Here is a 57,671-nt window from a genome sequence, read left to right as displayed (position 1 = left end):
CTTTGCCTTCATGTCCCAGCGCACCGCCACGCGGGCGCGACGACGGTAGCCGAATTCCGGACCGGTCAATGGCTCGGCCCACTCCTGGGGCGCGACACCGGCGACCCTGGACAATTGCTCGGCGAGCATGCGCTGTTTCAGGGCGAGTTGTTCGTTGTGGGGCAGATGCTGCACGCTGCAGCCGCCGCAACGGCCGGCATGGGCGCACGGCGCCGGGCGGCGCAATTGGCTGGCGTTGAACACCCGCTCGGTCCGCGCCTCGACCACTTTGCCGTGGGCACCGAGTACACGAGCCTCGATTTCTTCACCGGCCAACGCACCGATGACGAACCAGGTACGGCCTTCGAAAAACGCGATGCCGCGACCGTCATTGGCCAGGCGCTCGATGGTCAGGCGCTGCTTTTTGCCGGCCGGGATTTGCGGGGCCTTGCTACCGCCGGTGGGCTGGAAGCGCAGGCCTCTTTCATGTTTGGCCATCAGTTGGGCGCGTCGAAAATGCCGGTCGACAGGTAACGGTCGCCACGGTCGCAGATGATCGCGACGATCACCGCGTTTTCAACTTCTTTGGACAGGCGCAGCATTGCAGCCACGGCGCCGCCCGAGGACACGCCACAGAAAATGCCTTCTTCGCGGGCCAGACGACGGGTCACGTCTTCGGCTTCGCTTTGGGCCATGTCGACGATCCGGTCCACGCGGTCAGCCTGGTAGATTTTCGGCAGGTATTCCTGAGGCCAGCGGCGGATGCCCGGGATCGCCGAACCTTCCATCGGTTGCAGGCCGATGATCTGCACGTTGTCGTTCTGCTCTTTCAAGTAGCGCGACACGCCCATGATGGTCCCGGTGGTGCCCATGGAACTGACGAAATGGGTGATGGTGCCCTGGGTCTGGCGCCAGATTTCCGGGCCAGTGGTGGTGTAGTGCGCCTCGGGATTGTCACCGTTGGCGAACTGATCCAGTACCTTGCCGCGACCCTCGGCTTCCATCTTCTGCGCGAGGTCACGGGCGCCTTCCATGCCCTGTTCCTGGCTGACCAGGATCAGCTCGGCGCCATAGGCCGTCATGGCCGCCTTGCGCTCGGCGCTGGAGTTGTCCGGCATGATCAGGATCATCCTGTAACCCTTGATCGCGGCGGCCATGGCCAGGGCGATTCCGGTGTTGCCCGACGTCGCTTCGATCAGCGTATCGCCAGCATGGATCTGCCCGCGCAGTTCGGCGCGGGTGATCATCGACAGCGCCGGACGGTCCTTGACCGAACCCGCCGGGTTGTTCCCTTCGAGCTTGAGCAAAAGGGTATTGCTGGTGGCGCCGGGCAGGCGCTGCAAACGAACCAGCGGAGTGTTGCCGACGCAATCGGCGATGGTTGGGTACTGCAAGGTCATGGCGTATTCGCAATCCAGACTGCGGGGGCGTCTATCATACCGGCAAACCGATCCAGGCCATATCACGCAAAGTATGGTGCTTATGGTTTATGGGAATAAGCAAATATTTTGCGGTGAACATTAGGGCCTCATCGCGAGCAAGCTCGCTCCTACAGGGGACTGAGGTGATCACATATTTTCCGGTTGAAACACGGTCAATGTAGGAGCGGGCTTGCCCGCGAAGGCGTTGTCACTGGCACCGCCATCATCCGCCAACAACCGCATATTCAGGCGCAACCCGGTCCCGGTGTTCTGCGCCCAAAGCTGTCCGCCCTGACGCTGTACCGCGTTGCGGGCAATGCTCAAGCCCAGTCCGAACCCACCATCCCCCGGCCGCGAACCGTCGAGTCGGGTGAACGGCAGGAAGATCCGCTCCAGGTCAGCTTCTGCCACACCGCCACCCTGATCCTCCAGCCACAGATGCCAGAAATCGCCATCACGCCGTCCGCCCAATCGGACAATGCCGCCGGCGGGCGAATGACGAATGGCATTGCGCAGAATGTTTTCCAACGCCTGGGCCAGGGTGTTGAGATGACCGCGAACCCAACAGGATGAATCCACCGTGCATTGCAACTGCGTATCGGGCCAGCCACTTTCATAGCAGGCGTTCTCCGTGAGCATTTCCCACAGGGCCTGGATCTGGATCACTTCGTCGGGCAATCGGGTGCGCTCGGTATCGAGCCAGGCCAGTTGCAACGTGTCTTCCACCAGGCGCTGCATGCCATCGACCTCACGGCCGATGCGTTCGCGCAATGGCTCCAGCGCCTGCTCGCTTTCACTGGCTACCCGCAGGCGACTCAAAGGCGTACGCAATTCGTGGGACAAGTCGCGCAGCAGTTGCTGCTGCAAGGCCACGGTGCCTTGCAGGCGTTCGGACATATGGTCGAACGCCCGCCCCAGCTCACCCAATTCATCGGAACGATTGGTGGTGCGGCTCGATAGGCGCACGTTCAGTTGGTCGGCACGCCAGGCATTGGCCTGTTCACGCAAGTGATTGAGTGGCACCACCAGCAAACGGTAGAGCCCGACGCACAGCAGCAAAGTGAACAACCCCGGAATCACGCCGTTGGTGATCACCCGCCAGAACACCCGGTATTGCCCGGGCAGAAAGCGTTCGGGCAGTTCGATCACCAGGCTGCCGGCGGACGGGTCGCCGGGAAACGGTATGCGTATCCACGGCCGGCCTTTCTTGTGGATGGGCCAATCGAGGCCGCGCAAAAAAGTCAGGCGTTCGACTTCCTTGTCCGTCAGCGATCGGTTGCTCAAGGACTGCAAATCACCGCCGATGACACCGACCCAGCCTGTTTCCCGCTGACGCATGCCGTGCAACCAGTCATCGACACCGGCGCTCTGGTGCTGCTGCCATGCCCGCTCGGCTTCGGCGGCGTAGCGCGTCAGGGTGCCGCGGGCCTGATCGGAGAGGAACTGGTTGCGCTGCTCCATGTAACGCCCCCAGGACCAACTCAACCAGATCATCAGCAGACAGAAAGCGACCAATAGACAAGCCAGTTTCCAGAACAGCGAATGCCTGCCCGGCAAGTTACATTTCATCGGCGGCGCTCAGGATATAACCCTTGCCCCAGACCGTACGCACTTCGCGCTCGGTGTAGCCAATGGCCTTGAGCTTGCGACGGATCTGGCTGATATGCATGTCCAGGCTGCGGTCATGGGCCGCATAACCGCGTTGCAGCACCTGTTGATAGAGGAAGGCTTTGCTCAATACTTCGTCGCAGTTGCGGTGCAGCGTCTCCAGCAGCCGATACTCGCTGCGGGTCAGGCCGCCAGCCTGTTCGCCATAAAACACCTCGAAGCTTTCATCGTCGAAACGCAGGCTGTCCATCGAAGGGGCTGACGCTGCGGGTGCGGGCCGGCGGTCGAGGGCCACCCGCCGCAGAATGGCTTCGATGCGCACCCGCAACTCCACCATGCTGAAGGGCTTTGGCAGGTAATCATCGGCCCCCAGGCGAAAGCCGCTGATGCGATCGGCCTCGGCACCAAGGGCCGACATCAGCAACACCGGGGTGCAATGGCTCTGACGCAATTGAGTCAGGACCGCCAAGCCGTCCATGCCCGGCAGCAGGATATCCATCAACACCACGTCGAAAGGCTGCCGACGGGCAATGTCCAGGCCTTCCTGGCCGTTCTGGCACCAGGTCACCTGGAAGCCGCTGCGGTCCAGGTGCTCGTGAACGTAGGCGCCGAGCACAAGGTCGTCTTCGATGGAGAGGATTCGAGGGAGGCCAGCAGTGATGGGAGTCATGACTATCTGCAAATAATTCTCAGTTGAGCGATTATTCAAGATTGCCTCGCCAGGGGCAACCCACGGTTTGTCCGTATCGCCAAAGAGTCGCCCGGGCCGACGAATGACTGCACCATTTTTACGAAGATTGCCCGCGAGCAAATCGCTACACTGCGCAAGTGGTGCATGGCGGATGCATGTACGGGCCTATGAATAGCGGGATGCAGGAGAGTTGCGTGCTCAAGAAACTGGGAATCAAAGGCCGCGTGTTGTTGCTGACCCTGTTGCCAACCAGCCTGATGGCGTTGGTGCTGGGTGGTTATTTTACCTGGATGCAACAGGCTGACCTGCAAACCCAGCTCATGCAGCGTGGCGAAATGATCGCCGAGCAGTTGGCTCCACTGACGGCGCCAGCCATGGGCCACCAGGACAACGAACTGCTCGAACGCATCGCCACCCAGGCCCTGGAACAAACCGACGTACGGGCCGTGACCTTCCTGGCTCCCGACCGCACGTTGCTGGCCCACGCCGGGCCGACCATGCTCAATCAGACGCCCTCGGGCAGTGGCATGCAGATGTTGCGCAGCAGCGGCAGCGATGCGACCCGCTATCTGCTGCCGGTATTCGGCAAACACCGCAACCTGGCCGGGGACGTGATTCCCGAAGAAGCCGACCGCCTGCTCGGCTGGGTCGAGCTCGAGCTGTCCCATAACGGCATGCTGTTGCGCGGTTACCGCAGCCTGTTCGCCAGCCTGATGTTGATCGCTACGGGACTGATCGGTGCGGCACTGCTGGCTCTGCGCATGGGGCGCACGATCAATCGGCCATTGAGCCAGATCAAGCAGGCCGTGGCCCAACTCAAGGACGGCCACCTGGAGACCCGCTTGCCGCCCCTCGGCAGCCAGGAACTGGATGAACTGGCGTCCGGCATCAACCGCATGGCCGGCACCCTGCAAAATGCCCAGGAAGAATTGCAGCACAGCATCGACCAGGCCACCGAAGACGTGCGCCAGAACCTGGAAACCATCGAGATCCAGAACATCGAACTGGATCTGGCACGCAAGGAGGCCCTGGAAGCGAGCCGGATCAAATCCGAATTCCTGGCCAACATGAGCCATGAAATCCGCACGCCGCTCAATGGCATTCTCGGCTTCACCCACCTGTTGCAAAAAAGCGAGCTCACCCCGCGCCAGCTCGACTACCTGGGCACCATCGAAAAATCCGCCGACAGCCTGCTGGGCATCATCAACGAGATTCTCGACTTCTCGAAAATCGAAGCTGGCAAGCTGGTGCTCGACCATATTCCGTTCAACCTGCGCGACCTGCTCCAGGACACCTTGACCATCCTCGCCCCGGCTGCCCACGCCAAACAACTGGAACTGGTGAGCCTGGTGTATCGGGACACGCCGCTGTCACTGGTGGGCGACCCGCTGCGGCTCAAGCAGATCCTGACGAACCTGGTGAGCAATGCGATCAAGTTCACCCGCGAAGGCACCGTCGTCGCCCGCGCCATGCTCGAAGAAGAACACGAAGACACCGTGCAGCTGCGCATCAGCATTCAGGACACCGGCATCGGCCTGTCGAGCCAGGACGTACGCGCCCTGTTCCAGGCCTTCAGCCAGGCCGACAACTCGCTGTCGCGGCAACCCGGCGGCACCGGCCTGGGCCTGGTGATTTCCAAACGTCTGATCGAACAGATGGGCGGCGAGATCGGCGTCGACAGCACGCCGGGGGAAGGGTCGGAATTCTGGATCAGCCTGAGCCTGCCCAAAGCCCGCGACGATGCCGAAGACCTGCCCGCCGCGCCGTTGCTCGGGCGCCGGGTGGCGGTGCTGGAAAACCACGAACTGGCCCGGCAGGCGTTGCAGCATCAACTGGAAGACTGCGGCCTGAACACCACGCCGTTCAACACCCTGGAAAGCCTGACCAACGGCGTCACCGCCGCCCACCAGACCGATCAGGCGATCGACCTTGCAGTGCTCGGCATCACCAGCAACGACATGCCGCCGGAACGCCTCAACCAGCACATCTGGGACCTCGAGCATCTTGGCTGCAAAGTGCTGGTGCTGTGCCCGACCACGGAACAGACGCTGTTCCATCTTTCCGTGCCCAACCCCCACAGCCAGCTCCAGGCGAAACCGGCCTGCACCCGCAAGTTGCGACGCTCCCTGTCTGATCTGGTCAACCCGCGCCCGATGCGCAACGAGCCGGGCGAACCGCTGTCCAGCCGTGCACCGAAGGTGCTTTGCGTCGACGACAATCCGGCCAACCTGATGCTGGTGCAGACCCTGCTCGAAGACATGGGCGCCAATGTGCTCGCGGTGGAAAGCGGTTTTGCCGCCATCAAGGCGGTGCAGAACGAAACATTCGATCTGGTGCTGATGGACGTGCAGATGCCTGGCATGGACGGCCGCCAGAGCACCGAGGCGATCCGCCAATGGGAAAGCGAACGCCATTGCACGCCGCTGCCGATCGTGGCCCTCACCGCCCACGCCATGGCCAACGAAAAACGCGCGATGCTGCAAAGCGGCATGGACGACTACCTGACCAAACCGATCAGCGAACGTCAATTGGCGCAGGTGGTGCTGAAATGGAGCGGCCTGGCGCTGCGCAATCACAGCCCGGAGCGCTCCGCCGATGGGCATGCTGGCGCCCACGAGCTGTTGGTACTCGACCACGACGAGGGATTGCGCCTGGCCGCCGGCAAGGCCGATCTGGCGGCGGACATGCTGGCGATGCTGCTGGCCTCCCTGGAGGCTGACCGCGAAGCCATCCGCCTCGCTCAGCAAAGCAACGACCACAACGCCCTGATCGAACGGGTACATCGCCTGCATGGCGCGACGCGTTACTGTGGCGTACCGCAATTGCGCGCGGCCTGCCAACGCAGCGAAACCCTGCTCAAGCAACGGGACCCGAATGCCAGCGTGGCGCTGGAGGAGCTCGACCGGGCGATCAATCGCCTGGCAGCCCAGGCGCGCATGAATGCTTGATGCAGCGCAATCGCTCTGATCAAACATCCGCGTAAGCTCAGCGCAAACCCTGTAGGAGCTGGCTTGCCAGCGAAGGCGGCCTCAAAGACAGCACAGGATTTTAGGTCCTCTTCGCTGGCAAGCCAGCTCCTACAGTAACGGGAGAGGGAGGACATCATGCGTACGATTCTTTTCAGCAGCCAGAACTACGACCGCGACAGTTTTCTCGCGGCCGGGCAACAGGCGGGCATCGAGCTGCACTTTCAGCCTGCGCGCCTGAGCCTGGACACGGTGGCGCTCGCCCATGGGTATGAAGCGGTCTGTGCGTTCATCAATGATGACCTCGGCGCGGCGGTGCTCGAACGCCTGGCCGCCGCAGGCACACGCCTGATCGCCCTGCGCTCGGCCGGTTACAACCATGTCGACCTGCCGGCGGCAAAGCGTCTGGGGCTGGCCATCGTGCGCGTCCCGGCCTATTCGCCCCACGCCGTGGCCGAACATGCGGTGGCACTGATCCTCGCGCTCAACCGCCGCTTGCCCCGCGCCTACAACCGCACGCGCGAAGGGGATTTCAGGTTACAGGGGCTGACCGGTTTCGACCTGGTGGGCAAGACCGTCGGCGTGGTCGGCACCGGTCAGATTGGCGCCACCTTCGCCAAAATCATGAACGGTTTTGGCTGCCAGTTACTGGCCTATGACCCCTACCCCAACCCACAGGTCGAAGCCCTCGGCGCTCGCTACCTGAGCCTGCCGCAACTGCTGGCCGAATCGCAGATCATCAGCCTGCACTGCCCGCTCAACGAGCAGAGCAGGCACTTGATCAACCGCGAATCGCTGGCGCACATGCAACCGGGTGCGATGCTGATCAATACCGGGCGTGGCGGCCTGGTGGACACCCCGGCGCTGATCGATGCCCTGAAAGAAGGTCGCCTGGGTTACCTGGGCCTGGATGTGTATGAAGAAGAGGCGCAGTTGTTCTTCGAGGACCGCTCCGACCTGCCACTGCAAGACGATGTACTGGCCCGGTTGCTGACCTTCCCTAACGTGATCGTCACCGCGCACCAGGCCTTTCTGACCCGCGAAGCCCTGGACGCGATTGCTGCCACCACGTTACGCAACATTGCAGCCTGGATGGCGGGCACACCGGAAAATCAGGTGACGGGAGACTGAAACGGATCGAAGGTCATCTGCCTGCGCGATGCGGCGTGCAGCCCGTGCTAGCATATCGCGCATATTTGGAGGACCCATGGTCGAACACGATTTCCGCTACAGCCTGATGAACCCGCAACACACCCTCACCGAATGCCGCGCCCTGGTGCCGGGGCGTTATCAGGTCACCGGCAACGGTGGCTCGATTCGCAACAACGACGTGCTGGTCGTGACCCTCAAGGGCGCCAAGGACTTGTCCATGCGCCTGACCGTCGAAACGGTTCGCCACCTGATCAACCCGCCCGGTCAATGGGTCGCGGTGGCCAGTGGCCCGGTATTCGGCGAACTGGCCATTCATACCTGGCAAGTGAACTGTGACAGCTGCGCCAAAGAGCTGAGCTTCGAGTTCGCCGTCGATGCCAAGCTGGGCAACAAGGCCGAAAAGCCTGCCGCCACTGCGCGGATTGCCGAGTTGGGCTGGACCACCGTTGGCGAGAAACACCTGTGCCCGAAATGCCAGGAGCCTGCGTGATGAAACGCCTCGCTCTGAGCGCGATGGCCGGTGCCAGCCTGCTGGGCTGCGCCGCCGAGCCGGTGCAGTTGCAACAAAACCGCAGCTACATTCTGGAATGGATCGGCGAGCGGCCGTTGATGGACTACAGCCACCTGACCATCACCTTCGCTGAAGACGGCCGGGCCTATGGCAATGGCGGCTGTAACCACTGGTTCGCGCCGTACACCCTCGATGGCGACAAACTGACTTTCGGCAAAATCGGCAGCACCCGCAAACTGTGTGCACCGGCGCTGATGGAACAGGAAAAACGCTTCCTCCAGGCTCTGGAAAACGTCCAGCGCTGGGACGTCTCCCCGATCGAGCAGATCCGCTTCTGGCCAGCCGAAGGCAAGCCGCTGCGTTGGTGGCTTGAGGAGGGTTGATCACCCCTCCCCTGCATTCTGGTGAATAACTGTGGCGAGGGAGCTTGCTCCCGCTGGGCTGCGAAGCAGCCCTAAACCCAGTCACCACTTTTCGTCAGTTGAACCGTGTAGAACGGTTTTGCGCCTGCTACGCAGTCGAGCGGGAGCAAGCTCCCTCGCCACAAAAGCACACTTGCCACGAAGTGTTCCCGTCACAAATCAGTTTTTAGCCTGCAACGCCTCAAGCTTCGCCATCACCCCCGCCGCCGTCTGTTCCCCCATCAACTGCTCACGCACCTTGCCCTTGTTATCGATGATGTACGTCACCGGCAACGCCTCGCTGCGCGGCAGTTCGAACAGCTCGGTAGGGTCCTGCGCCAGCACGGTGAACCTGATTCCCAGCTTCTCGCTCGCGCCCTTGAGCTCTTGCCCCTGGACGTTGTCGAAGTTGACCCCGAACACGCCGATTTTCTTGTCCTTGAGCTGCTCGGCCAAGGCATTCAACTCCGGAATCTCGGTACGGCAAGGCCCGCACCATTCCGCCCAGTAGTTGAGTACCAGCCATTTGCCGTCCAGTCGGTCGGCGGCGATCTTGTGGCCGTCCTGGTCGATGCCATAGTCATTCCCGCAGCCCCCCAGCATCAACGCGCCAATGATCGCCAATGCCGCTGCCAGTCGCCTTGTCATGTCGTGTTCCTTGTCAAAAATTGAATGCGCCTGCGACCCATCGCCTCTCACGGTTCTGGATTGCGCGCTGCACAGTTAGAATAGCTGCCACCTTACGCAAGATGCGACCCGCCCATGACCGATCTGACGCTTTATCACAACCCGCGCTGCTCGAAATCCCGCGGTGCGCTCGAACTGCTTGAAGCCCGTGGCCTGACGCCGACCCTGGTCCGTTACCTGGAAACCCCGCTGGACGCCGCGCAGATCCAGAGCCTGCTGGGCAAACTCGGAATCAGCGCCCGGCAATTGCTGCGCACCGGCGAGGACGAGTACAAAACTCTCGGCCTGGCCGACAACAGCCTGAGCGAAGCGCAATTGATCGCCGCCATCGCCGCCCACCCGAAACTGATGGAGCGACCGATTCTCGAAGTCGGTGACAAAGCCATCATCGGCCGCCCACCGGAGCAGATCCTGGAACTGTTGCCATGAGTGCACCGTACATTCTGGTTCTGTACTACAGCCGCAGCGGTTCGACCAACGAAATGGCCCGGCAGATTGCCCGTGGCATCGAGCAGGCCGGGCTTGAAGCCCGCCTGCGCACGGTGCCGGCGATTTCCAGCGAGTGTGAAGCCGTTTCGCCGGAGATTCCCGATGAGGGCGCGTTGTACGCCAGCCTCGACGACCTGAAGAACTGCGCAGGCCTGGCACTCGGCAGCCCGACCCGCTTCGGTAACATGGCCGCACCGCTCAAATACTTCCTCGACGGCACCAGCAACCTGTGGCTGACCGGTGCGCTGGTGGGCAAACCGGCGGGTGTATTCACCTCCACGGCGAGCCTGCACGGTGGCCAGGAAACCACTCTGCTGTCGATGATGCTGCCGTTGCTGCACCACGGCATGCTGATTACCGGCCTGCCGTACAGTGAATCGGCACTGCTGGAAACCCAGGGCGGCGGCACGCCGTACGGTGCCAGCCACCACGCCGGTGCCGACGGCAAAAGCGGTCTGGATGCCCATGAAGTGGCACTGTGCCGCGCGCTGGGTATGCGCTTGGCGAAGACCGCACAGAAACTGGAGAACTGAGGTGGCAAAAAAGCCGAAGATTCTGCCCGCCCTCGAATGGCTCGAGCCGCGCGTCAAGGCGATGCGTGCCGTCAGTCTGCTGTGCTTTTTCGGCCTGGTGGGATTGCTGTGCATCTATTACCTGTTGGTCGCCGACCTGCACGGCGCCCGACCATGGGTGATTCTGTTGATCGAGCTGGTGCCGTTGCTGATCCTGGCACCGGGGATGGTCGTCGGCAGCCCACGCGGGCATTCGTGGATGTGCTTTGTGGTGAACCTGTATTTCATCAAGGGCGCATTGGCCGCGTATGACCCGAACCGGCAGATGTTCGGTTTGCTGGAGATGGGCGCAAGCCTGGCGGTGTTTTGCTCGGCGCTGTTGTATGTGCGCTGGCGGTATCAGCTGAACCGCAAGCTGGCGGGTGAAGGCCAGATCAGCGTCGCCTGATCTGGCGCCTTCGCTGTGATGCGGCGACCCGACAAGCCAGCTCCTACAGGGTTTGCGGTGAACTTGTAGGAGCTGGCTTGCCAGCGAAGGGCATAACTGGGTTTCAATGATTGACTGTGTAAGCCAGCATCATCGAAATCTGGCTCATCGGTCGTCCGCCGCTTTCTTCATGCCACTGGTTGAACACGTCCTGCACCAACGCCAGGTCGCGCAGGCTGCTCGGCACCTTGTCGATGATGTCCTGCGCATTCAGCGCCGCCACCACGTCATAGCTCGGTACAAAGGTGTCCTTGCCGATCATCCGCAGGAAGCGCGGGGCAGACAGACCGCCCAACTGGTGTCCGCGTTTTTTCAGAAAGGTCCAGAGCCCGACGATATCGGTCACCGGCCAATCGGCGATCAGCGCGCCGAAGCTGCCCTTTTCATGGGCCACGTCCAGTATGAACTGCGCATTGCGCGGCACACTCTTGAGCTTGCCCAGGTGCCGGATGATCCGCGTGTCCTGCATCAGCCGTTCCAGGTGCTCGGCGCTCATCAGTACGACTTTTTCCGGATCGAACTTGAAGAACACTTCTTCGAAGGCCGGCCATTTGGCATCCACCAGGCTGTGCTTGAGCCCGGCGCGGAATACCCGTAGCGCCATCGTCGAGAGGTAACGATCGTCGCTGATCTTGCGCAATTGTTCCGGAGTTTTGGGAACGGGCAGATGGGCTTCCAGTTCAGCTGCCGAACCGAAGCGGTTCAGACAGTACTCGTTCAGCCACTTGTAGTCGCGCATGCCCTCTCCAGTAATCTGAAATAAAACGAAAATCCTGTGGGAGCGAGCCCCCTCGCCACAGGCTCCCACAATAATTATGGTCAGAGGTTGACGACGTTGACGAACCGCGAGGCCGCTGATTCGTCGATCTTCAGGCTGGTGAAGTCGAACAGGTTGCGGTCCGCCAGTTGCGACGGGATCACGTTCTGCAGGCTGCGGAAAATGCTCTCGGTGCGGCCCGGAGTCTTGCGTTCCCAGTCCTGCAGCATTTCCTTGACCACCTGACGCTGCAGGTTTTCCTGGGAGCCACAGAGGTTGCAAGGGATGATCGGGAATTGCTTGAGGTCCGAGTAGGCCTGGATGTCTTTTTCGGTGCAGTAGGCCAGCGGGCGGATCACCACGTTACGTCCATCGTCGGCGCGCAGCTTCGGTGGCATGGCCTTGAGCGAACCGTTGAAGAACATGTTCAGGAAGAACGTTTCGATTATGTCGTCGCGGTGGTGACCGAGGGCCATCTTGGTCGCGCCGATTTCATCGGCGAAGGTGTAGAGCGTGCCGCGACGCAGGCGCGAACACAGCGAGCAGGTGGTCTTGCCCTCCGGAATCAGCTCCTTGACCACCGAGTAAGTGTCTTTCTCGACGATGTGGTACTCGATACCCAGTTCTTTGAGGTAGGCCGGCAGCACGTGCTCCGGGAAGCCCGGCTGTTTCTGGTCCATGTTCACGGCCACGATCTCGAACTTGATCGGCGCGACTTTCTGCAAGTGCATCAGCACGTCGAGCATGGTGTAGCTGTCCTTGCCACCGGACAGGCAGACCATGACCTTGTCGCCGTCTTCAATCATGTTGAAATCGGCAACCGCCTCACCGGCCTGTCGGCGAAGGCGCTTTTGCAGTTTGTTCTGGTTGACCGTGAGAGTGCCCATGACGCGAAATCCGTGAGGTGTGACGAAAGGCGAGCATTTTACGCAAAAACACCTCAGGGGCGAAGTGCCTCGGATCCCTGTGGCGAGGGAGCTTGCTCCCGCTGGGTCGCGAAGCGGCCCCAAATTCCCGCAACCCGTTGCGCCAGACAATCCGCGACCGTTTTTGTGCGACTGCTGCGCAGTCGAGCGGGAGCAAGCTCCCTCGCCACAAGTGCCAAACAGTACAGACCTCGCGGCGATTAACAACCGGGTTTACAGCGCGATTTGCTCTAAAGCCCCTACTCCCCCTAGGGAAACTCCTCCCTATACTGCGACATAAGGTCATATACAAATTTCAGACCTGTGACTTGCTTGGCCGCATTGGCCTGTAGGCGCTCCACTGGGGGGCGACGGTAAAGACAAGAGGAGTGACTGGCATGATCCATCACGTAGTGGGGCTCTTCACCCACCCTGACCAAGAATGGAAAGAAATCCGTGCCGACCAGGAGGAAAGCATCGGCCATATGTACCTCACCCATACGCTGATCCTGGCGGCGATCCCCGCCGTGTCTGCCTTTATTGGCACCACGCAGGTCGGCTGGGTCATCGGCAATCGACCTCCCGTGATGCTGACCGTAGAAAGCGCGATATGGATGACCATCATGTCGTACCTGGCGATGCTCGGGGGTGTAGCGGTCATGGGCGCATTCATCCACTGGATGGCCCGCACCTATGACGCCAACCCAAGCCTGGCCCGCTGCATTGCGTTCGCAACCTACACCGCCACACCGCTGTTCATCGGCGGTCTGGCTGCCTTGTACCCGCACTTGTGGCTGGGAATGATCGTCGGCACCGCCGCCATCTGCTACACGGTGTACTTGCTGTACGTAGGCTTGCCGACGTTCATGAACATTCCATCTGACGAGGGTTTTCTGTTCTCGAGTTCGGTGCTCGCCGTAGGCCTGGTGGTGCTGGTCGCTATCATGGCGTTCACAGTAATTGTCTGGGGCCTCGGCGTGGGGCCGGTCTACACCAGTTAGCCGCTCATCAGCGATAATCAGAAACGACCGACACAGGCCGCCGCAAGGCGGCCTTTTCATTCTTCAGCAAAGAGCAGGCATGCGACCATTCGGCACCTTGGCGATTCGCAAGACCCAAGGGTTGCGGCATACTCGACGCCTCTGGAGATCCATCGAGCATGCCCGAGCAACTCAATACCCGCGTCGAAGACTGTTTCCAACAAGCCGAATCCTTTTTCAAACGACCTTTCAAACGCCCCGTGGTGAGCCTCAAGCTGCGCGGGCAAAAAGCCGGTGTCGCGCATCTGCACGAGAACCTGCTGCGCTTCAACCCGCAGCTGTACAGGGAAAACGCCGAAGATTTCCTCAAGCAGACCGTGGCCCATGAGGTCGCACACCTGATCGCCCATCAGTTGTTCGGCGACCGCATTCAGCCCCATGGCGAAGAGTGGCAACTGATCATGCGCGGCGTGTACGAACTGCCGCCCAACCGCTGCCACACCTATGACGTCAAACGCCGCCGCGTGACCCGCTACATCTACAAATGCCCGTGTGCCGACAGCGACTTCCAGTTTTCCGCCCAGCGCCACAGCCTGGTTCGGCAAGGTCGGCGGTATTTGTGCCGGCGGTGTCGCCACACCCTGGTGTTCAGTGGAGAAATGCGGGTCGAATAGCTGGATTTTCGGTGTTTGTGCTGCCGCCATCGCGAGCAAGCTCGCTCCCACATTGGGCTTGCGTCACGCCACAGATCCCCTGTGGGGGCGAGCTTGCTCCAGGCGGCGCTCCGACGATGGCGGCCTCTGAGGCACTAGAGAATCACCTTGGCAAACCGCAATTCTGCAATCCGCTCAGCACTAAACCCCAACTCCCCCAACACCTGATCCGTATGCTGCCCCAGCGCCGCACCGATATGCTTCGGCTCTGGCAAACCATCGGAAAACTTCAATGGACACGTCATCTGCGCCTGGGTCGAGCCATCGCCACGGGGCACGTCGGTCACCAATTGCCGCGCCTGCAACTGCGGATGACGCAGCGCTTCTTCCAGGCTCAACACTGGCTCGACACAAGCATCCAGCTCCGCGAAAAGCGCGCACAACTCGGCAAAATCATACTTTTCGAACTCGGCCTTCAGCGTGGCTTTAAGCTGTTGCTGATGCGCCGCAGACAGGCCCAGGCCGGCCAACTCCTCAAGCCCCAGTGCCGCGCACAACTGTTTCATGAATGCCGGTTCCAGGCTGCCCACCGACAGCCAGCGCCCATCCCGGGATCGGTAGTAATCGTAGAAGCTGCCGCCATTGAGCACCTGGTCTTCCGGCCCCGGCTCGACACCACAGGCCAGATACCCGGCACCTGCCAGCGCATTCAGGCTGAACGAGCAGTCGGTCATGCTGACATCCAGGTGCTGACCCTGACCGGTTTGCTGCCGGGCAATGACCGCCGCCAGCAAGCCAATCACCCCGTGCAGCGAACCGCCGGCAACATCCGCCACCTGCATGCCCAACGGCAGCGGCCCACTGTCGGCACGGCCGGTGTAACTCGCCAGCCCGGACAGGGCCAGATAGTTGATGTCATGGCCGGCGCGGTCCTTGTAGGGGCCAGTCTGGCCGTAGCCGGTGATCGACACATAAATCAATTTCGGATTGATCGCCTTCAGGGCTTCGTAGCCCAGGCCCAGACGCTCCATGACACCCGGGCGAAACTGCTCGAGCACGATGTCGTAGTCCTGTAGCAACGACCTGATCACCTCAAGGGCCTCAGGCTGTTTGAGGTCCAGGGCGAGGCTGCGTTTATTGCGGTTGAGGTAGGCATGGCTGGCTGACACGCCTTGATCATGGGGTGGCAACACCCGCAGCAGATCCATGCGAGTCGGTGATTCGATGCGCAGCACCTCGGCGCCCATGTCCGCCAGCAGCAACGAGGCGAACGGCCCCGGCAGCAGTGTCGAGAAATCCAGAACCTTGAGTGATGCCAGTGGACCGAGCATGAGCATTCTCCCTTGACGATGCCCACAGACTAGGCAGCCGATCGCTTTGCAGCAATCACCTGATGCGCCACGCGCAGTGACCGTTACGCTCAATCGCCGGGCATGAAAAAACCCGCCGAAGCGGGTTTTTCATTACAACAAGGCTTACTTGGCGTTAGCCGGAGCTACCTCTTCGACGTGGCCCAGAACATCGTCTTTCGGCTCGTCGGCAATGCCACGACCACCTGACTCCAACTCGGCTTGCAGTACGTCGGTGTCCAATTCCTTGACCCACTTGGCCACAACGACAGTGGCAACGGCGTTGCCGACCAGGTTGGTCAGGGCCCGGGCTTCGGACATGAAGCGGTCGATGCCGAGAATCAGCGCCAGGCCGGCAACCGGCAGGTGGCCCACGGCGGACAGGGTCGCAGCCAGTACGATGAAACCGCTACCGGTCACACCCGCAGCGCCTTTGGAGGACAGCAGCAACACCACCAGCAGGGTGATCTGGTGCGTGATGTCCATGTGGGTGTCGGTTGCCTGGGCAATGAACACCGCGGCCATGGTCAGGTAGATGGCGGTACCGTCAAGGTTGAACGAGTAGCCGGTCGGGATCACCAGGCCTACCACGGATTTCTTCGCACCCAGACGCTCCATCTTGATCAGCATACGTGGCAGCACCGATTCCGAAGAAGAAGTACCGAGCACGATCAGCAGCTCTTCACGGATGTAGCGGATCATCTTCAGCACGCTGAAGCCATGCACGCGAGCGATGGAGCCCAACACGACCAGGATGAACAGCAGGCAAGTGATGTAGAAGCAGGCCATCAGTTGACCCAGTTGCACCAGCGAGCCGACACCGTAGGCACCGATGGTGAAGGACATGGCACCGAAGGCACCGAGCGGCGCGAGCTTCATGATCATGTTGATGATGTTGAACATCACATGGGCGAAGCGATCGATGAAGTCCAGCAGCGGCTTGCCGTAGGCACCCAGGCGATGCAGGGCGAAACCGAAGATCACCGAGAACATCAGCACTTGCAGGATGTCGCCCGTGGCGAATGCGCCAACGATGGTGGCCGGGATCACGTTGAGGAGGAAGCCGACGACACTTTGATCAGCACCAGCGGCTACGTAGGTAGCGACCTTGGAGGCATCCAGGGTGCTTACGTCGATGTGCATGCCAGCGCCTGGCTGCACGACGTTGACCACGACCAGACCTACCAGCAAAGCGATGGTCGAAACGATTTCAAAGTAAAGGAGCGCGTAACCACCCGTCTTGCCGACCGCTTTCATGTCCTGCATGCCGGCGATTCCGCTGACGACGGTGCAGAAGATGATAGGAGCGATGATCATTTTGATCAGTTTGATGAACCCGTCACCCAGCGGTTTTACCGCCACACCGAGCTGCGGATAGAAGTGACCGAGCAAAATACCGATGACAATTGCAACGATCACCTGGAAATACAGGGATTTGTACAGTGGCTGACGAGTCGTCATTGCAAAGTTCCTCAAGGGTGCCCGGTGACAACATCCATCTGTTGCCCGCAACACCGCAATTGCGAACCCTCCTGCACTGGAGGGATTTGTTTTTTCGAGCTGCGCAACGGCAGGCATCTGCACGTTGTATCGCAAGGCCCGTGCCACCTTCCGTAAAATCCCTGCAAGCCTGTTGATATCCGGGGTTGCAGCGAATCCCCCGTCACCGAACGGTTACAAGCATGTGGCGGATTTCCGCCCTTCCATTAAAAGTCGTCGTACTATTTGGCGGATATCCGCCTTGTTCATGCCCACGGTGCGCAGCTAACATCCGTCGATCAACGGTCAGATCTGCTGCCATGCGCGAACGCACCATCGCCAGTCATTTCGCCCGCGCCGCCCTTGGTGGTGCGCGCCGGCACGGCTACGACTATTGCGCCGTGCTACAAAAACTGGGGATCAGCCCCGAGTTGCTGGACGAGCCCCGGGCACGCATCGCGCCTGAGCAATTCACCCAACTGATCCAGGCGTTATGGCTGGCGCTGGACGACGAGTACCTGGGGTTCGGGCAAGCCCCAAGCAGGCCGGGCAGTTTCGCGATGATGTGCCATGCCGTGATTCACTGTCGCAATCTGGATAAGGCACTCAATCGCGGCTTATTGTTTTATAGCCTATTCCCCGGGGCTCCGCGCTTGACCCTGAGCCGAGAGGATGAATGGGTGCGCCTGAGCCTGGACGATTCGCAACTCTGGGACCCGGATCATTTCCTCAGCGAAAGCCTGCTGGTGATCTGGCACCGTTTCGGCAGCTGGCTGATCGGCCAGCGCATTCGTCTGGAACAGGCCTCGTTCAGCTACCCCCGGCCCGAACACGGCGCCGAGTACGACCTGTTGTTTTCCTGTCCGCTTGAATTTTCAAGGCCCCAGAGCAGCCTGTTGTTTCACAGCCGCTACCTGGCCATGCCGCTGTTGCAGGACGAACGCACCCTCAAGCATTTCCTCCAGCGCTCCCCCGCCGACCTGCTCTCGCGCCCGGATGACGGCGACAGTTTGAGCAGCCGCCTGCGGCGCTTGCTCAGTCGCGACAGTTCACACTGGCCCGACCTGGAAGACGTGGCCGCCCACCTGCACATCAGCCCGCAGACCTTGCGCCGGCATTTGCGGGAAGAGGGTTCGAGCTTTCAGGAATTGAAGGACCAGTTGCGCCGGGACATCGCGATTTATCACCTGGGCCGCGCGGACCTGTCGTTGCAACAGATCACCGAGCAGTTGGGGTTTTCCGAACCCTCGGCATTTCACCGGGCGTTCAAGAAGTGGACGGGGCTGACACCGGGGGCTTATCGGGCGCAGGAAAACTGAGGTCAAACCACCGGAAAAAGAATCCGGAACGCCGCACCACCCAGCGTTGAATCGCCCAAGGTCAACTTGGCGCTGTAGCTCTCGATGATGTCCTTGACCACCGCCAGGCCGATACCCTGCCCCGGGTGCTGGCGATCCAGGCGCTCTCCGCGTTCGAGAATCCGTGTGCGCTGATTTTGTGGTACGCCGGGGCCGTCGTCCTCGACACACAACTCGGTGCCGCAGAGGGTTTCGCGCACGCTGATGCGTATTTCGCCGAGGCACAGGCGATAGGCGTTTTCCAGCAGATTGCCCATCATCTCCAATAGAGCGCCCTGCTCGATCGGTACATAACACGGGTCAGGCAAATCGAACGCGACGTGTACGCACTTGTCGCGATAGACCTTGTCGAGTGTGTCGCACAGGCTTTTCAGCACCGGGTGCAGGCGCACCTGATGACGTACCAGACCGCTTTTGCGCAGGCTGGCGCGCTGCAGCTGGTAGCTGATCTGCTGGCTCATGCGTTCGATCTGGGTTTGCAGCACCCAGGCCTGATCGCGATCCTCAGGACGCAGGGCCATGTCTTCACTGACGCCTTGCAACACAGCCAGCGGCGTTTTCAGGCTATGTGCCAGGTCATCGAGGGAATCACGGTAGCGACTGCGCTGCTCACGCTCACTGTGCAGCAACCGATTGAGAGAACCGGTCAGGCGCAGTAATTCCCGGGGATGCTCCTCACTGAGGCTTTCGCGGGTGCCACCTTCGATCTGGTCCAGCTCCTGGCTCAAGCGCCGCAATGCCTGCAAGCCCCAGGTCAGACCGATCCACAGCAACGCCAGCAGCACCAGCAGTGCCGCGCCAAAACCCAGGTAAAGATTTTCCCGCAGGCCTTCGAGGGTCAGTTCGTACTCGCGAACCGGCTGCAGCGCCACGATGCTGAAGGCTGCACTTTTGCCGCCGAGCAACTTGACCTCGACGTCGTAGACAAAGAACTCCTGCCCATTGGCTTCGCGAATCCGCGCAAACTCGTTGCCACGCCCGTCGTAGCGCGGCTTGTAATTGATGCGTTCTTCCCGGGTCGCCTTCGAACGCCAGACCAGATGCCCTTCCCGGTCATAGATGTAGCCGAGCAATCGGCTGTCGGCGAGGTTGAAGCGTTCGTCAGGCAATTGCGCCGGCATCTGCAGGCTGTTGTTCTCCACCCGGGCGGCGGAGATCAACGTGGTCACATCCGATGCCAGTCGCTGCTCGATAGAGTCCTGCAACGCCAGGCTGAAGGCACCCTGCATTGCCGGCAGCAGTGCCAGCATGAACAACACCGCCAACAGCGTGGCGGCGAGCATCAAGCGAATGCGCAGCGAGCGGATCAAGTGCAACGCTCATTGAACAGGTAGCCCAGGCCGCGCACGGTGTCGATCGGTTTGAACCCGCCCGGCCCCTCCAGTTTGCGGCGCAAACGGCCGACCAGCACCTCGATCACATTCGGATCGCGCTCATCGTCATCCGGGTAGAGCTGTTCCATCAAGCGGTCCTTGGGCACCACTTGCTGGTGATGGCGCATCAGGTATTCGAGGATGCGGTACTCGTACGCGGTCAGTGCCAGCGGCTGTTCATCGAGGGACGCCTGCTTGCGGTTCAGATCCAGCAGCAACGGGCCGGCGACGATGGTTGACTGGGTGAAACCGCTGGAGCGGCGCAGCAAGGCATTCAGGCGAGCGTCCAGCTCCTCGAACTGAAACGGCTTGACCACGTAATCGTCGGCGCCGGCGGCCAGGCCTTCGACCTTGTCCTGCCAGTTGCCGCGCGCGGTGAGGATCAGGATCGGGAAGGTCTTGCCACATGAGCGCAACTGGCGGATCAGGTCGAGACCACTCATGCCCGGCAGTCCGAGGTCGATTACCGCCAGGTCAAAGTTGAACTGCGCGGTCTGGTACAGCGCCTCCTCGGCGTTGGCCACGGACTCGACCACGTGGCCGCTCTCCGTCAGGCGGGTTTTCAGGTGATGACGCAGCAGCGCTTCATCTTCGACGACCAGCAGTTTCATAACGCTCTCCCGGGCAAATCAATATCTCCAGAGGCGCAACGTCGCACCTCGATAGCTAACATGGCAACGGTCACTGCAGGAGCGAGCTTGCTCGCGAAGACGGCGGCACAGTCAACATTGATGTTGTCTGACACATCGCTTTCGCGAGCGAGCTCGCTCCTACAGGTTTCGCGTTGGCGCAGCCCCTTGTCAGAACGCGTAGTTGGCGGACAGGTAAGTCTGGGCGCTGCTGGTCAGGTCCAGCGAACCCTGCTTGCTGCCACCGCGCTCACTCATCTCGGTACTGGCGTTAGTACGCAGGTAACGGTAACCCAGTTCCACCGAGGTGTTCTGCGAAACCTGTTGCAGCACACCCACCTGCCCGCCGATGGCGAAGCCGATATCGCTGTCGCGGCTGAAGCCTGGCGACTCCTGAGTCATTTTGGTCAGGCCGGCCGTGGCACCACCGAACAATTTGGTGCCGCTGCCTACCGGGTAGAACAGATCGTAGCTGCCCAGGAGGTTTTCCTGACGCAGTTTAATGCCATTGTGTGAGCCCGACACGTTGTCGTAGGTGGCGTAGTACCGGCCCTTGGTGTTTTGCTGGCCCAGACGAACACCCCAGGTAGTGTCCTTGCCAATCACGCCATCGGCGTTCGGGTGACCAAGGTTATCGTTCAGGGCGTGGGACTTTTTGACCTTGTCGCTGGTCTGTCCAAGAGTAAGGCTGGCGAAGTTGTCGTCGGACGCGAAGGCTGCAGTGCTTGCGCCCAGAACCGTGATTGCCAGAAGCAGTTTTTTGAATCCAGTCATTGGGGAGTTTCCTCATGTGCCGTTTGTTTTTTGGGTACGGGGCAAGGTTACGCACCCCGCCCTGAACTCCCCCTGAACGCACTCTGAACCTGAGCTGAACCGCCCTTTCCCGATATTTCGACATGTTTCAACAGGAGATCCGACCATGCGCATGTTCTTCGCCGTCCTCCTACTGGCCTTGAGCGGGCTCAGCCAGGCCGCCATCCAGACCCGGGAAATCCCCTACCAAAGTGCCGATGGCACGAAAATGATCGGCTATTACGCTTATGACGATGCCATCAAAGGCTCGCGCCCCGGGGTGGTGGTAGTGCATGAGTTCTGGGGCCTGAACGACTACGCCAAGCGTCGCGCCCGGGATCTCGCCGGCCTGGGCTACAGCGCCCTGGCCATTGACATGTACGGCGACGGCAAAAATACCGAGCACCCCAAAGACGCCATGGCGTTCATGCAAGCCGTGGCAAAAGACAGTGCCGTGTCGAGCGCGAGGTTTCAGGCCGGGCTCGACCTGCTGAAAAAACAACCGCAAACCGATCCGCATAAAATCGCCGCCATCGGCTACTGCTTCGGTGGTGGCGTGGTGCTCAATGCCGCAAGACAGGGCGTGCCATTGGCAGGCGTGGTGAGTTTCCATGGCGCGCTGGCGACCAATACACCGGCAACGCCAGGCAGCGTCAAGGCGAAGATCCTTGTGGAGCACGGGGCGCTGGACAGCATCGTCACCCCGGAAAACATCACGGCTTTCAAGAGCGAGATGGACAAGGCCGGCGCCGACTACCAATTCGTCAGCCTCGACGGCGCCAGGCACGGTTTCACCAATCCGGATGCCGACCGGCTAAGCCATGGCGATCATGGCGGGCCGGACATCGGCTACAACAAGGCCGCAGATGAAAAGTCGTGGGCGGACATGCAGGCTTTCTTTAAGAAGATCTTCAGCTGAAACTCAACTATTGAGGAAGAGCACAGCTCCCTGTGGCGAGGGAGCTTGCTCCCGTCCGACTGCGCAGCAGTCGCAAAAAACGGCAAACACGTCATGTCAGATGAAATTCTTTTTCAGGCTTTGGGGCCGCTTCGCAGCCCAGCGGGAGCAAGCTCCCTCGCCACAATGTCACCCGCCACTACCCAGTCCCAAGGCAACCCGGCAAAATGCCCGACATGAATTCAGCTCCCGCCCTGCCCGTTTGCTGCACGCCCCTCGATGACCATTGGCCGCTGCCGTTTGTGCTGCCCGATACGGTCCTGCTGAGTACTCACTTCGATAGCGCCCGACTGACCAGCGATGATTTTCAGCGCAGCGCTGTGGAAGCGCCGGCGAGCATCCAGCGCTCGGTCGCCAAACGGCAGGCGGAGTTTCTCGCCGGGCGGGTGTGTGCCCGGGCCGCGTTACAACAGCTTGAAGGTTTGAGCTTCATTCCGGCCATCGGTGAAGACCGCGCACCGGTCTGGCCTGCTCATATCACTGGCTCGATCACCCACAGCACTGGCCGGGCCGCGGCGATCGTGGCGAACAAAAGCCATTGGCGCGGCCTGGGCATGGATCTGGAAAACCTGCTCAATGCCGAACGGGCCGAACGTCTGGCCGGGGAAATCCTCAATCCGCCGGAGCTACAGCGCATGGCGGCAGGTGGTCACGATCACCGGGCATTGCTGGTCACCCTGACCTTCTCGGTCAAGGAAAGCCTGTTCAAGGCACTCTATCCGATCGTGCAGCAGCGTTTTTATTTCGAACACGCCGAAGTGCTGGAGTGGCGTGAGTCGGGTGAGGTGCGGTTGCGACTGCTCAGTGACTTGTCCAGCGAATGGCGCAACGGCACCGAGCTGGATGCGCAGTTCGGGGTCAAGGATGGGCAGTTGTTGAGCCTGGTCAGCATCAGGGCCTGAGGATTTGCGGTGGCTGGCAGGGCCTCTTCGCGAGCAAGCTCGCTCCTACACTGGATCTACGCAACCTGTAGGAGCGGGCTTGCCCGCGAAAAGGCCATATCAGACAACACAAGGCTCAACGCTTCTCCTGATTGCGCGGCCAGCTCAGACTGAAACACGCCCCGCCAAGGCTCTTGCTCTTGCCGATCAACGCCCGCCCGTCATGCCAATGGATGATTCGCCGCACGATCGACAACCCCAATCCATGCCCACCTGACGCCCGGGTGCGGCTGTCGTCGAGTCGCAGGAACGGTGTGAAGATCTTCTCCCACGCCGACTCCGGCACGCCCGGCCCGTCATCCTCGATATCCACCCGGCATCGCTGCTGCCCCACCTGATAGCTGATGGTCACCCGTGATTGCGCATGGCGCATGGCGTTGCTCACCAGGTTCTGGATCGCCCGGTGCAGGTAACGCGGCTCGGCCTCGACCCAGGCATCGTCGTTATCGGCGGCCGACAGGCACAACCCGCGTTGCACCGTAACGTCGGCACGCAACGGCGCCAGTTCTTCGATCACCTGATTGACCAAGGCATCCAGATCGATCCGCTGAAAGTTCAGCGCCGGCGAACCCTGTTCAAGCCGCGCGTAGGTCAGCATCTCGTCCACCAACCGGTCGAGGTCCTCGATGTCGTGGTCCATGCCCTGGCAGTATTTTTCCAGGGCTTGCGGCGTGGTGGCCGAACCGACCATCTCCAGGCCAAAGCGCAGGCGCGCTACCGGCGTGCGCAACTCGTGGGACACCGCGCGCACCAGTTCGCGCTGGATCGCCAGCAGCTGCTGCAAGTGCTCGGCCATGCCGTTGAACGCCGACGCCAACCGCCCCACAGAGTCCGCGCCGCGCGCCGGCACGCGGGTTTCCAGACTGCCCTTGGCGATGCGCGTGGCGGCGGCCTCCAGGCCACGCAAGCGTCGCTCGAGCTGACGCACCAGCAGATAAACGATCAAGCCGATCAGCGTCAGGCCCAGCGCGGCGATCAGCACCAGCCACTCCGGGGGATAAGGATTCATCTGATACAACGGACCGATTTCCAGGACCCACGGCGTGCCGACCATGCCGGCGAACACCCGGATCGAATCACCGCCCTTGCCCAGCGCCATCACAGTGTCGCCCTCGGACACCCGGCGACGCTGGTCTTCGTCCATGTCTGCCTCGTCAACCGTGACCAGACGCAGGTCGAAACCGAAGCCCTTGTCTTGCTTCAATTGCGCCAGGCGCATGGGCTGATCGGCGACCGGCGTGCGCACCAGTTCATCGGTCAACAGGTAGATGGTCGCCCGGGCCAGTTGCTCGCTGATCTGCTGCACTTCCCCGGTGAGCATCAACTGTTCCTTGTCGCTGACCAGCTTGAATACCTTCGCCGCATGCGGGCCGGTCTGTTCCACCAATGCCTGGCCGCGCAACACACGAGTGCGCTGGGTCAGGTCGAGGTCAGTCTCGGCAAAGGTTTTCAGCGCCAGCGGAATGCCGAGCAGCCGCTCCCAGACCAGCAAGGCCCGGTGGCGCTCGGTCTGGTTCATCGGTTGCAGGTTGTCGGCCATCAGCGAGAACGTGCCGTGGGCCAGGCGTTCGCGGTATTGCTCGCTGCGCACCTCATTGAGCAGGTGCAACGCCAGCACACCGAGCACCGCCACCAGAATCAGCGCAGCACACATGCCGCCATAGATACGCAGGAAGATCGAGTTCACAGGGTCTGGTCTACGCAAGCCTCGGGAACGAACAGATAGCCTTTGCTGCGCACAGTCTTGATCAGACGTGGATGCTCCGGGTCATCGCCGATCTTCGGGCGGATGCGCGAGATGCGCACATCGATGGAGCGGTCCTGACCGTCATAGCCGATGCCCCGCAGTGCGGTGAAAATCTCTTCCCGGGACAGAATGCGCCCGGCATTGGCCACCAACAGCCAGAGCAAATCGAATTCGGCACTCGTCAACTCGATGCCGTTGCCCTGCAACCAGGCTTCGCGCAAGGCGTTGTCGACGATCAGCGGGCCGAACTGGAGTCGCCGCTGTTTTTCCGGGGCGACTTCCGGTGCTTCACTGCGACGCAGCAGGGCCTGGATGCGCGCCAGCAACAGACGCGGGCGTACCGGCTTGCAGACGTAGTCGTCAGCGCCCAGGTCCAGGCCAAGAATCTGGTCAGTGTCATCGGTGCGGGCGGTGAGCATCAGGATCGGGCCGTCATAGCGGGCGCGGACCTTGCGGCAAATGCTCAGGCCATCTTCGCCGGGGAGCATCAGGTCGAGGATCACCAGGTCCGGTTGTTCCTCGATGATGCGGTTCGCAGCGAGCGCACCATCGCCTTCGATCGAAACACGCAGGCCATTGGCTTCCAGGTAATCGCGGGTCAGTTCAGCCAGTCGCTGGTCGTCCTCCACAATCAATACCTGCCAGGCTTCTTGCTCCACGGGTGACCTCTGCTTGCCAAAAACACTAATAAGGAAGGATCCACCCGTTTTTTTGTAATGATTCGGGGGGACAAATATGTATACACGCAGGGCCGATTGTATAAACGCCGCCCGTCGAGAACACAAGCGGGTAAATGCGTTCGGACGACGCGGTTTTTTGTGATAGGGTTCGCGCCCTTAAAAATCCGCCGAAGCATTTTCGAACATTGAAAAATGCTGAAAAAAGGTCCGGTCCAGCAAGGTCGCGGCCTACACGCCGATTCGCTCTTTCACACACAATTTACGCACAGGTTTATCCACAGGCAGTACGTTGCAATCGCCCCCCAAAACGCATTATCTTGTAGCCCGCGCATTGGAAAATCCCTACATGTAGGGTTTTACGCTGAAAACCAAACACAAACCGGACAGCAGTTTCAAGTGCTTTTCATGCGTCTTTCCGGTTGAACCAAACGTATTTTTCGAAGACCAAACCGCGCGTGCGGATGGCTACTGTATTTCGACCAAAAAGTGGAGAAAACGGTACGGGTGTTGCAGTCATTACTGACACCTGGAAAGGAATGCGGTATCGAGCACAGGCTCGCACCAAAACTTCGGCACGGACGGCCTCATTAGCCTTTTTCCTACTGTCCCGAAGTCGTTATGCCCGGCGCTCGCCGGTTGTAGTGCTTCAGGACGGAACGGTGGGCACCGTGATGGTGCCCAAACAAAACTAGAGAATGTGGAGACACTCCCCCATGCAAACCGACACAACTCGCGAGAACCCGCAGGGCACCTTGCCGCAGGCCGCTGATTCGAATTCGGATCTGTCCGCCACCGCGCCTGGCCAACTGCGCGTGATCAAGCGTAACGGCACTGTCGTTCCCTACACCGATGACAAAATCACCGTCGCCATCACCAAAGCGTTCCTCGCAGTTGAAGGCGGCACCGCTGCTGCCTCGTCGCGAATCCACGACACCGTTGCCCGCCTGACCGAACAGGTCACCGCAACCTTCAAGCGTCGTATGCCATCGGGCGGCACCATCCACATCGAAGAAATCCAGGACCAGGTCGAACTGGCCCTGATGCGTGCCGGCGAGCAGAAAGTCGCTCGCGACTACGTGATCTACCGTGACGGTCGTTCGAAAGAACGCGCTGCGCACAAACCGGCCGAAGAAGCGGTCAACGCTCACCCGTCGATTCGCATCACCCGTGCCGATGGCAGCCTGGCGCCGCTGGACATGGGCCGCCTGAACACCATCGTCACCGAAGCGTGCGAAGGCCTGGAAGAAGTCGACGGCGACCTGATCCAGCGCGAAACCCTCAAGAACCTGTACGACGGCGTGGCCCTGAACGACGTCAACACCGCCCTGGTGATGACTGCCCGTACCCTGGTTGAACGCGAGCCGAACTACTCGTTCGTGACCGCGCGCCTGCTGATGGATACCCTGCGCGGCGAAGGCCTGGGCTTCCTCGGCGTCGCCGAAAGCGCCACCCACCACGAAATGGCCGACCTGTATGCCAAGGCGCTGCCGGCCTACATCGCCAAAGGTATCGAGTACGAACTGCTGAACCCTGTGCTGGCTTCCTTCGACCTGGAAAAACTGGGCAAGGCGATCAACCACGAGCGCGACCAGCAATTCACCTACCTGGGCCTGCAGACCCTGTACGACCGTTACTTCATCCACAAGGATGGCGTGCGTTTCGAACTGCCGCAGATCTTCTTCATGCGTGTGGCCATGGGCCTGGCGATCGAAGAGAAGCACAAAGAAGACCGCGCGATCGAGTTCTACAACCTGCTGTCGTCCTTCGACTACATGGCTTCGACCCCGACCCTGTTCAACGCCGGCACCCTGCGTCCACAGCTGTCGAGCTGCTACCTGACCACCGTGCCGGATGACCTGTCGGGCATCTACCACGCGATCCACGACAACGCCATGCTGTCGAAATTCGCTGGCGGCCTGGGCAACGACTGGACGCCGGTGCGTGCACTGGGTTCGTACATCAAGGGCACCAACGGCAAATCCCAGGGCGTCGTGCCATTCCTGAAAGTCGTGAACGACACCGCCGTTGCGGTTAACCAGGGCGGCAAGCGCAAAGGCGCTGTGTGTGCCTACCTGGAAACCTGGCACATGGACATCGAAGAGTTCATCGAGCTGCGCAAGAACACCGGTGATGACCGTCGTCGTACCCACGACATGAACACCGCCAACTGGATCCCTGACCTGTTCATGAAGCGCGTCTTCGATGACGGCAAGTGGACCCTGTTCTCGCCGTCCGAAGTGCCGGACCTGCACGACCTGACCGGCAAGGCCTTCGAAGAGCGCTACGAGTACTACGAAGCCCTGACCGAGTACCCGGGCAAGGTCAAGTTGTTCAAGACCATCCAGGCCAAAGACCTGTGGCGCAAGATGCTGTCCATGCTGTTCGAAACCGGCCACCCATGGCTGACCTTCAAGGACCCGTGCAACCTGCGCAGCCCGCAGCAGCACGTCGGCGTGGTCCACAGCTCGAACCTGTGCACCGAGATCACCTTGAACACCAACAAGGACGAGATCGCCGTTTGCAACCTGGGCTCGATCAACCTGCCGAACCACATCGTGGGCGGCAAGCTGGACACCACCAAGCTGCAACGCACCGTGAACACCGCCGTGCGCATGCTCGATAACGTGATCGACATCAACTACTACTCGGTGCCGCAAGCGAAGAACTCCAACTTCAAGCACCGTCCGGTCGGTTTGGGCATCATGGGCTTCCAGGACGCTTTGTACCTGCAGCACATCCCTTACGGTTCCGACGCTGCCGTCGAGTTCGCCGACAAGTCGATGGAAGCGGTCAGCTACTATGCGATCCAGGCGTCCTGCGACCTGGCCGACGAGCGCGGTTCGTACGAGACGTTCAACGGCTCGCTGTGGTCCAAAGGCATCCTGCCGCTGGATTCGCAACAGATCCTGATCGAGGCCCGCGGCCAGAAGTACATCGATGTCGACCTGAACGAATCCCTGGACTGGGCACCGGTTCGCGCCCGTGTACAGAAAGGCATTCGTAACTCCAACATCATGGCCATCGCACCGACCGCGACCATCGCCAACATCACCGGCGTTTCGCAGTCGATCGAACCGACCTACCAGAACCTCTATGTGAAATCGAACCTGTCGGGCGAATTCACCGTGATCAACCCGTACCTGGTTCGCGACCTGAAGGCTCGCGGCCTGTGGGATTCGGTCATGATCAACGACCTGAAGTACTACGACGGTTCGGTGCAGCAGATCGAGCGCATCCCGCAAGAACTCAAAGAGCTCTATGCGACCGCGTTCGAAGTGGACACCAAGTGGATCGTCGACGCGGCCAGCCGTCGTCAGAAGTGGATAGACCAGGCTCAGTCGCTGAACCTGTACATCGCCGGCGCTTCGGGCAAGAAGCTGGACGTGACCTACCGCATGGCCTGGTACCGTGGCCTGAAAACCACTTACTACCTCCGTGCCCTGGCCGCGACCAGCACCGAGAAGTCGACCATCAACACCGGCAAGCTGAACGCTGTTTCCAGCGGCGGCAACCACGGTGACGACTCGGTCCTGGCAGCGCCTGCCGGCCCTGCTCCGGTACCGAAGGCTTGCGCCATCGACGAGCCGGATTGCGAAGCTTGCCAATAAGCTGAGCCGGTAAGCGTCGCAAGGCGCTTACCCGAAACCCCCGATCAGCCTCTGGCGGGTCGGGGGTTTTCTTTTGCCTTGCGGAAAATGGTGCCCGGTCTGACGCTTTCTCTGTAGGAGCGAGCTTGCTCGCGATGGGCGTTAACGATAACGCGGGCACATTGGATAAACACGGTGCCCTTGCGTTTTTCGCGAGCAAGCTCGCTCCTACAGTCCGGGCATCCGAGACAATCCAGCACCCACAAAAAAGCCCCTCTAATGAGGGGCTCTTTATGCAGCACAACCCAGTATCAAGCCATCTGAATGATGGTCTGCATGATGGTGCTCTGGGTGGAGATGGTCTTGGCGTTCGCCTGGTAGTTGCTCTGCGCCTTGATCAGGTCGACCAGCTCGTTGGTCAGGTTGACGTTGGACTCTTCCAGGGAGTTGGAAACGATCGAACCCAGGGTGCCGGTCTCCGGCGCATCGTAGCCCGGGATGCCCGACGCGTAGGTCTCTTTCCAGCTGGTGCCGCCTACCGGCTGCAGGCCTTGTTCGTTGGTGAAGCTGGCCAGGGAGATCTGGCCGATCGGCTTGGTCTGGTTGTTGCTGAAGTTGGCCAGCAACACACCGCTGCCGTCGATGGTCAGGTTGGTGATCTGGCCAGTGGCGTAACCGTTCTGTGCCGGAATCGAACGCGCGGTGTCGGCGTTGAACTGGGTGGTGCTGGCCATGGCGATGGTCAACCCAGCCGGATCGGCTGCGGCGCCGTTGGCGGTCCAGACGCCATTGGTCACGGAGCCCGGAGTCCAGTTGGTGATTTTCAGGTCACTGCTGATCACCGAAGTCGGTGGCGTGGTGGGCGGCGTCACCGGCGTGCTGACCGAAGTCAGTTTGCCGGTGGCATCGAACGACATGGTCGAAGCAACCGGAGCGGTAACGGTAGGATCACTGCCATCGGGGTTGCGACCATCGATCAGCGTGTAGGTGTCCCACGTGTTCGCCCCAGTCTTGACCATGTATTGATCCATGGTGTGCTGGTTACCCTGGGTATCGAAGATCGGAGTACTGAACGACTTGGTAAAGGTCTCGGTCTTGGACGGATCGAACTTGTTGGCCGCCACCGTCTGGTCGATCACCGCCGAGGTGGAGTTCAGGTTGATCGTCGACGACACGGTGCTGGTGGACTTCGGTGCCAGGTTGGAGGTGTCGATCCGCAGGTCGGTCAGCACGCCGTTGACGATCTTGCCGTTGGAGTCCACACCGTAACCTTGCAGGCGGGCAGTGCCGTCGCTGTTGGTGACGTAGCCTTCCTTGTCGGTCTTGAATGTACCGGCACGGCTGTAGGTCAGCGAACCGTTGTTGCTCAGGACGAAGAAACCGTTGCCCTGGATACCCATGTCGAGCACGTTGCCGGTGTTGCTCACGTCCCCCTGGCCGAACTGCTGGGAAACGTTGGCCAGGCGCACGCCGTTGCCGATGGTCTTGCTGCCGGTGCCCAGGCGGGTCGCCGAGTACACGTCTTCGAATTCTGCGCGGGACGACTTGAAACCGGTGGTCGCGACGTTGGCGATGTTGTTGCCGGTCACGTCCAGTTGTTTATTGGCTGCATAGAGACCGCTAAGGCCGATATTGAAAGACATCATCCACTCCTTTGTGCCGTGTTAGTCGGCTCTACATACCAATGGTTTGTACTTTGGACAGGGCAACGCTGCCCAGCCCGGCCAGGTTGAGCATCAACTCACCGCCGGTCTGGCTGATGGTCACGCTGTTGACGGTCGCGGGCAGGTTGGTGATCAACGCGACGGACTGGCCATCGATCGTGCTCGTGGCGCCGAAGGTGTAGGTGCCCGCAGGTACCGTCTCACCCGCATCGTTCTTGCCGTCCCAGATGAAGCTGGCGTTGCCGGCCTTCTGCGAACCGAGGTCGATGGTGCGCACGGTCTTGCCGTCGGCGTCGGTGATCTTCAGGGTGGCGGACGCCACCGAAGACGGAACCACCACCGTGCCACTGAGGCTCTTGGTGGTATCGACCACCGCCTTGTCGCCCGGCGCGATGACCGAACGGCCCACCAGCGACGATGCCTGCAAGGCCTGGGACGAGTTGTAGTTGCTGGCCAGGCCGCTCACGGTGCTGTTGAGCGTGGTGATGCCTTCCAGGCTGCTGAACTGCGCCAACTGGGCCACGAACGCGCCGTTGTCCTGAGGCTCCAGCGGGTTCTGGTTTTTCAGCTGGGTCACCAGCAACTGCAGGAACGCATCCTTGCCCAGGGCCTGGTTGCCCGTGGCGCTGCCGGTTGCCGACGCGAGGCCGTCAGTCGTGGTGTTGGTCTTGATCGAGGAATTGGCCAGGATGTCGTTGAGGCTCAAACCGCTGGTGGAATCGGTAACACTCATCTGAGTCGTCCCTTATCACTGACCGAGGGTCAGGACCTTCTGCATCATGGTTTTGGCGGTGTTCATCATTTCGGCGTTGGTCTGGAACGAACGGCTCGCGGAAATCATGTCGGCCATTTCTTCCACCACATTGACGTTCGGGTAGTAGACGTAGCCCTTGGCATCGGCCGCCGGATGGTTCGGCTCGTAGCGCGCCTCGAGGTTGCTCTGGTCTTCGACCACACCCAGCACCTGCACGCCTTGTCCGGCGGCATCCTGGCTCTGGAACAGCGAGTCGCTGCCGCCGCTCTGCCCGCCCTGGAACATGGTGGCGAATACCGGGTGACGCGCGCGGTAGGTCTGGTCGATGCTCGACGAAACCGTCTCGGCGTTGGCGATGTTCGAAGCGACAGTGTTCAAACGCGTGGTCTGGGCACTCATGCCGCTACCGGCAATGTTGAAAACACTGGATAGAGACATGGCTTACTCTCCGCGCAGGGCTGAGACCAGCCCTTTGAATTTGCTGTTGAGCAGGGTGAAGCTGGCCTGGAAGCCGATCGCGTTTTGCGCGTAGTTCGACTGTTCCAGCTGAGCGTCCACAGTGTTCTGGTCGATCGACGGTTGCATCGGCGTGCGATACAGCAACGACTCGTCGCCATTGCCCAGGCCTTCAGCTTCGATGTGACGGCTGTTGGTCATGTTCAAGGCGAAGGTGCCGCTTTTGGTTTTCTCGTTCTGCTCGGCGAGCACTTTCGAGAAGTCCAGGTCCCGAGCCTTGTAGTTCGGGGTATCGGCGTTGGCGATGTTGTTGGCCAGGACTTCGGCACGCTGGGCGCGAAAGCCCAGGGCTTGTTCGTGGATACCGAGCGCTTTATCGAAGCTGATGCTCATGTCGGGAAACCTTCGGGTGACCTGATTTTTCGTAGGATCGACTTAGCAAGCCCCATGCCAATTAAAAAAAGCCCGAAAACCGGGGCTTTGCCGGCCATGGCAACGCGGCAATGCCAGAAAAGCGGCAACGGTTTTCCGCCGCATGCCGCTTTTCTGCCGTTTGGCACCGCGCTTGAGAGCATCACCTCACCCTGTAGGAGCTGGCTTGCCAGCGAAAGCGGTATGTCAGCGACGTTGAAGGCGAATGACACTACGTCTTCGCTGGCAAGCCAGCTCCTACAGGGGATTGAGAAAACCGTGAGAAATCACCAGACATAAAAAAACGGGAGCCCCTGAGGACTCCCGTTTTCGATGACACCAGCAAAAATCACTTCGCCTGGTAAATGATCCCCGGGCTGCACTGGACCATCTGGTAATGATCCGGCAAGCCGTTCAGCGCTTCGGAAGCACCGAGGAACAGGTAACCGCCCCGCTTCAAACTGCTGTGGATGCGCAACAGGATGTCCTTCTTCACCTCGGCGGAGAAGTAGATCAACACGTTGCGGCAGAACACGATGTCGAACTTGCCCAGGCTCGCGTAGCTGTCGAGCAGGTTGAAGGAACGGAATTCCACGCGGTTCTTGATCGGCGCCTTGATCGCCCAGCGTCCCGGCCCTTTCGGGTCGAAATAACGCTGCAGACGCTCAGGCGACAGACCGCGGCCGATGGCCAGGCTGTCGTACTCGCCGGTCTTGCAGTTGTTCAGCATGGTGCCGGACAGGTCGGTGGCAACGATCTGCACGCCCATCCTCAACTGGCCCATGTTGACCCGCTCGAACTCGTCGATGGACATCGACAGCGAATAGGGTTCCTGGCCCGACGAACACGCCGCCGACCAGATGCGCAGGCGCTGGCCGGGACTGGCCTTGATCGCTTCGGGCAGTACCTTGTTCTTCAAGACTTCAAACGGGTAGGTGTCACGAAACCACAGGGTTTCGTTGGTGGTCATGGCATCCACCACCTGCTCGCGCAAACCGCTGCGCGGCTGGGTCTGCATGCGCTGAACCAACTCGCCCAAAGACTTGATGCCTTGCTGTTCCATCAGTTTGTTGAGACGGCTGGAGACCAGGTACTGCTTGTTTTCACCGAGCAAAATGCCACAGGCTTTTTCCAGGAATACCCGGAACTGTTCGAAATCCAAATTACCCGTAGACAATGATGCTGCCTCTTAAATCGTGTTGACTGCCAGGGGCGCGGGCCCCTGGCTGATATCTGCAGCCTTGATCCGGTCGACTACCCGGGATGCCAGGTCATCGGGACGGAATTTGGCCAGGAAGTCATCGGCACCGACCTTCTTGACCATCGCCTGATTGAATACCCCTGACAACGAAGTATGCAGGATGATATGAAGCTTTTGCATGCGCGGGTCGTTGCGGATTTCCGCCGTCAGGGTGTACCCGTCCATCTCCGGCATCTCGATGTCGGAGATCATCATCAGGAACTCTTCTTCCGGCTTCTTGCCCTCGTCGACCAGTTTGCGCAGGTAGTCCAGCGCTTGCCGACCGTCGTTCAACGCCACCACTTCGACGCCGACCGTTTGCAGGCAACGCGTGACCTGCTTGCGCGCCACCGACGAGTCATCGACCGTCAGCACACGCAACGAAAGCGCCTTGTGCCGGGTTTCGACATCCACCACACCCACGGAAATCGCTTCCGGCGTCGGTGCCACTTCCGCCAGCACCTTCTCGACATCGATGATTTCGACCAACTGATTGTCGACCCGCGTCACCGCCGTCAGGTAGTGATCGCGCCCGGTGCCCTTGGGCGGCGGATGGATCTCCTCCCAGTTCATGTTGACGATGCGTTCCACCGAGCGAACCAGGAAACCCTGAGTCTTGGTGTTGTACTCCGTGATGATCACGAAGGGATTGTTCTTGTCCTTCAACGCACCGGAGCCGGTCGCCATCGCCAGATCAAGGATCGGAATGGTCGCCCCCCGGATGTTCGCCACACCGCACACGACAGGACTGGACTTGGGCATCAGCGTCAGTTTGGGGCATTGCAGCACCTCCCGAACCTTGAACACGTTGATCCCATACAGCTGCTGGCCGTCGAGACGGAACAACAACAGCTCAAGGCGATTCTGCCCCACCAGTTGCGTGCGCTGGTTCACCGAATCCATTACACCAGCCATGCCCAGACTCCTACACCAACGCCAAGTGTTGTTGCGACGCGCCTTCACTAAACGGCACGGCGCTTGCTTTTTTAATCGTTATGAACACAGAACCGACATTTTTCCGACGCCTGACCACACCCTGCCGCAAATTGTCTGGCGTGCTGGCGGCCGTTTGCCTGTTCAACGCTGGCGGCCCAGCCCTTGCCGACGCGATTACCTTGCCTGATATGCTTATCGGCGTCACTCAGGGCTTTCTTGAATTCACCGTAGAAGACTATCTGGCGACCAGCCAAACGGAAGGTCGCTACGAGATCCAGGTCAACCCGCTCGATCCGCGCATGCACATGCCCATGTGCGACAAGGAATTGACAGCAACCCTTGAGAGTCCCAAGCCGCTGGGGCGGGTCACGGTCAAGGTCCGCTGCGAGGGCGCCTCCCCCTGGATGGTGTTCGTACCCGCTCAAGTCCGCCTGTTTCGCGATGTCGTGACCAGCGCCCGGCCACTGCGCCGCGCCAACATTGTCGAGCCTTTGGATGTGGTCCTGCGCGAACGCGATATCAGCCTGATCAGCCAGGGCTACCTGACCTCCCTGGACCAGGCGATCGGGCAGCGACTGACCCGACCAATGGTCGCCGACCAGGTGATGACCCAGGTGCATATCGAACAGGCCGAGGTCATCCGCAAGGGTGATCAGGTGGTGATTACCGCCCGCAGCGGTACGCTCAGCGTGCGCATGCCGGGCGAAGCCCTGTCAAACGGCAGCCTGAGCGAACAGATCCGGGTGAAGAACCTCAATTCCCAGCGAGTCATCAAGGCGCAGGTCATGGCGCCGGGGCAGGTGGAAGTGTCCATGTAAAGCTCCCTGCTCATCGGAATGTGGCGCTAGCCCCGGCTGTTCCCTAGACTGTGCTCCATGCAGGGCAAGCGTTGGCGCGCGCGAGGTTCATTGATAAATGGGCCTAAAGTTTTCCAGGGAATGGCCGAAACCATGGCAAGCGTCCAAATTCCCAGAGGTTTTTTATCATGGTCATCGATTTCAGCCGTTTGAACAGCTCCTCGTCCCTGACGGGCAGTACACGTACCAGCGCCAGCAAGGAAACCGCCGAAACCGGCAAATCCGCGCCGCTGGAGTCCGCGGCCGAACAGGCCGGCACCGTCAAAAGCGGGGAATCGGTACATCTCAGCGAAGAGGCTCAACAGTTGCAGAAGGTCACTGACAAGCTGCGCGATCAGCCCGCCGTCGACAACGCCCGCGTGGCCGAGTTGAAAGCAGCGATTGCCGATGGCAGCTATAAAGTCGACAGCAACCGTGTAGCCAGCAAACTGCTCAACTTCGAAGCCCAGCGCTAGGCCACCGCCGGCGCCAGGCTTTTGGACGCTTAAAACCCAAGGCCAGCCATGCACGACACTCATTTACTGCAACTGATCACCGATGACTTTGCTCCAGCGCAACACCTGCTGGAATTACTGCAGACCGAATCCCTCGCATTGCATGGCCGCAACATGCCATTGCTCGAGGACATCCTGGCGCAGAAACAGGCATTGGTCGTGTTGCTCGAACAGCATGGCCGCAAGCGCAGTGAAATTCTCGCCAGCCTCAACCTGCCGACCAACCGTGGCGGTCTTGAGCAACTGGCCAGCCAGTCGAGCATTGGCGAGCAGTTGCTGGCGCAAAGTGACGTGCTGACCGATCTCCTGGCCCGGTGCCAGGCCATCAACGCCAACAACGGCCAGTCGATCCTCACCCAGCAGGCCGCTACAGCCACCCAGCTGAAAATCCTCAACGGCGGTGAAACCCCGGCGCTTTACGATGCCAGCGGAACATTCTCCAGGCGTGCCAAGCCGCGCCCGCTCAGTCAGGCGTGAGCCGGTCAATGCCCCCGCTCTATCGCTCTATCAAGACGCGCAACATACTGGCAAACTGCTACCCTGCCGTCGTCAAATTTTGTCTGGAGATTGATTAACCGTGTCCAATGCCTTATCCGTGGATGATGCTCCGCAGCCACCCAAGGTGCTCTCCACGCCCTTGGAAATCTCCAGCAACCTGCGCCAGCTGCTCGAAAGCCATGACCCGCTGATCATCACGTTCCACGAGCGCAGCCAGCGCTTCCAGAGCTACCTGGTGGACCTGGACCGTGACAGCAACATGATTGCCCTGGACGAAATGATTCCCCGTGATGGCGAGCGCTACCTGCTGGCGGGTGAGCCGTTCAGGGTCGAAGGCTTCCACGAAGGCGTACGCATTGCCTGGGAAAGCAACGGCCGATTGAACATCGACGAATCCGCTGGCAGCCGCTGCTATCGCGGCGCCCTGCCCGATGAAGTGGTGTACCACCAGCGCCGTAATGCGTTCCGCGCGGCACTGAAGCTGGCACAACTGGTCAACGTCAACCTCGACGGCGAAAAGCTCAAGGCCTCCATCAGCGGCAAGCTGCTGGATATTTCCGCTACCGGCTGCAAACTGCGTTTCGACGGTGACATCACTGGCAGCCTGCAACTGGGTCAGGTTTACGACCGTTTCAGCGCCGAACTGCCCTTTGGCAAGATGACCGCACCGGTCGAGTTGCGTTATCTGCATTTCGAAGAAAAGATCTCCACCACCTTCGCTGGCGTTCGCTTCCATAACATGAGCGGGCTGGTGCAGCGTCAGGTCGAACGTTTCGTCTACCAGTTGCAACGCGAAGCACGTCGCTTCGACAAAGACGATCTCTGATGTAGTCCGATCCCTGTAGGAGCCGGCTTGCCGGCGAAGGCGTCCTTTAACCTTGCATCGACACAACGGACGCCTTCGCTGGCAAGCCAGCGCCTACAAAAACGGGCAGTCCCTTGCGGTGACTGCCCGTTTTTTGTGCCCTGGATTTAAGGCCTGACCTCGGTAAGGCTTTGCTCGCGCCCCGGGTCAGGGTCTTCTGGCGGTTGATCGGTTTCAGGTTCATCTGGCGACTCCGGATTCACCGGGTTACACATCTGCTCCTGCACCACCTGCTCATCGACCCGCGGGTCGAGGCAGGCCACCAGTGGCGAACTCGTCATATTGTCCGGCATGGCCACGTGATGCAGCGGTGCGTCGTCGACCTGATGCAGGTTGGTCACCGCTTTCGGGCGAATCCGCCATACCAGCACCAACGCAAAGAAACTGAAGAAGGCATAGAGCATCTGGCTGCCGAACAGCTTCATCAGCACGCCTGCCACCAGCGGCCCGATACTCGCGCCAACGCCATAGGTCACCAGCAACATTGCCGTCAGGGACACCCGGCGATCGCCTTCGACGTGGTCATTGGAGAACGCCACCGCCAACGGATACAGGCAGAACTGCACCAGCGAACAGACGAAACCGGCGATGAACAGAACCTCCAACGGCACCTGCGGCATGATCGCCAGCGGCAGTGCAGCCAGGGCCAGGCTGAAGGCGAAACTGCGGATCAGCACGGCCCGATCGTAGCGGTCGGACAACCAGCCCAACGGCCACTGCACCAGCAGCCCGGCAAAAATACAGCTACCCATGAACAGACCGACCAGCTCCGTGGACAAACCTTGCTGCGAGGCATACAGCGGCGCCAGACCATAGAACGAACCGACGATCAGCCCTGCCCCCAGCACCGTACTCAATGACTGCGGCACACGCTTGATAAAGAACCGTGGTTCCATCGGTGCCGGATGCAGCGGTGCCGGGTGAATCCGCCGGGTCAGGGCCACAGGCACCAGACACAGGGCAAAACACAGGGCAACCAGCATCAGCAACTCCAGCCCCAGCGCCGGGTGCATGACCAGAATCAGTTGCCCCATCACCAGGCCCAGGTAGGAGGCGATCATGTAACCGCTGAACACCAACCCGCGTTGCTTGGCTTCGGCCTGCTCGTTCAGCCAACTCTCGATCACCATGTACTGGCACATCATGCCGAGGCCGACGATCACCCGCAGGAACAGCCAGGCCGGCAGCCAGTCGATCAGGCCATGGCCCAACACCGCCGCGCCGACGATTCCGGCACAGGCCGAGTAGGCCCGGATATGCCCGACCCGGGCAATCAACCGGTGACCGATCTTGCCCCCCAGCACCAGGCCGAAGTAGTTGGCGGCCATCAACGCACCGACCCACAGGCTGTCGACATGGTCGGCCGCCAGGCGCAGGCCCAGGTAAGTACTCAACAGGCCCGAGCCGATCAACATCATCAGCGAGGCGAAATACAGTGCTCGAAAGGATTTCCAGATTTGGCGCATCGGCGTTCCGAGCGGCTCCTTGCAGTGAGAATCGGCTATCGCTAAACGATAGCCGGATGTCGACGGATCGTCAGGCCTGGGCTGCTAAAACACGCCGTTCCCAGGGAGTAATTTCATTATGAAAACTGCTCAGTTCCAGGGTCTTCGAAGCGATGTAGCCTTCGATGAATTCCGCGCCAAACAGTTCCTTGGCCAACTGGCTACGTTTCAGACGCTCCAGTGCCGCATGCAAGGTACAGGGCAATGAAAGATTGTCCGGCACTTCGAACTCACCCTGGATCGGCGCACTCGGCTCCAAGGCGTTCTCGATACCGTGCAACCCCGCCGCCAGGCTTGCGGCAATCGCCAGATACGGATTGGCATCGGCCCCCGGCAAACGGTTCTCGACCCGACGGGCCACCGGCAAACTGGCCGGTATGCGCAAGCCGGCTGCCCGGTTGTCATAGGACCAGCAGGCATTATTCGGTGAGGCGTAAGGGTGGCACAAGCGCTGATAGGAGTTCACGTTCGGCGCAAACAACGCAGTGAAGTCGGCCATGCACACTTGCTGGCCGGCAATGAAGTGACGGAAGGTAGCCGTCTCCTGCCCCGTCTTGTCACTGAACGCGTTTTGCCCCGAATCGATCTCGACGACACTCTGGTGAATATGCATCGAACTGCCCGGCGTATGCGGCAACGGCTTGGCCATGCACACCACGCTCAGGCCGTGCTTGAGGGCAACTTCCTTGAGCAAGTGCTTGAACAGCAACGTCTGGTCGGCCAGCAGCAATGGATCGCCATGCAGCAAATTGATCTCGAACTGGCTGACGCCCATTTCGTGCATGAACGTATCGCGGGGCAGCCCCAACGCCGCCATACATTCGTAGACTTCATTGAAGAAGGGGCGCAGCCCATTGTTGGAGCTGACGCTGAACGCCGACTGACCATCCTCGCGACGACCATCCAGCCCCAGCGGTGGCTGGAACGACTGAGTCGGGTCGGTGTTGGGCGCAAAAACGAAGAACTCAAGCTCGGTCGCCACCACGGGCGCCAGGCCGCGGGCTGCGTAACGGGCAATCACGGCCTTGAGCTGGCCACGGGTCGACAGGCTGGAGCTGGTGGTGGTGCCCAGTTCATTCGCGTCGCAAATGGCGAAGCCCCGCGGTGGATGGCTCCAGGGCAAGCGGTGGATTTGTGCCGGGTCCGGGATCAGCGCCAGGTCGCCATCATCGCTGCCGTAAAAGCGTGCCGGCGGGTATCCGCCCATGATGCATTGCAACAGTACGCCCCGCGCCATCTGCAAACGTCGACCGTCGAGAAACCCCTCGCGGGTCATCACTTTGCCCCGTGGAACGCCGTTCAAATCCGGCGTGACACACTCAACTTCATCAATGCCCGTCAATCGCTGCGCGAGTGAGCTCAGGCCAACGCTCGTCATGACGCAATCCTTGTTATTGTGCGAGCCGCGAACGGCGACCGTACAAAATAGGCTCCGCATGTTCGGAATTTCAAGCGGCCCTCATCAATAAAGACGCAAAACCTCGTAGGCGCTGCCGAAGGTTCAGCAGCGCCTACGACAAACAATCACGGCAGGTAAAGGCGGAACACCCCACCGCCCAACGGACCACCATTGCTAATTTCGGTGCGTCCGCCGACGCCGTTGCGCTGATGCAACGCGGCAATTCGTCCAGCAAAGTACAGGCCCAACCCGGTACTTCCAGTGCTTTGATTGATGCCCTGCACGTAATCGGCCTGGCGCTCGATCATCTGCGCCGGATACCCCTGACCATCGTCATTGATGGTCAACACCAGTTGCCCGGCTTCGTCGCTGACGCTGATCAAAACGGCATGCCGTGCAAAGCGGACGGCATTGTTGATGCAGTTGGCCAATACCGACGCGATCAACTCACGATCGAAGAAACCCAGTGGGCTGAGCGGGTCCACTTCATAGGTGGCCATGATGCCGCGGCTGGCGAACACTTCCTGATGGCAAGCCAGTTGCGCTTCGATGAAGTCGTCCAGTTCATGGTAGGCCGGCTGCAACGGCATCTGGTTGACGCCCAGCTTGTACAGCCCCAGCAACTGCACCAGCATGCCGTTGAGGTGGGCAAACTCGAAGTCGATCACGCCCTGCTCCGGCGTCTGTTGCGCCGCCTGCGGCAATCGCGCCAGCCACTGGCTGTGGGCCTGCATCAGCATGGCCAGCGAGTTCTTCATGTCGTGCACGGTAGAGGCGATCACCGTGGAGAAATCCAGTGCCTGTTGGTTGTCGTTCATTGGCCAAACGCCTTGCTTTTCAGCTTCTGGTAACGCGGATAACGCGCGTCGGAGTCGGGCATCAGGCCGACCATTTTCAGGCAGGTCCGACATTCTTCCAGCTCCGCTGAAGGAACTGCAGTATCGGTGCCGTGCAACAACGACTGCGCCAGGTTCAGGGCGATACTGATGTTCTTCGGCTGCATCGCCAGGGCTTTGCGGAACACCGCTCGCGCCTCCACCAGATTGCCGGTCTTGTACACACGCACACCCTGACGGTTGAGTTCAGCGGCGGCGTTGCCGGAGTTGAGGATGCTCGGGTCGTCGGTCTGCTTGGCGATGTCCTTCATGACCGAAGGATCGTCGCCGTAGATTTCCACGCAGTTTTTCAGCATCGCGGTGCCGGCCTCGGTCTGCCCGAGCATTTTCAGTTGTTTGGCCACCAGCAAGGCGGCTTCGGCGCTCATGAATTGCTCCATGCCATCCAGGCGCAACAAGGCTTGCTCGGTGAGCTTGTCCGCCGTCTCGGCATCGTTGAGCAACAGGCTGGTGGCCTTCATCAGGCGTGCGCGGATTTGCAGGCCCGGATCGGAAGGGTTTTCCTTGGCCACGGCGCTCAATGTGGTATTGATTTCCAGGCGGGTGCGCGTGTCCAGGCCCCTTTCGCTACCCTTGCTGATCAAGGCGTGGGCCAGGCCGAGGTTGCTCTCGGCATCCTTGAACCGCGACTGCGCACCCTGGCTCACAGCCTGGCGGTAGGCCTTGGCCGCCGTGTCGAAATCCTCGTTGGTCATCGCCAGCTTGCCCAGCAACGCCTGGCGGCGAACCGCCAGCGGCGACAGGCGAATCGCTTCCTCCAGAACACGCTGTGCGCCCTTGGTATCCCCTTCGGCGACCAGCACGTCCGCCATGCCGTCATACAGCGACGGCATCATCGGGAAGACTTTCAGGGCTTTTTCGTAAATGCCTTTGGCCTGCGCGACCTGACCGCGCTTGAACAGCAACTTGCCTAACCCGGCAAACGCCCATGGCAACGGGCGGTCGGCGATGATGCCGTCGTACAGGCGCTCCAGCGCTTCGTTCTGATTGAGATCGCGCAGGGCGTCGGCGCGATAGCGCAGGCACAACGGCGAGTAACGGATGTCTTGTTTGCACAGGGCGATGCAGGCGTTGAGCACCTCCATCGGCTTGCCGCGGTCGAGGGCCTGCAGGATCGGCTTGAGCAGGGTCTTGCGCTGCTCCAGGCGTTCCAGGCGCTGGGCCAGGCTGGATCGGTTGAACGGCTTGGTCAGGTAGGCATCGGGCTCGTGCTCCAGCGCACTGAGCACCATGGCCTGGCTGGTTTCGGCAGTGACCATGACGAACACCGCTTCATGGCTGATCAGCTTTTCTTCCATCAGGTCTTCGAGCACCTGCTGGCCGTTCTTCTTGCCGTCGCCCAGATGAAAGTCCTGCAGAATGAAGTCGTAGGCCTTCTGCGAGCACATTTTCAGCGCCTGCTCGCCGGTATCGGCCGTGTCCACTTCCTTGACGCCCAGTTCGCGCAGCATCGACCTGACCGAACTGCGGAAGTCCGAGAAATCATCGACGATCAGAAAACGCTTTTGGTGATACGACAGCATCGAAGATTTCCAGGCAATTTAAGAAGAACCCAAAGGCAAATACACGGACGGACTCAGCTTCGCAGCCCTTGTTTTGGCGCGCAGATGATAACGGGTGGCACTAGGCTATCAAGCAGCTTTTCATAGTGATGAGCCCCCCGAACCAACCGCAAAGGCAAAATTACCCCTGACTGCCCGGGTTATCGGCCAGCAGTGGCGTTCCCTTGAGAATCTTCCCCTGCAGCAGACGCTAAATATTTGAAGGCTCTAGTGAAAAACAGGATTATTCTGGTTTATCGATTTGCACTTTTCTCCTTCAGGACTCAAGCGCAAGACCCCTACCGCCAAAGGACGACCCCATGAGCACACCCTCCAATACCGTTCCAGAGCGAAAGGCCCTGAGCCCAAGCACGCTGGACTTTCCGGTGGTGGGGATCGGCGCGTCGGCGGGCGGGCTGCAAGCGATCAAGCTGTTTTTCGAAAACATGCCACAGGACAGCGGCATGGCCTTCGTGATCATTCTTCACCTGTCTCCCGACCACCAAAGCATCGCCGACAGGATCATCCAGGAATCGACCAGGATGCCGGTCCTGCAAGTCGACAGCACGGTGCCTATCGAAAAGAACCGGGTCTATGTCATTTCGCCGGCGCATCAACTGAACATGAATGACGGCCTGCTTGAAGTCAGCCCCGTCGATCCGCGCCCAGGCGGACGTCACTCGTCGATCGATCTGTTTTTTCGCGACCTGGCCGATGTACACCGTGAGCGCGCGTTCTGCCTGGTGCTGTCGGGTACCGGCTCGGATGGCGCGGTCGGGCTGTCCCGTATCAAGGAACAGGGTGGCATAACCATGGCCCAGGCACCGGAAGATGCCGAGTTCGACGGCATGCCGCAGGCCGCCATCGATACGCGCATGGTCGACTTCGAGTTGCCGGTGGTTGAAATGCCGCAAAAGCTCCTGGAGTTGTGGAGCAACGCCCGGGAAATCAAACTGCCCACGGTCAGTGATCAGGGGATGCAGAGCATCGCCCCGGCGTCCGAGCGCGATGCCGCGGTGGCCGAGCAAGTGCTGCACGACATACTGATCCAGCTGCGCACCGGCACCGGTCATGACTTCAAACACTACAAGCGCGCCACCGTGCTGCGGCGTATCGAACGCCGGATGCAAGTCACGGCGCAACCGGACCTCGTCTCCTATTTCAAATTCCTGCAAAACAATCCCGAGGAAACCAAGGCGCTGCTGGGCGACATGCTGATCGGCGTGACCAACTTCTTCCGAGACCGCGAAGCCTTCGAAGCCCTGGAACGGGATGTGGTGCCGCAATTGGTCAGCGCCGCCACGGCATCGGCGCAGTCGGAGAAAAAAGAAGAAATACGCGTCTGGTCCGCTGGCAGTTCCACCGGCGAAGAAGCCTACAGCCTGGCGATGCTGCTGCACGATCAAATGCAACTGGACTCCAGTAAAGCCACGTTGCAGGTGTTTGCCACCGACATCGACGAACGCGCGATCAGCTACGGGCGCACTGGCCTGTATCCGCAAGCGATCGTCACCGACGTGCCGCCGTCACGGTTGCGCCACTATTTCATCAAGGAAAACGACCATTACCGAGTGCGCAAGGAGTTGCGCGAAAAGGTCCTGTTCGCCAAGCACAGCCTGTTGTCCGATCCGCCGTTTTCGCAGATCGACCTGATCGTTTGCCGCAATCTGCTGATCTACCTGGATCGCGAAGTGCAGCGTGAAATCCTCCAGATGTTCCACTTCGCCCTGCGCCCCGGCGGCTTCCTGTTCCTCGGCACGTCCGAAAGCGCCGATGCCTGCCACGAGCTGTTTGCCCCTGTCGACAAACGCAACCGGATCTTCCGTGCCAAAACCGGCACGGCTTCCAGCCGGCGCACGCCCACCATGCCCCGTGGCGGCTACGTACGCACCAATATGCCCCGGCAGGCCACGGAAACCAGCGAGCAACGCAAACTGTCGGTGGCCGACCTGCACCACCGCGCCCTCGAACAGTCGGCGCCACCGAGCGTGCTCGTCGACACCAACGCCGACATCCTGCACATGAGCGAGAGCGCCGGGCGCTTCCTGCGGCATGTGGGCGGCGAACTGTCACGCAATCTGCTGAACCTGATTCTTCCGGAATTGCGCCTGGAAATCCGCACCACCCTGTTCCAGGTCCAGCAGAGCGGTGCCTCGGTCAAATCCCGCGAGGTGCCGATCAAACGCGATGAACGACGCTACCTGATCGATCTGGTCGCCCACCCCTACAAAGATGAAGCCTCGGACGGCGAGTACATTCTGGTGATTTTCGAGGAGGTCGAGATCGACCCCGCGCAAGCGACCAAGAGCACCCAGCTGCAAACCGAAAGCCAGGTGCTGTCCAACCTCGAGCGCGAGTTGCAACGGACCAAGCTGCACCTGCAAGACACCATCGAGCAATCGGAAATCTCCAGCGAAGAGCTGAAGGCCTCCAATGAAGAAATGCAGGCGATCAACGAAGAACTGCGCTCGGCCACCGAAGAGCTCGAGACCAGCAAGGAAGAACTGCAGTCGATCAACGAAGAGCTGCTGACGGTCAACTTCGAACTGAAAACCAAAGTCGAAGAGACCGACAAGATCAATGACTACCTGAGCAACCTGATCGCCTCCACCGACATCGCCACGGTATTCGTCGACCGCAGCATGCGCATCAAGTGGTTCACCCCCCGCGCCACCGACATCTTCAGCATGCTGCCGGTCGATACCGGACGCTCGCTGCTCGACATCACCCATCGCCTGCACTACGACGACCTGGCGGCCGATGCGGCCCAGGTCTTCGAATCGCTGAACATGATCGAGCGTGAAGTCAGCAGCACCGACAACCGTTGGTACATCGCCCGCCTGCTGCCCTATCGCTCCAGCGAAGACCACATCGACGGTACGGTGCTGACCTTCATCGACATCACCAAGCGTCGCGCGGCCGAGGAAGAATTGCGCCTGGGCGAAGAACGCATGCGCCTGGTCGCCGAAAGCACCCGCGACTACGCCATCATCACCCTCGACGAACACGGGGTGATCACCAGCTGGAACAAGGGTGCCGAGCTGATCTTTGGCTATAGCAAGTACGAGGCCGAGGGGACGCGCTACGATTTCATCTTCTCCGCCGAGGATCGTGCTGACGGCATTCCGCAAAACGAACTGCAAACGGCCCGCAACCATGGCCGCTTCGACGATGAACGCTGGCATCAGCGCAAGGACGGCAGCCGGTTCTTTTGCAGCGGCGAACTCACCTTGCTCAACGGCGACCACCTTCGCGGCTATGTGAAAATCGCCCGGGACCTGACCGGCCACAAACGCCAACATGAAGAACAGAGCCAGCAACTGGCCGAGACGCGCAACACCAGCTATCTCAAGGACGAGTTCTTTGCCGTCATGTCCCACGAACTCAAGCACCCGCTGAACCTGATCCAGCTCAACGCCGAACTGTTGCGTCGCTTGCCGGTGACGAAAAACCTGTCTCCAGCCGCCAAGGCCGTCAATACCATCTGCGAAGCCGTCACCAGCCAGGCGCGGATCATCGATGACCTGCTGGATGTCGCCCGGGTCCGCACCGGCAAACTCAAGCTGCAATCGGTTGCCGTGGACCTGAACAACGTCCTGCGCGACATCTACACCGTGGTCCTCAATGACGGGCACGACATCACGGTCGAGCTGCAACTACCCGACGGGGCCCTGATGATCCAGGCCGACCCGACGCGTCTGGAACAAATCATCTGGAACCTGGTGAACAACGCACTGAAGTTCACCCCGGCCAAGGGCCGCGTGCAATTGATCGCGAGCCAGGCGGGCAACATGGCCAGGCTGGATGTCAAAGACAACGGCATCGGTATCGCGACAGAGCACCTGGAACATGTATTCGACCTGTTCGGCCAGGCGGAAAAACAGCACACCTCGCACCAACGCGAGGGGCTGGGAATCGGCCTGTCGCTGGTCCGCCAATTGACCGAGGCACAACGAGGCACAGTGGAGGTGAGTTCCGGCGGCACCGGTACCGGTTGCACGTTTACCGTCTACCTGCCATTGGCCGAGGTCAACGGTGAACCCCTGCCCGCCGCGCAGATCGAAGACACCTCCGGCAGACTCAGCGGCTTGACCATCCTGCTGGTCGATGACTCCGCCGAGGTGCTGGAAACCTTGAAGATACTGCTGGAGATGGAGGACGCCCAGGTGATCGCCTTCGACCATCCGGCGGCGGCGCTGGACGCGGCGAAAAACACCCGGTTCGACCTGATCATTTCAGACCTGGGCATGCCGGTCATGAACGGGCACGAGCTGATCAGCGCCCTGCGCCAGTTGCCGCAAGTCAAGGATGTGCCCGCCATTGCGCTGACCGGCTACGGCGCGCAAAGCGATATTCAGAAATCACGGCAATCGGGTTTCAACCAGCACGTCGGCAAACCGGTGTCCTACGATGACCTGATCGAGACTATTGAGGCTCTGCGGCACTCATCGACCTGAGGCAACTCAAGTAAGCGCGCTGTACGCAGGCCCGTCGATCGATGGCCTGCCGCAGCCGCTCCTTTTGCTCGGCCCACACCCTCGGATCGACCTTGGTCGAGCGCATCAGTGTCAGTACGGAGGCCTTCGCGGCCTGATACTCAATCCAGGCATCGTCGGACTTGAGTTTCAAACGTTCACGCTCGGTCATTTCCATGCAACGCAGCGCCAGGACCGACTCGTCGGTGATCACCGGCCCCAGGGTCAGTTGCACCCGGTGCGGCGCGACGAAGGCCTGGGTCTCGAGCACAATCTCCCTTGCCCGCGCCACGCCCCATCTCAACGCCAGTGCCCGAGGCTCACCGCTGTGCCGATCATGGGACTCTTCGCTGATCGCCCAGCCATTGCGGCCATAAACTCCGATAAACACCTGGGCAAACCCCAGCAGGCTGATGCGCGCCCGCACCTCGACCTGCACGCCGTCGCCGAGCACTTCTTCATAGGTCTGAAAGGGTAAGCGGGTATTGGTCCAGAGCCAGTATCCGGTGCCTCTGTGTCGCATCGATTGCTCTCCACAGATGGAGTTTTAAGTAAGGCACAGCCGTAACCGGGTTGCCATGCAGGTCATCGGTTGATTTCAACAAGCGCTGGCTTGCGGGTGGCTCGGTCAGACCGGATACCGCCAACAAATTGACCAAGTTGAAATTAGAATTCCTAACCTCACACCACTCGTCGATTAATTGACGATATTGATCATGATCAGACATTGGCCACTGGTCACCTCCAGCGAGCCTAATTCCTTGATTTTCGAAGGTTACTCTCCCCCTTGAGAACGCCGCTCAGGCCTCGCCGCACCGCGTCGCTATCGAGGACCTGACGGATGGGCAGGTTGGCAGCACTCCGGGCTGGCCTAGAATCAGTTGATAGCCGGGAGGGAGCACATCATCATGTGTAAACCACTGATAATTATTCGTATTGATCTTCTCTCCCGGGCTCTGGCTGCCTTCTGGAAACGTTCGCCCCGCGCACCAGCGCTGCTGATGGAGATGGCCCCTGGGTCGGTGGTTGCCAATGCCTGGGCGGGCGTCATCATGGCCTTTCGGCGTTCAAATCCGTCCTTCAATCACGCCGCCCCGGCAAGCAAATTGCTGTCCCGGGCAGGCCTGCGGATGGAGGCCATCGCTGGTTTTTCAAGGGGTCAGGAAGATCATGACTGACCAAAAAGAGTCAATTGGCGTAATGCTGATCGATTGTCGCCCCCTCGTGCTCATGGGCCTTCACGACTTGATCGATGCCAGAAAGCCCCGGATGGAAGTGACAGCACAGGCCACCACCTATACTCAGGCGCTGGATCTTGCCGATCAGCTGCGGCCCGATGTGATTTTTTTCAGTTTCTTTCCGGATGCGCTGAATCCTCTGGAGGTCGTCGCGGAACTCTCCCGTAGCGCCGACATGAAAGTGCTGCTGCTCAAGGGCCTTTACGAATCCGTCCCCGCCGCCCAGGCGATAGAAGCTGGCGCTCGCGGCATCGTACTGGCGGAAGACCCGACAGAATCGATTATCCAGGCCATCCTCAAGGTCCACCATAACGACATCGCAATGGATAGAGCCTGGGCTGGCGGCCTTCGCGGCTATGCCGCGACCGGGTATATCCCCTTGAAATGCAATCGGGAGCAGGCGAAACAGGCGCGGTTGACCCTGCGCGAGAGAGAACTGATTCGCGCCATCGTGGGCGAACCGTCCGCCAAATATGTGAGCATCGCCGGGCGCCTGGGGATCAGCGAGCACACCGTGCACAACCACCTCAGCAACATCTATCAAAAGCTTGATCTCATCAACCGCATCGACTTGCTGATGTATGCGCTCAAACACGGGCTTACCAACAACGAAGCACCGCCCAGCTCCGCCTGGGTGGAACTGGAATGAATATCAAGTCAATACAAAACGGTCTGCCCCTGACTTTCAGGGGTTAGGCCGTCACCCTGTCGCCATCCTTGTCGGCAACCCGCAACAGGATGTCCTCGCAATGCCGATGTCGTTCTCGATACATCCTGCCGCGTTAACCTGTATCTCCCCCGCCGCACTCCTCAAGCCTTGTGCTGCTCGATAGTTCACCACGGATGCGATCATCTCGTATTGGAACTGCAGAAAAATGCGAGGGTGGCTTCTGGGCCACCCTCGCATCCTTTCACGCGCGCAATACCTCAGGCGCTGCCAAAAAAGATGTCGGTACTCTCAACATGGGCCCCGACCACGGTGATGGTCGTTGCTTGTCCGCCAGACTCGGCAACCGTCACGACGCTGTCCGCGCCGGTGTTGTTGATCGATTGGACAACGGCGTTCGGGTCGCCGTTGAGCACCAGCTTGTCTTGCACGCCTGCCCCCGTATCGAAGCCGGTGACCTGGTAGCGGTTCTCATTGACTGCCAGATCGACGTTGAACGCATCCTGCTTGGCGATCGTGCCAGCCAGCGTGAAGTCGAAGAGTGCGTTGTTCGGATCGTTGGCGAACAGGTTGGCGTCAAACGTACTCGTCGCCGAGTCCCCATCCTTGTCCGTCAGCGTCGCGCTGAACGCAAGCTGGACATCGCTGGCCAGGCTCTCGCTCTGCTGTATGAACTGGATCACCGGGATCTTGATCTCGCCTCGGCCCATTGTCAGCTGAACAGCATCGATCAGCGCCGAGCCCTCCTTCTCAATGAGGAAGGACACCTGTCCGCCGGCCTCCGGAGTCAGGGTGTTCACCTCGACGCGGTTCGAGAACGTGCCATCCTCGTAGTAGATCCTGTAGTACAGGTCCTCGGTCGCGGTGTTGTAACCCGCCACGGAGTTGTCGATAAAGACCTTCATGCCCGTCAGCAGGCTCTCTGGATTGATGACGAAACTTTCGTCGGCGGCGCTGATTGCCGCCAGGTTATCTCCCTGGAAAAGGTTATTGGCGACGCCAATGCCGGACGTGCTGACGTTCATGGCCGCCGGGTCTATGTACGACGGCAGGGGGTTGGTCTGCAGTGTGGCTTCGGTCGGGTCGGGGGCTCCGAGCCCGATGCCGCTCAGGATGTCCGAAGTCGATGCCAGCGCCTTCGCGGAAAAGAACACGATCTCCTCGGATGTCGAAGGAATAGCCGGGTTGCTCGTCAGCGGAATCAACAATGTGCGCACCGCATCCGGGCCGCCGGCAGTGAGTGAGCCGTCGGCACTGCTGAGCACGATCGTCGAATTGAAGCCTTGCACCAGATCCAGTGCATAGTGGCCATCGGCATAGGCGGTCAACGTGTAATCGACGGAGGTGTTCGCCGTTGCCGCGTTGTTGTCGAAGTCACCGGTCAAGGTTCCTGCGAACTGGTACGCGCCATTGACATCCGGTGATGGCGACAGCTCATGGAGCGTGCCGGTCCCGGTCATGGTCGTGTTGTCTGGCCTGACAAGGGTGAACTGGTCATTGACCAACGAGATATCCAGACCGGCCGCACCCAGCCCGTCGGCTCCCGACGCCATATTCCAGAACCCGGATTGCGCAAGGACACTTCCGGTCCCGATCAGGTTGCCGAAACTGAGTGCCGGCCCGTCGTCCTTGAACACCAGGTTCTGCCCGATGTTCAGTGTCGCCTGGGCGCTGTCGCCGTCCCCGTCGGTCTTGATCGCTGTCAGCGTCACCAAGTTGTCCGAGGTCAGGCTCGTCGAATCATCAGGATTGGTGGCGTTGGCATGTACCACGGCGCGGCTCTGGTCCAGCGTGACGCTGCCATTGGCAGCCACGCTGACCGTGAACACCAGCAGGTTGCCCGTGGCCGTGCGCCCTTCCACCACCGCACCATTGAGCGACAGGTTCACCGCGTCGCCCGAGGCCGTGTCGGTCAGCCCGGAGGCACCCGCCACCACGCCCAGCGCATAGGTCAGGGACCCGGCCCCATCGGCGCCAAACGCCGAATTGAAGTTGGCGGCAAAGCTCTGGGTATCGTTGGTCGCGAGTAGCGTCTCGTCCACCGTCAGCGTCGGCTCCGTGCCGGTGGTGCTGATGCTCGGTCCGTCGTCCTTGAACACCAGGTTCTGCCCGATGTTCAGCGTCGCCTGGGCGCTGTCGCCCTCTTTGTCAGTAATGGTTGCGGTCAGTGTCACCAGACTGTCCGAGGCCAGGCTCGTCGAGTCATCGGGATTGGTCGCGTTGGCATGCACCACGGCGCGGACCTGGTCGAGCGTGACGCTGCCATTGGCGGCGACGCTGACCGTGAACACCAGTTGGTTGGTGAGGGCCGTATGACCCTCCACCACCGCGCCATTGAGCGACAGGTTCACCGCCTCACCCGAGGCCGTGTCGGTCAGCCCGGAGGCTCCCGCCACCACGCCCAGCGCATAGGTCAGTGTGCCCGCCCCATCGGCGCCAAACGCCGAGTTGAAGTTGGCGGCAAAGCTCTGGGTGGCATTGATCGCCAGTAGCGTCTCGTCCACGGTCAGCGTCGGTTCCACCCCGGTGGTGCTGATGCTTGGTCCATCGTCCTTGAACACCAGGTTCTGCCCGATGTTCAGCGTCGCCAAGGCACTGTCGCCGTCCCCATCGGTAATGGTCGCGGTCAACGTCACCAGGTTGTCGGAGGTCAACGTCGTCGAATCATCGGGATTGGTTGGGTCGGGATGTACCACGGCGCGGCTCTGGTCGAGCGTGACGCTGCCATTGGCAGCGACGCTGACCGTGAACACCAGCAGGTTGTCCGTGGCCGTGCGCCCTTCCACCACGGTGCCGTTGAGCGACAGGTTCACCGCGTCGCCCGTGGCCGTGTCGATCAGACCGGAGGCTCCCGCCACCACGTTCAGCGCATAAGTCAGGGTACCGGCCCCATCGGCGCCAAACCCTGAATCGAAGTTGGCGGCAAAGCTCTGGGTATCGTTGGTCGCCAGTAGCGTTTCGTCCACCATCAACGTCGGCTCCGTGCCGGTGGTGCTGATGCTCGGCCCATCGTCCTTGAACACCAGGTTCTGCCCGATGTTCAGCGTCGCCTGGGCGCTGTCGCCGTCCCCATCGGTAATGGTGGCGGTCAGAGTCACCAGGTTGTCCGAGGTCAACGTCGTCGAATCATCCGGATTGGTGGAGTCTGCATGCACCACAGCGCGGCTCTGGTCGAGCGTGACGCTGCCATTGGCAGCGACGCTGACCGTGAACACCAGCAGGTTGTCCGTGGCCGTGCGGCCTTCCACCACGGTGCCGTTGAGCGACAGGTTCACCGCGTCGCCCGTGGCCGTGTCGATCAGCCCGGAGGCTCCCGCCACCACGTTCAGCGCATAAGTCAGGGTACCGGCCCCATCGGCGCCAAACCCTGAATCGAAGTTGGCGGTAAAGCTCTGGGTATCGTTGGTCGCCAGTAACGTCTCATCCACCATCAACGTCGGCTCCGTGCCGGTGGTGCTGATGCTCGGCCCATCGTCCTTGAACACCAGGTTCTGCCCGATGTTCAGGGTCGCCTGGGCGCTGTCGCCGTCCCCATCGGTAATGGTGGCGGTCAGCGTCACCAGGTTGTCCGAGGTCAAACTTGTCGAATCATCGGGATTGGTGGCGTTGGCATGCACCACGGCGCGAACCTGGTCGAGCGTGACGCTGCCATTGGCAGCGACGCTGACCGTGAACACCAGCAGGTTGCCCGTGGCCGTGCGCCCTTCCACCACGGTGCCGTTGAGCGACAGGTTCACCGCGTCGCCCGAGGCCGTGTCGATCAGACCGGAGGCTCCCGCCACCACGTTCAGCGCATAAGTCAGGGTACCGGCCCCATCAGCACCAAACGCTGAATTGAAGTTGGCGGCAAAGCTCTGGGTATCGTTGGTCGCCAGTAACGTCTCATCCACCATCAACGTCGGTTCCGCGCCAGTGCTGCTGATGCTCGGTCCGTCGTCCTTGAACACCAGGTTCTGCCCGATGTTCAGCGTCGCCTGGGCGCTGTCGCCGTCCTTGTCGGTAACGGTCGCCGTCAGCGTCACCAGGTTGTCCGAGGTCAACGTCGTCGAATCATCGGGATTGGTGGCGTTGGCATGCACCACCGCCCGAATCTGATCCAGCGTGACGCTGCCATTGGCGGCCACGCTGACCGTGAACACCAGCTGGTTGGTGAGGGCCGTATGACCCTCCACCACCGTGCCATTGAGCGACAGGTTCACCGCCTCGCCCGTGGCCGTGTCGGTCAGCCCGGAGGCACCCGCCACCACGCCCAGCGCATAGGTCAGGGTACCGGCCCCATCGGCGCCAAACGCCGAGTTGAAGTTGGCGGCAAAGCTCTGGCTGGCGTCGGTCGTCAGTACCGTCTCGTCCACGGTCAACGTCGGCTCCGTGCCGGTGGTGCTGATGCTCGGTCCGTCGTCCTTGAACACCAGGTTCTGCCCGATGTTCAGCGTCGCCTGGACGCTGTCGCCGTCCCTGTCGGTCTTGATGGCCGTCAGCGTCACCAGGTTGTCCGAGGTCAGGCTCGTCGAATCATCGGGATTGGTGGCGTTGGCATGCACCACGGCGCGGATCTGGTCGAGCGTGACGCTGCCATTGGCAGCGACGCTGACCGTGAACACCAGTTGGTTGGTGAGGGCCGTATGCCCCTCCACCACCGCGCCATTGAGCGACAGGTTCACCGCCTCGCCCGTGGCCGTGTCGGTCAGCCCGGAGGCTCCCGCCACCACGCCCAGCCCATAGGTCAGGGTACCGGCCCCATCGGCGCCAAACGCCGAGTTGAAGTTGGCGGCAAAGCTCTGGGTGGCGTTGGTCGCCAGTAGCGTTTCGTCCACCGTCAGCGTCGGCTCCGTGCCGGTGGTGCCGATGCTTGGTCCGTCGTCGTCGAAGACAATCTTGGAGCCGATTTCGGCTTTTGTTATAGAGGCCTGGACCAACTTGAAGCCACCGATATCAAAATCGGCGTGGTTATTGCCCTTGGCGTCGATCGCCGCACCGTTCTCGACGAGCACGCGGTTGTGATCCGACGTTGTGGTGTATTGAATCTGGTAGCCGGCCAAAACACCGCTGATGGTTGCAACCCCGCCAACGACGCTGATAACAATGCTCGGGCTATTCACCGATCCGTCTGAGTTCTCGAGCACCTGCCCGGTGCTTTTGTTGATGACGAGAACATTGGTGATTGCAATCGACGTATCACCTGCATATCCGTTGATGAAATTCACGCCAGGTTCAGACGCGGTGCTGAACGCACTGACTTTTACGATAGCGCTCTTGCCGCTTTGCAACTGCACAACGTCGAAACTGGCCGATTTCGAATTGAAGACACCGGTAAAATCGACGTTGGATTCAACATCGGCTTCGTTCTGATCCAGGTTGGGAATGGTCACATTCTGCCTGGCACCGGTGACAAACGAAAAGCGGATGCCCTCTTGCTCCACAATCATCTGGTTGTTGGTGCCGAAGGTGGTGGGGCCACCCGCCTGGCTGGTATTGATCGTGTCGCCAGTCGTGATATTGGCGCCGCTTGACTGATCTGCCGGGTCCTTGCCGGTGGCGATGATGGTCGGGTCCGTGATCCGCAAAACACCACCGTCGTTGACAACGGTCGGGGTCGCCGTCGTAAACATCAGGAAGAGGTTCTGACCCGAAGGTGCATTGGCCAGACTGAACTCCATATCCTGGCTGGCCCCAATGAAAACCTTACCCGTCAGATTGAGCGAATCATCGGCGTTCGCAGTATCTGTATGCTGCAGCGGTTGGTACTCAACGGTCCAGATCTTGCCGCCGGTGACCGGCGATCCGGTTTCTTCTATAAAGGCTGCGAACACGATCGCGCCGCTTGCGCTGCCGGCTCGGCCCAGAACGATGTTGTTGTTCGTATCCGTATAGAGAAGGATGCTGATGCCATCGAGGGTAAACAGCCCGCTGACCACGCCACTGAGCGGTACGCCATTGCTGTCGACGAAACTGACATCGGTAATGCTGGCTCCGGGTGCAGAGGTGATGGTGAACGCATTGCTGCCCGTATTGCCCACGGCACCGGTATAGCCGCTCAAGGCCGCACCCGTTGCAGTGCCCGCCCCCAATGTGGCCAAACGGGTAGTGAAGGTCGTGGGCAGGGACGTCACCAGAATGTCGTTGTCGTCAGCGTCTCCCACAGGGCCTGGAGTGGCCGTGCCGTTCTGCAACCCGGCCGTTTCGTCCAGGCTCACGTCCTCGCCGGTCGCCACGACGCTCAAAACACTGTCCGTAAAGGACGCTGTCGCCACGGCGTCGTCACCGGTGCCGACCACACCGTCGGCGCCCGCAGAGCTTGCGGTGAGCAGAAACGTCGCGCCTGCCGAGTCGTCGGGATTCACGTACCACGAGGTGGTGACGCTGCCGTTGACCTGGCCGTCGAGATCGCCGGCACCGCCGTCGGTCACGGACCAGGGCTCGTGCCCCGCGCCCATATTGGTATTGAGTACGTCGTCGGACGTACCCCACACACCATCCGCGCCGGCACCGACGGCGTGGTCCACTTCGAGCGTCACTGTGCTGCCGGCGGCGAAACCGCTGGCCGTGATGATGGCGGTACTGCCGGGTGCGTAGTCTTTAAGGTCGGTGGTGACAGTCGGAATGTAGGTAAAAGTCCAGTCGTGGCTGACGGGTGAAGGATGGTCACCGGCGTTATCGGCCAGGTCATTCGTTAGCGATGAGGTTTTCTTGCGCATAGTCATGACTTTCTCCTGAGCGGGTCCAGTCATCGGGGGTCGACCTTGGACCATTTTCGGTTCTATAGGTCACAACTATGAATAAGCACCGCAGGTAGCACATCGGCCGATACTCCCAGGCGGGATGGGAGTTTCAGACTACTGGGGAGGGGAGGAGGAAAGTCGCGAAGGTAGAGTCGATGGCTTCGATAAATCCCATGTACCTGAATTTGTCGAACTTTATCTGCAGGTCGTGAAAATGAAACGTTGAAACAGGCGGGGGGAGCTGCGAAATATGGTGTCCCAGGGCAGGTTCGAACTGCCAGCCTTCCCCTTAGGAGGGGGATGCTCTATCCAATTGAGCTACTGGGACACAAGTCGGCCGCGAAGAAACGCGGCGCGATGGACGGCGTGCATGTTAACGGCCGGGCCGGCTTTTGTCATGTCGTCCGTTGGGCTTTTTAAGTGTAGGCAGACGCCTCGCCCAGGCGAGGACTTGTTTACCGTGCAAATTGCATTGCTGCAAAAAGCCATCATTGCAAAATGCAAGGCCAGGCTTTCGAAAAAATATCCTAATTCGTTGTTTTTAAAGAATTTAATTATCGATAGACTCTGGCATGCGAGCTGCTTCAGCTGTTCTCACAGAACAACGGAGGCCGCCTCATGAACAGCGTCCTTTTAATCTCGAGCGCAATCGCTCTGACGGTTTTGCCGGGTTTTCATTTTGCCCCCGAGAGCGGTGCTACGCAGGTTGCCCAGCAAATGCCACATTACCTTCAACTGCAGAAAGCGCCGCAGTTGACCGTGATGAGCGGCCAGCAAGGCTTTGTCAGTCAGGAAGTCAGCCAGGAAACCATCCTGGTGCCGGCTCCGTCTGCCGAGCGCCTGGTCTTTTGAATGACCTACACCAGGAAGCACAGCATGTCCAAATCAGCCGTGAGCTTTTTCATCCTCGCCTTGTTGAGCGGCATTTTTCATCTGTCATTGACCCAGGACATGGTCGTCACCCTCCCCCTGATTGCCTGTGGTGTATTCAGCGCTCTGTTCGTGCTCGCACTGATTGCCGGACGCAAGATCAAGTTCGATCCGGTGCTGCGTTAATCCAGGCATGGCAGATCCGGCACGATGGCCTGCCATCCATCCTGAACTCCCCCCTCCAGACGACTCTCCCTAGTAAATCGGCCATTTGCCACTATCCTGTAAAGGCAAGGAGCAGTGATCAAGTCCGTGTTTGCGGCCCGTCAGAAATCCTTCGTCGGGTGCAGACGCGCTAAACGATACGGCCCGGTCGAACTTTTCAAACTAATTCGCATTTCTGATAATTGGTGCTGGCAGAACGCCTTTATACAGTTCAATATTTGTCACAGAATTGACGCCAAGGATCTGGCTGGATTGAGGCATGATGCGCGCCTCTATCAATTCAGGTTGAACATTTGGTCAGAGCGCTTGTCCTACCAGACATCCTGCGGCCAATCCCGAAAACCGCTCCCCTGAACTAACCGGTTAAATATATGCGCCCATTGAAACAGGCAATTTATTCCAGCCGTACGGCTGACAAGTTCGTCGTACGTCTGCCAGACGGAATGCGTGAACGCATTGCCGAAGTGGCCCGCAATCATCATCGCAGCATGAACTCCGAAATCATTGCGCGCCTTGAGCAAAGTCTTATTCAGGAAGGTGCACTGGGAGAAGAGCTGAGCATGCGCCTGGACAGCCCGGAGCTTTCCTTGCACGAACGCGAGCTGCTGCAGCGCTTCCGCCAACTCTCCCACCGACAGCAGAACGCCCTGGTTTCGCTGATCGCCCATGACGCTGAAATGGCCTCCGACGCGTCCTGATTCAGCCAGAAAGCTCAAGCCAGCCTGATCGCTGGCTTTTTTTTGGTTCTTCACGGATTACCGGGAAAGACGCTCTTGATCTTCATGAAAAAGAATTCGCTGTCCCGGTAACCGTACGCCATCCGCTTAATGACCTTGATTCGATTGTTGATGCCTTCCAGCTGGCCCGTA

At 60.3% G+C, this 57,671-nt stretch carries 51 protein-coding genes and 1 tRNA gene (1 of these 52 running past the window's edge); 23 read left to right on the top strand and 29 right to left on the bottom strand.

Going from position 1 to position 57,671, the window contains the following annotated elements; genetic code table 11:
• From rlmD to KGA81_RS08650, 4 genes are all read right to left on the bottom strand, one after another.
• A protein-coding gene (gene rlmD, locus KGA81_RS08665) for a 23S rRNA (uracil(1939)-C(5))-methyltransferase RlmD (protein WP_223545472.1) crosses the window boundary here: on the bottom strand, nucleotides 1–477 show its 5' end (the start). The gene continues 876 nt to the left of window position 1, outside the view; the window shows 477 of its 1,353 coding nt (coding positions 1–477); its start codon is at nucleotides 475–477; its stop codon lies beyond the left edge, outside the window.
• Nucleotides 477–1,379, bottom strand: a complete 903-nt coding sequence (cysM, locus tag KGA81_RS08660; RefSeq protein WP_046043004.1) for a cysteine synthase CysM — start codon at nucleotides 1,377–1,379, stop codon at nucleotides 477–479. Before cysM ends, rlmD begins: the two co-directional genes overlap by 1 nt.
• 168 nt (nucleotides 1,380–1,547) lie before the next feature.
• Entirely contained in the window at nucleotides 1,548–2,969 is a 1,422-nt protein-coding gene (locus KGA81_RS08655) for a sensor histidine kinase (protein WP_223545471.1), read from the bottom strand.
• Nucleotides 2,959–3,678 (bottom strand): response regulator transcription factor, encoded by a 720-nt coding sequence (locus KGA81_RS08650; RefSeq protein WP_223545470.1) that lies wholly within the window; start codon nucleotides 3,676–3,678, stop codon nucleotides 2,959–2,961. Before KGA81_RS08650 ends, KGA81_RS08655 begins: the two co-directional genes overlap by 11 nt.
• A 215-nt stretch (nucleotides 3,679–3,893) precedes the next feature.
• On the opposite strand from KGA81_RS08650, the gene KGA81_RS08645 reads away from it, so the two are divergent.
• The 4 genes from KGA81_RS08645 (at nucleotide 3,894) to KGA81_RS08630 (ending at nucleotide 8,711) form a co-directional block, all read left to right on the top strand.
• Nucleotides 3,894–6,647, top strand: coding sequence for a response regulator (locus tag KGA81_RS08645; protein WP_223545469.1), 2,754 nt, complete (start codon nucleotides 3,894–3,896; stop codon nucleotides 6,645–6,647).
• Nucleotides 6,648–6,803: 156 nt separating this feature from the next.
• The gene (locus KGA81_RS08640; protein WP_223545468.1) at nucleotides 6,804–7,796 is read left to right on the top strand and encodes a 2-hydroxyacid dehydrogenase; all 993 of its coding nucleotides are present in this window, start codon (nucleotides 6,804–6,806) and stop codon (nucleotides 7,794–7,796) included.
• Nucleotides 7,797–7,872: 76 nt separating this feature from the next.
• A complete protein-coding gene (locus tag KGA81_RS08635; RefSeq protein ID WP_007988765.1) occupies nucleotides 7,873–8,307 on the top strand; it encodes a hypothetical protein in 435 nt (144 codons plus the stop codon).
• Nucleotides 8,307–8,711: an META domain-containing protein gene (locus KGA81_RS08630; protein WP_115947291.1), complete on the top strand. Its 405-nt coding sequence runs from the start codon at nucleotides 8,307–8,309 to the stop codon at nucleotides 8,709–8,711. Before KGA81_RS08635 ends, KGA81_RS08630 begins: the two co-directional genes overlap by 1 nt.
• A 198-nt stretch (nucleotides 8,712–8,909) precedes the next feature.
• Here the strand turns inward: KGA81_RS08630 and KGA81_RS08625 are convergent, their stop codons facing one another.
• Nucleotides 8,910–9,377: a TlpA disulfide reductase family protein gene (locus tag KGA81_RS08625; protein WP_108215282.1), complete on the bottom strand. Its 468-nt coding sequence runs from the start codon at nucleotides 9,375–9,377 to the stop codon at nucleotides 8,910–8,912.
• Between the two features lie 114 nt (nucleotides 9,378–9,491).
• Between KGA81_RS08625 and arsC the strand changes: the two genes are divergently transcribed.
• Genes arsC through KGA81_RS08610 form a run of 3 tightly spaced genes read left to right on the top strand, consistent with a single transcriptional unit; the run spans nucleotide 9,492 to nucleotide 10,865 of the window.
• Nucleotides 9,492–9,845: an arsenate reductase (glutaredoxin) gene (gene arsC / locus KGA81_RS08620; RefSeq protein ID WP_223545467.1), complete on the top strand. Its 354-nt coding sequence runs from the start codon at nucleotides 9,492–9,494 to the stop codon at nucleotides 9,843–9,845.
• Entirely contained in the window at nucleotides 9,842–10,438 is a 597-nt protein-coding gene (gene wrbA / locus KGA81_RS08615) for an NAD(P)H:quinone oxidoreductase (protein WP_223545466.1), read from the top strand. The genes arsC and wrbA overlap by 4 nt, the downstream gene beginning before the upstream one ends.
• A 1-nt stretch (nucleotide 10,439) precedes the next feature.
• Complete coding sequence (locus KGA81_RS08610; RefSeq protein WP_223545465.1) at nucleotides 10,440–10,865, top strand: DUF2069 domain-containing protein; 426 nt, start codon at nucleotides 10,440–10,442, stop codon at nucleotides 10,863–10,865.
• 103 nt (nucleotides 10,866–10,968) lie between these two features.
• Here the strand turns inward: KGA81_RS08610 and KGA81_RS08605 are convergent, their stop codons facing one another.
• Together KGA81_RS08605 and ttcA are read right to left on the bottom strand one after the other, a co-directional pair.
• The gene (locus tag KGA81_RS08605; protein WP_223545464.1) at nucleotides 10,969–11,643 is read right to left on the bottom strand and encodes a DNA-3-methyladenine glycosylase I; all 675 of its coding nucleotides are present in this window, start codon (nucleotides 11,641–11,643) and stop codon (nucleotides 10,969–10,971) included.
• A gap of 80 nt (nucleotides 11,644–11,723) precedes the next feature.
• Nucleotides 11,724–12,548 (bottom strand): tRNA 2-thiocytidine(32) synthetase TtcA, encoded by an 825-nt coding sequence (gene ttcA / locus KGA81_RS08600; protein WP_223545463.1) that lies wholly within the window; start codon nucleotides 12,546–12,548, stop codon nucleotides 11,724–11,726.
• 416 nt (nucleotides 12,549–12,964) lie between these two features.
• Here ttcA and KGA81_RS08595 point away from each other — a divergent pair, with 416 nt between their 5' ends.
• Both KGA81_RS08595 and KGA81_RS08590 read left to right on the top strand, forming a co-directional pair.
• Entirely contained in the window at nucleotides 12,965–13,567 is a 603-nt protein-coding gene (locus KGA81_RS08595; protein WP_223545462.1) for a Yip1 family protein, read from the top strand.
• 158 nt (nucleotides 13,568–13,725) lie between these two features.
• Nucleotides 13,726–14,220 carry a SprT family zinc-dependent metalloprotease gene (locus KGA81_RS08590; protein ID WP_223545461.1) on the top strand — a complete coding sequence of 165 codons (495 nt, stop codon included), beginning with the start codon at nucleotides 13,726–13,728 and terminating at the stop codon, nucleotides 14,218–14,220.
• A 134-nt stretch (nucleotides 14,221–14,354) separates the two neighbouring features.
• Here the strand turns inward: KGA81_RS08590 and KGA81_RS08585 are convergent, their stop codons facing one another.
• Nucleotides 14,355–15,530 (bottom strand): CaiB/BaiF CoA transferase family protein, encoded by a 1,176-nt coding sequence (locus tag KGA81_RS08585; protein ID WP_223545460.1) that lies wholly within the window; start codon nucleotides 15,528–15,530, stop codon nucleotides 14,355–14,357.
• A gap of 144 nt (nucleotides 15,531–15,674) precedes the next feature.
• A complete protein-coding gene (locus KGA81_RS08580; RefSeq protein WP_223545459.1) occupies nucleotides 15,675–17,009 on the bottom strand; it encodes a dicarboxylate/amino acid:cation symporter in 1,335 nt (444 codons plus the stop codon).
• A 338-nt stretch (nucleotides 17,010–17,347) separates the two neighbouring features.
• Between KGA81_RS08580 and KGA81_RS08575 the strand changes: the two genes are divergently transcribed.
• Nucleotides 17,348–18,346 carry an AraC family transcriptional regulator gene (locus KGA81_RS08575; protein WP_223545458.1) on the top strand — a complete coding sequence of 333 codons (999 nt, stop codon included), beginning with the start codon at nucleotides 17,348–17,350 and terminating at the stop codon, nucleotides 18,344–18,346.
• 2 nt (nucleotides 18,347–18,348) lie between these two features.
• On the opposite strand, the gene KGA81_RS08570 is transcribed toward KGA81_RS08575, so the two are convergent.
• The 3 genes from KGA81_RS08570 to KGA81_RS08560 form a co-directional block, all read right to left on the bottom strand.
• On the bottom strand, nucleotides 18,349–19,695 hold the full coding sequence (locus KGA81_RS08570; RefSeq protein ID WP_223545457.1) for an ATP-binding protein: 1,347 nt from the start codon (nucleotides 19,693–19,695) through the stop codon (nucleotides 18,349–18,351).
• A complete protein-coding gene (locus KGA81_RS08565; RefSeq protein WP_223545456.1) occupies nucleotides 19,692–20,369 on the bottom strand; it encodes a response regulator transcription factor in 678 nt (225 codons plus the stop codon). The genes KGA81_RS08570 and KGA81_RS08565 overlap by 4 nt, the downstream gene beginning before the upstream one ends.
• Before the next feature lie 189 nt (nucleotides 20,370–20,558).
• Nucleotides 20,559–21,161 carry a porin family protein gene (locus KGA81_RS08560; protein WP_223545455.1) on the bottom strand — a complete coding sequence of 201 codons (603 nt, stop codon included), beginning with the start codon at nucleotides 21,159–21,161 and terminating at the stop codon, nucleotides 20,559–20,561.
• 145 nt (nucleotides 21,162–21,306) lie between these two features.
• On the opposite strand from KGA81_RS08560, the gene KGA81_RS08555 reads away from it, so the two are divergent.
• Together KGA81_RS08555 and KGA81_RS08550 are read left to right on the top strand one after the other, a co-directional pair.
• Nucleotides 21,307–22,098 (top strand): dienelactone hydrolase family protein, encoded by a 792-nt coding sequence (locus KGA81_RS08555; protein ID WP_223545454.1) that lies wholly within the window; start codon nucleotides 21,307–21,309, stop codon nucleotides 22,096–22,098.
• A 215-nt stretch (nucleotides 22,099–22,313) separates the two neighbouring features.
• Nucleotides 22,314–23,039, top strand: a complete 726-nt coding sequence (locus KGA81_RS08550; protein WP_223545453.1) for a 4'-phosphopantetheinyl transferase — start codon at nucleotides 22,314–22,316, stop codon at nucleotides 23,037–23,039.
• 115 nt (nucleotides 23,040–23,154) lie between these two features.
• Here the strand turns inward: KGA81_RS08550 and KGA81_RS08545 are convergent, their stop codons facing one another.
• Entirely contained in the window at nucleotides 23,155–24,765 is a 1,611-nt protein-coding gene (locus tag KGA81_RS08545) for an ATP-binding protein (protein WP_223545452.1), read from the bottom strand.
• The gene (locus KGA81_RS08540) at nucleotides 24,762–25,484 is read right to left on the bottom strand and encodes a response regulator (protein WP_223545451.1); all 723 of its coding nucleotides are present in this window, start codon (nucleotides 25,482–25,484) and stop codon (nucleotides 24,762–24,764) included. Before KGA81_RS08540 ends, KGA81_RS08545 begins: the two co-directional genes overlap by 4 nt.
• Nucleotides 25,485–26,218: 734 nt before the next feature.
• On the opposite strand from KGA81_RS08540, the gene KGA81_RS08535 reads away from it, so the two are divergent.
• A complete protein-coding gene (locus KGA81_RS08535; RefSeq protein ID WP_223545450.1) occupies nucleotides 26,219–29,113 on the top strand; it encodes a ribonucleoside-diphosphate reductase subunit alpha in 2,895 nt (964 codons plus the stop codon).
• Nucleotides 29,114–29,403: 290 nt separating this feature from the next.
• Here KGA81_RS08535 and flgE read toward each other — a convergent pair whose 3' ends face one another.
• From flgE to KGA81_RS08500, 7 genes are all read right to left on the bottom strand, one after another.
• Complete coding sequence (flgE, locus tag KGA81_RS08530; RefSeq protein WP_317850780.1) at nucleotides 29,404–30,735, bottom strand: flagellar hook protein FlgE; 1,332 nt, start codon at nucleotides 30,733–30,735, stop codon at nucleotides 29,404–29,406.
• Between the two features lie 31 nt (nucleotides 30,736–30,766).
• Nucleotides 30,767–31,489, bottom strand: coding sequence for a flagellar hook assembly protein FlgD (flgD, locus tag KGA81_RS08525; RefSeq protein ID WP_150757846.1), 723 nt, complete (start codon nucleotides 31,487–31,489; stop codon nucleotides 30,767–30,769).
• 15 nt (nucleotides 31,490–31,504) lie between these two features.
• Complete coding sequence (gene flgC, locus KGA81_RS08520) at nucleotides 31,505–31,948, bottom strand: flagellar basal body rod protein FlgC (protein ID WP_007980123.1); 444 nt, start codon at nucleotides 31,946–31,948, stop codon at nucleotides 31,505–31,507.
• Between the two features lie 3 nt (nucleotides 31,949–31,951).
• On the bottom strand, nucleotides 31,952–32,359 hold the full coding sequence (gene flgB, locus KGA81_RS08515; RefSeq protein WP_103397733.1) for a flagellar basal body rod protein FlgB: 408 nt from the start codon (nucleotides 32,357–32,359) through the stop codon (nucleotides 31,952–31,954).
• A complete protein-coding gene (locus KGA81_RS08510; protein ID WP_223545448.1) occupies nucleotides 32,356–32,610 on the bottom strand; it encodes a hypothetical protein in 255 nt (84 codons plus the stop codon). Before KGA81_RS08510 ends, flgB begins: the two co-directional genes overlap by 4 nt.
• A 116-nt stretch (nucleotides 32,611–32,726) precedes the next feature.
• Nucleotides 32,727–33,554, bottom strand: a complete 828-nt coding sequence (gene cheR, locus KGA81_RS08505) for a protein-glutamate O-methyltransferase CheR (protein WP_223545447.1) — start codon at nucleotides 33,552–33,554, stop codon at nucleotides 32,727–32,729.
• Between the two features lie 12 nt (nucleotides 33,555–33,566).
• A complete protein-coding gene (locus KGA81_RS08500; RefSeq protein WP_223545446.1) occupies nucleotides 33,567–34,532 on the bottom strand; it encodes a chemotaxis protein CheV in 966 nt (321 codons plus the stop codon).
• 80 nt (nucleotides 34,533–34,612) lie between these two features.
• Between KGA81_RS08500 and flgA the strand changes: the two genes are divergently transcribed.
• From flgA to KGA81_RS08480, 4 genes are all read left to right on the top strand, one after another.
• Nucleotides 34,613–35,371, top strand: a complete 759-nt coding sequence (gene flgA / locus KGA81_RS08495; RefSeq protein WP_223545445.1) for a flagellar basal body P-ring formation chaperone FlgA — start codon at nucleotides 34,613–34,615, stop codon at nucleotides 35,369–35,371.
• 167 nt (nucleotides 35,372–35,538) lie between these two features.
• Nucleotides 35,539–35,865 (top strand): flagellar biosynthesis anti-sigma factor FlgM, encoded by a 327-nt coding sequence (gene flgM / locus KGA81_RS08490; protein ID WP_223545444.1) that lies wholly within the window; start codon nucleotides 35,539–35,541, stop codon nucleotides 35,863–35,865.
• A gap of 48 nt (nucleotides 35,866–35,913) precedes the next feature.
• Entirely contained in the window at nucleotides 35,914–36,381 is a 468-nt protein-coding gene (locus KGA81_RS08485; protein ID WP_223545443.1) for a flagella synthesis protein FlgN, read from the top strand.
• Between the two features lie 100 nt (nucleotides 36,382–36,481).
• Entirely contained in the window at nucleotides 36,482–37,228 is a 747-nt protein-coding gene (locus KGA81_RS08480; protein ID WP_223545442.1) for a flagellar brake protein, read from the top strand.
• 146 nt (nucleotides 37,229–37,374) lie between these two features.
• Here the strand turns inward: KGA81_RS08480 and KGA81_RS08475 are convergent, their stop codons facing one another.
• The 4 genes from KGA81_RS08475 to KGA81_RS08460 all read right to left on the bottom strand — a co-directional run bounded on the left by KGA81_RS08475 (nucleotide 37,375) and on the right by KGA81_RS08460 (nucleotide 42,590).
• Nucleotides 37,375–38,733 (bottom strand): MFS transporter, encoded by a 1,359-nt coding sequence (locus KGA81_RS08475; protein WP_223545441.1) that lies wholly within the window; start codon nucleotides 38,731–38,733, stop codon nucleotides 37,375–37,377.
• A gap of 70 nt (nucleotides 38,734–38,803) precedes the next feature.
• The gene (locus tag KGA81_RS08470; protein ID WP_223545641.1) at nucleotides 38,804–40,048 is read right to left on the bottom strand and encodes a glutamine synthetase family protein; all 1,245 of its coding nucleotides are present in this window, start codon (nucleotides 40,046–40,048) and stop codon (nucleotides 38,804–38,806) included.
• 248 nt (nucleotides 40,049–40,296) lie between these two features.
• Nucleotides 40,297–40,989 carry a sensor histidine kinase gene (locus tag KGA81_RS08465; protein ID WP_223545440.1) on the bottom strand — a complete coding sequence of 231 codons (693 nt, stop codon included), beginning with the start codon at nucleotides 40,987–40,989 and terminating at the stop codon, nucleotides 40,297–40,299.
• The gene (locus KGA81_RS08460) at nucleotides 40,986–42,590 is read right to left on the bottom strand and encodes a tetratricopeptide repeat-containing response regulator (protein ID WP_223545439.1); all 1,605 of its coding nucleotides are present in this window, start codon (nucleotides 42,588–42,590) and stop codon (nucleotides 40,986–40,988) included. Before KGA81_RS08460 ends, KGA81_RS08465 begins: the two co-directional genes overlap by 4 nt.
• Nucleotides 42,591–42,928: 338 nt before the next feature.
• Between KGA81_RS08460 and KGA81_RS08455 the strand changes: the two genes are divergently transcribed.
• Complete coding sequence (locus KGA81_RS08455; RefSeq protein WP_223545438.1) at nucleotides 42,929–47,065, top strand: CheR family methyltransferase; 4,137 nt, start codon at nucleotides 42,929–42,931, stop codon at nucleotides 47,063–47,065.
• Here KGA81_RS08455 and KGA81_RS08450 read toward each other — a convergent pair.
• Nucleotides 47,034–47,606 (bottom strand): hypothetical protein, encoded by a 573-nt coding sequence (locus KGA81_RS08450; protein ID WP_223545437.1) that lies wholly within the window; start codon nucleotides 47,604–47,606, stop codon nucleotides 47,034–47,036. The genes KGA81_RS08455 and KGA81_RS08450 overlap by 32 nt on opposite strands.
• A gap of 385 nt (nucleotides 47,607–47,991) precedes the next feature.
• On the opposite strand from KGA81_RS08450, the gene KGA81_RS08445 reads away from it, so the two are divergent.
• Nucleotides 47,992–48,261, top strand: coding sequence for a hypothetical protein (locus tag KGA81_RS08445; protein WP_223545436.1), 270 nt, complete (start codon nucleotides 47,992–47,994; stop codon nucleotides 48,259–48,261).
• Nucleotides 48,254–48,970, top strand: a complete 717-nt coding sequence (locus KGA81_RS08440) for a response regulator transcription factor (RefSeq protein ID WP_223545435.1) — start codon at nucleotides 48,254–48,256, stop codon at nucleotides 48,968–48,970. The genes KGA81_RS08445 and KGA81_RS08440 overlap by 8 nt, the downstream gene beginning before the upstream one ends.
• 278 nt (nucleotides 48,971–49,248) lie before the next feature.
• On the opposite strand, the gene KGA81_RS08435 is transcribed toward KGA81_RS08440, so the two are convergent.
• On the bottom strand, nucleotides 49,249–55,689 hold the full coding sequence (locus tag KGA81_RS08435; RefSeq protein WP_223545434.1) for a DUF5801 repeats-in-toxin domain-containing protein: 6,441 nt from the start codon (nucleotides 55,687–55,689) through the stop codon (nucleotides 49,249–49,251).
• A gap of 269 nt (nucleotides 55,690–55,958) precedes the next feature.
• A tRNA-Arg gene (locus tag KGA81_RS08430) sits at nucleotides 55,959–56,035 on the bottom strand.
• Nucleotides 56,036–56,325: 290 nt separating this feature from the next.
• On the opposite strand from KGA81_RS08430, the gene KGA81_RS08425 reads away from it, so the two are divergent.
• The 3 genes from KGA81_RS08425 to KGA81_RS08415 all read left to right on the top strand — a co-directional run bounded on the left by KGA81_RS08425 (nucleotide 56,326) and on the right by KGA81_RS08415 (nucleotide 57,500).
• Nucleotides 56,326–56,559, top strand: a complete 234-nt coding sequence (locus KGA81_RS08425; protein WP_223545433.1) for a hypothetical protein — start codon at nucleotides 56,326–56,328, stop codon at nucleotides 56,557–56,559.
• 24 nt (nucleotides 56,560–56,583) lie between these two features.
• A complete protein-coding gene (locus KGA81_RS08420; protein ID WP_223459281.1) occupies nucleotides 56,584–56,763 on the top strand; it encodes a PA3371 family protein in 180 nt (59 codons plus the stop codon).
• A gap of 410 nt (nucleotides 56,764–57,173) precedes the next feature.
• Nucleotides 57,174–57,500: an Arc family DNA-binding protein gene (locus tag KGA81_RS08415; protein ID WP_007992792.1), complete on the top strand. Its 327-nt coding sequence runs from the start codon at nucleotides 57,174–57,176 to the stop codon at nucleotides 57,498–57,500.
• Nucleotides 57,501–57,550: 50 nt separating this feature from the next.
• Here the strand turns inward: KGA81_RS08415 and KGA81_RS08410 are convergent.
• A partial coding sequence (locus KGA81_RS08410) for a transposase (RefSeq protein WP_141228961.1) occupies nucleotides 57,551–57,671 on the bottom strand: 121 nt, incomplete at its 5' end.

The organism is Pseudomonas sp. A-B-19, from assembly GCF_019947515.1.
Classification (GTDB): domain Bacteria; phylum Pseudomonadota; class Gammaproteobacteria; order Pseudomonadales; family Pseudomonadaceae; genus Aquipseudomonas.
This window is presented reverse-complemented; position numbering and strand designations above follow the sequence as displayed.

Coding starts and splice junctions, on each gene's coding strand:
- cysM (WP_046043004.1), bottom strand. CDS start 1,379: ATGACCTTGCAGTACCCAACCATCGCCGATTGCGTCGGCAACACTCCG.
- KGA81_RS08655 (WP_223545471.1), bottom strand. CDS start 2,969: ATGAAATGTAACTTGCCGGGCAGGCATTCGCTGTTCTGGAAACTGGCT.
- KGA81_RS08650 (WP_223545470.1), bottom strand. CDS start 3,678: ATGACTCCCATCACTGCTGGCCTCCCTCGAATCCTCTCCATCGAAGAC.
- KGA81_RS08640 (WP_223545468.1), top strand. CDS start 6,804: ATGCGTACGATTCTTTTCAGCAGCCAGAACTACGACCGCGACAGTTTT.
- KGA81_RS08635 (WP_007988765.1), top strand. CDS start 7,873: ATGGTCGAACACGATTTCCGCTACAGCCTGATGAACCCGCAACACACC.
- KGA81_RS08630 (WP_115947291.1), top strand. CDS start 8,307: ATGAAACGCCTCGCTCTGAGCGCGATGGCCGGTGCCAGCCTGCTGGGC.
- KGA81_RS08625 (WP_108215282.1), bottom strand. CDS start 9,377: ATGACAAGGCGACTGGCAGCGGCATTGGCGATCATTGGCGCGTTGATG.
- arsC (WP_223545467.1), top strand. CDS start 9,492: ATGACCGATCTGACGCTTTATCACAACCCGCGCTGCTCGAAATCCCGC.
- wrbA (WP_223545466.1), top strand. CDS start 9,842: ATGAGTGCACCGTACATTCTGGTTCTGTACTACAGCCGCAGCGGTTCG.
- KGA81_RS08605 (WP_223545464.1), bottom strand. CDS start 11,643: ATGCGCGACTACAAGTGGCTGAACGAGTACTGTCTGAACCGCTTCGGT.
- ttcA (WP_223545463.1), bottom strand. CDS start 12,548: ATGGGCACTCTCACGGTCAACCAGAACAAACTGCAAAAGCGCCTTCGC.
- KGA81_RS08595 (WP_223545462.1), top strand. CDS start 12,965: ATGATCCATCACGTAGTGGGGCTCTTCACCCACCCTGACCAAGAATGG.
- KGA81_RS08590 (WP_223545461.1), top strand. CDS start 13,726: ATGCCCGAGCAACTCAATACCCGCGTCGAAGACTGTTTCCAACAAGCC.
- KGA81_RS08585 (WP_223545460.1), bottom strand. CDS start 15,530: ATGCTCGGTCCACTGGCATCACTCAAGGTTCTGGATTTCTCGACACTG.
- KGA81_RS08580 (WP_223545459.1), bottom strand. CDS start 17,009: ATGACGACTCGTCAGCCACTGTACAAATCCCTGTATTTCCAGGTGATC.
- KGA81_RS08575 (WP_223545458.1), top strand. CDS start 17,348: ATGCGCGAACGCACCATCGCCAGTCATTTCGCCCGCGCCGCCCTTGGT.
- KGA81_RS08565 (WP_223545456.1), bottom strand. CDS start 20,369: ATGAAACTGCTGGTCGTCGAAGATGAAGCGCTGCTGCGTCATCACCTG.
- KGA81_RS08560 (WP_223545455.1), bottom strand. CDS start 21,161: ATGACTGGATTCAAAAAACTGCTTCTGGCAATCACGGTTCTGGGCGCA.
- KGA81_RS08555 (WP_223545454.1), top strand. CDS start 21,307: ATGCGCATGTTCTTCGCCGTCCTCCTACTGGCCTTGAGCGGGCTCAGC.
- KGA81_RS08550 (WP_223545453.1), top strand. CDS start 22,314: ATGAATTCAGCTCCCGCCCTGCCCGTTTGCTGCACGCCCCTCGATGAC.
- KGA81_RS08535 (WP_223545450.1), top strand. CDS start 26,219: ATGCAAACCGACACAACTCGCGAGAACCCGCAGGGCACCTTGCCGCAG.
- flgE (WP_317850780.1), bottom strand. CDS start 30,735: ATGTCTTTCAATATCGGCCTTAGCGGTCTCTATGCAGCCAATAAACAA.
- flgD (WP_150757846.1), bottom strand. CDS start 31,489: ATGAGTGTTACCGATTCCACCAGCGGTTTGAGCCTCAACGACATCCTG.
- flgC (WP_007980123.1), bottom strand. CDS start 31,948: ATGTCTCTATCCAGTGTTTTCAACATTGCCGGTAGCGGCATGAGTGCC.
- flgB (WP_103397733.1), bottom strand. CDS start 32,359: ATGAGCATCAGCTTCGATAAAGCGCTCGGTATCCACGAACAAGCCCTG.
- KGA81_RS08500 (WP_223545446.1), bottom strand. CDS start 34,532: ATGGCTGGTGTAATGGATTCGGTGAACCAGCGCACGCAACTGGTGGGG.
- flgA (WP_223545445.1), top strand. CDS start 34,613: ATGAACACAGAACCGACATTTTTCCGACGCCTGACCACACCCTGCCGC.
- flgM (WP_223545444.1), top strand. CDS start 35,539: ATGGTCATCGATTTCAGCCGTTTGAACAGCTCCTCGTCCCTGACGGGC.
- KGA81_RS08485 (WP_223545443.1), top strand. CDS start 35,914: ATGCACGACACTCATTTACTGCAACTGATCACCGATGACTTTGCTCCA.
- KGA81_RS08475 (WP_223545441.1), bottom strand. CDS start 38,733: ATGCGCCAAATCTGGAAATCCTTTCGAGCACTGTATTTCGCCTCGCTG.
- KGA81_RS08470 (WP_223545641.1), bottom strand. CDS start 40,048: ATGACCCGCGAGGGGTTTCTCGACGGTCGACGTTTGCAGATGGCGCGG.
- KGA81_RS08465 (WP_223545440.1), bottom strand. CDS start 40,989: ATGAACGACAACCAACAGGCACTGGATTTCTCCACGGTGATCGCCTCT.
- KGA81_RS08460 (WP_223545439.1), bottom strand. CDS start 42,590: ATGCTGTCGTATCACCAAAAGCGTTTTCTGATCGTCGATGATTTCTCG.
- KGA81_RS08455 (WP_223545438.1), top strand. CDS start 42,929: ATGAGCACACCCTCCAATACCGTTCCAGAGCGAAAGGCCCTGAGCCCA.
- KGA81_RS08450 (WP_223545437.1), bottom strand. CDS start 47,606: ATGCGACACAGAGGCACCGGATACTGGCTCTGGACCAATACCCGCTTA.
- KGA81_RS08445 (WP_223545436.1), top strand. CDS start 47,992: ATGTGTAAACCACTGATAATTATTCGTATTGATCTTCTCTCCCGGGCT.
- KGA81_RS08440 (WP_223545435.1), top strand. CDS start 48,254: ATGACTGACCAAAAAGAGTCAATTGGCGTAATGCTGATCGATTGTCGC.
- KGA81_RS08435 (WP_223545434.1), bottom strand. CDS start 55,689: ATGACTATGCGCAAGAAAACCTCATCGCTAACGAATGACCTGGCCGAT.
- KGA81_RS08425 (WP_223545433.1), top strand. CDS start 56,326: ATGAACAGCGTCCTTTTAATCTCGAGCGCAATCGCTCTGACGGTTTTG.
- KGA81_RS08420 (WP_223459281.1), top strand. CDS start 56,584: ATGTCCAAATCAGCCGTGAGCTTTTTCATCCTCGCCTTGTTGAGCGGC.
- KGA81_RS08415 (WP_007992792.1), top strand. CDS start 57,174: ATGCGCCCATTGAAACAGGCAATTTATTCCAGCCGTACGGCTGACAAG.